We start from the raw sequence: 57,671 nt of genomic DNA, 5'->3' as shown, positions 1-57,671 counted from the left end.
AAAGCCTCCTTTTATTGAAAATAAGATCGATTGGGAAAATACTTTCTATCTACCGAAAATCGGATCTTCCGAAATTCCTAAAATCCTAGTCTCCATTTCCGAAACAAAAGCCGGGCTTTTCAAAAAATTAGATTACGGAAATGATTTTGTATTAGAGCCGAAAGGTTCCATCGCTTATAAACTTGCACTCGTAGCAGTCGGAAAATATCCTTTGACACTTTCTCTCCGGCCTAAAAACGATTGGGATGTGGCAGGCGGGATCGCGATTCTGAGAGCTTCTCTTGGAAAAGATCTGGAAATCCGTTCCGGGAAGGATTATCCGTTCCTAACTTCTAAACTAGGGATCGGATTACTCGCCGGAGAATCGGAACTAGTCACTCGGTTTTGGGAAAAGTTTAAAACTTCCCTCCAAGGTTCCGTCAGAGATCGTTGGTAAATCAATCTTAGAAAAGGCCATTCTTAGTTTGTCCAATATACACAGAAAAAAATACAAGATCGCCTTGGATGCAAGACCATTATCCACTCCAGTTTCAGGTGTGGGTAGACTCATCGAATCAGTATTAAAAGGTTTTGATAAAGATCCGGATTTTGAATTTTATCTTTTTTCGCATAGGCCAATTCACGAAGGTTATTCGGATCTATTCAAAAATCCAAATATAAAGCCGGTGATAGGGCAGGGATTATTCTCTAAAAAAGGGGGGATCTACTTTGTATTCTACCTTCCTTTCCAACTTAGAAAATATGAGATCGATCTTTTTTGGGGAACACAGCAGGTATTTCCTTTATTCTTGTCCAAAAATATTCCAGGAGTTTTGACCTACCACGATTTTGTGGCATATCGTTTTCCGGAAACAATGAGGCCTATCGCCAGATTCCAGCAGCTTTTTTATTTAAGAAGAAGTATCCAAAGAGCTGATTTTATTCTAGCAAACTCTGAATTTACTTCTTCAGAGATCTTAAAGTATACTTCCTTTCCTAAAGAAAAGATAGATATAATCTATCCCGGTTACGATCCGAAAGAGATCCAAAAGATCAAAACTCCTCCTACAAAACGGATCTCAAAATTACCTAAAAAATTCTTCTTAACTGTTTCTACATTAGAACCTCGTAAAAATTTCGGAACACTTCTGAAAGCTTACCAAAAGGCCAAAAAAGAAAGATTCGATCTTGTTTGGGTGCATGCAGGAAAAGAAGGATGGGAATCTCCCGAGTTTTTAGCGGAATTTCGAAAAGTTTCAGGCTCCGGAGAATTATGCTGGTTCGATTTTGTAAATGAAGAAGAGCTGAAATACCTGTATTCTAAAGCGAGCCTTTTCGTTTTTCCTTCCATTTATGAAGGATTTGGTATACCACTTTTGGAGGCGCTTGCTTATTCCTTACCTTGTATCGTTTCGGACCTGGAAGTATTTAGAGAGATAGGTAAAAAATCCTGTGTATATGTTTCTCCGGAGTCGGAAGAAGATTGGAAGAATTCGATTTTGGATTTCCAAAAGAAGAAGTTTAAATTTCCAAAAGCGGATCTGAAAAGATTCGAAAGAAAGAAGTCTGCCGCGCTAGTTAAAAAAATTTTTAGGGATCTAGTTTCTTCTAAAAAGTCCTAAAATTTTTTGGAAGAATGATTTTGCCCTTACTTCTATCGTTCCCGAAAAAATAATATCAGTGGAAGATTTCCAATGGATATGGATGCGATTTTTATCCAGTGCTTGGAAATAAATTTGTTCCGTAGGACTTACGTTCCAAACGAATAGATCTTCCTTTCTTTCCCAAGAATAATCCGTCCAATCGGTGCAGACTTTTTCAATAGTTTTACCGGATCTTAATTGAAGAATTAATCCTTTTTTAGGATCTAAAAATGCGAAGAGAGTCGGAGGTTTAGTGCTTACTTGGGGAGACCCGGAATCGAAATGGATCCCTTCTCCTTGGAATCTTCTTCCTTCCAAATAGGATTGGAATTCTGAAAATTGGAAATAGTAATTATAGATCCTGGTTTCTTCCAAGGTTGAAAACCTTGTACAAGTTTTTGATCTAGTCTCTTTAAAGCAAGGTAGAATTGGAAGTAAATGACTTGTAGCTTTGATTCTTATTTGTAATCTGGAAGTATGGTTTTTAGAAAAGCCTGGCCTGTTTACCTTCTTCTTTTTTCCATTTTATTCTTAAACGATTGCAGATCTGACGAGCAACCTTTGCTCTACCAGGTGACACTTCAGGATTGGGATGGGAATTCCCACAAATTTTCAGAGGACAAGGGCAAGTTAGTGGTCTTGGACTTCTGGGCGAGCTGGTGTGAACCTTGTAAAAAAGCGGTGCCTGTGGTCGAAAAATTGAGAGGAAAATTGAAAGATTCTCCTGCAGTCGTGTTAGGCGTGAATACGGAAGACGATCTAAGTTTGGAAGAGATCCGAAAAGCCGCTTCCGAATTCGGAATGTTATACCCAAGCCTTTTGGACCCGAAATGGGAACTTGTAACCCCTCTCAAAATAGAAGGGCAGCCTGCATTATTCGTGTTTAGCAAATCCGGAAAGAAACTTCATTCCCAATACGGAATTTCAGAGAAAGATCTACCAATATTGACCGGAAGACTAAAAAACTGGCTCGAATCTCCTTAGAATTGAGCTTTATACATAACGATCGTGTAATAAAAAACCAAACTCAAACCGGTTTTTAAAAAAAGGATTTATCTTTAAGCATTTAGTTTGAATCTGGAATCAGATTCCCGGTAGGTGCTGCCGGACACATCCATCATTCCATTTCATTTCAGGAGAATTTCCATACATGGCTGAGAATCTCGCCCAATTATTTCGTGAGTCGGCAGAAAAATTTAAAAATAAACCTGCTTTCTTATACAAAGACGCGCAAAAGAATTATTTGCCGATCAACTATTCGGAGTTATACGAAGCAGGTGTGAATCTTGCCGAGGCTTTGATCGAACTTGGTATTCAATCCAGAGACCATGTCGCGTTACTCGCTGATAACCGCGTAGAATGGATCATTGCAGATTACGGTATCATCATGACCGGTGCGGCCGACGTTCCAAGAGGAACAGATATCACAGACTCTGAGATCGTATATATCGTTAGTCACTCCGAGTCCGAAGTAGTATTTATAGAAAACGATAAAATGTTGGAGAAATTCAACAGGAACAAGTCTCAGCTCGGAAAAGTTAAAACCGTTATCGTAATGGATAAGGAATCCGAAGCTCCTGGCGTTCTGAAAATGTACGACCTGATCGAAAAAGGAAAAAGTCTTAGAGCTTCCGGTTCTCGTAAGGTAGAAGATAGGGTTGCCGCTATCAAACCTGAGGATCTTTTCACTTTGATCTATACTTCCGGAACAACAGGTCTTCCTAAAGGTGTTCAATTAAGACATTCTAATATGATGCACCAAGTATTGAACGTAACTCCTATGTTAAAGATCAATGCGGAAGCAAAACTACTTTCTATTCTTCCTGTATGGCACGTATTCGAAAGGGTTGTGGAATATGTTTGTATCAGCATAGGTGCCGCTACTTATTACACTAACGTTAGGGATCTTCGCCAAGACTTAGCGACCGTGAAACCTACTTTCATGGGATCCGCTCCTCGTCTTTGGGAAAATATCTATAACGGTATTTATACAAGAATTAACGATCCAAGCCAAACTCCCGCTCTTCGCCGCGGTTTATTCAAACTGGCTTATTTTTTCTCCGATAAGAAAAACGCAGCTATTCGTTTTATCACCGGCAAAGAAGTGGATTATCACGGAAGAAACCCGATCGTTTCCCTATTTTACGGGATCTTAATGTTGATCCAATTGATACTGACTGGGCCGTTCACTTTGACAGTAGCGTCTTCGATTGCCGCTTATCTGCTTGCTCCTACTGAATTTTCTTTTTTAAGCCTGCCTCTATACATTTTAGCAGGACTTGGAGTATTCTTCAATAGCGCAACTTTAGACAAGATCGTTCTTTCCAAGATCAGAACAGCTACCGGTGGAAGATTGAAAGCTTCTATCTCCGGAGGAGGAGCGCTTCCTCGTCACGTAGACGAGTTCTTCAACAATATCGGGATCAATGTATTGGAAGGTTACGGTATGACTGAAACTTCTCCTGTACTTTCCGTGAGAACTTTCCAAAAGCTGATCATCGGTTCCGTAGGTTCTATCGTTCCTAAAACACATCTTCAGATCAGAAATGATAATAACGAAGTTCTAACTGAGATCGATGCAAACGGAAAAGTGATCAAAGGTAAATTAGGCCGCAAAGGTGTTGTATTCGTAAACGGTCCTCAAGTTATGAAAGGTTACTTCAAAAACGAAGAAGCAACCTCTAAGGCTCTTGTAGACGGATGGATGAACACAGGTGATATGGGGATGATCAACTTCAAACATACCCTGACACTTACCGGAAGAGCGAAAGACACCGTGGTTCTGTTAGGCGGAGAAAACGTGGAGCCGGTTCCTATCGAGAACAAACTCCAAGAGTCCGTTTATATCAGCCAGTGTATGATCATAGGCCAAGACCAGAAAAATCTGGGAGCGATCATTATTCCTGACTTCGATAAATTACAAGAATGGGCAAAAGAGAACGGAGTGGATATTTCCAATAAAGACGCGTTAAACGAAAACGCAAAAGTAGTGGATCTATTCAGAAAAGAGATTAAAGCTCTTAACAATGCTAAGAACGGATTCAAGTCCTTCGAGCAAGTGACTCCATTCTTTATCGTTTCCAAACCTTTCGAGGTAGGGGACGAGTTAAACAATATGTTGAAGATGAAACGCCACGTAATCGCTGAAAAATACGCGGATAAGATTAAAAAAGTCTATTCAACAGATAAATAATCCTTTTAAGCCGGGTTTTACGCCCTCAAAAAGGAAAGAAGAAGCCTCGGTATTAATACCGGGGCTTTTTTTTACCCTGGGGAGAATATTGCAAGTCGCCGATATTTATACTATATGGCGAAAACGACTCTCTCCAAACCTAGTATTTTCGAACCCTATGGTCATTCGGACCTATATGCTTTGGATAATCTTTACTTTTCCACGTTAAGAGAAAGAGAAGTCTGGGACTTTTCCAGAGTAAGAGAATTTTCCGCCTTAAATTTAGGATTTATATTCGCGAGAGCAGAACTCACATGGAAGAAGTTCCAATCAGAACTGGAAATTAAAAATTTAAACCCAAGTTTTAAAAAAGGGATCTGCTTAAGTGCAGGCTGGGAAGAAGCTCCCGGACTTAAAATTGATTCTTTCTTACCTAAGGTGCTCGGCACGGAAGAAGTTTTTCAATATTCCAGATTGGAAGATGTTTCGGAAGAGATCCCTTTTAGGGAATTTTTCTCCTCGGAAGGATTCGCTTTTAAAGGAATATGGAAAGAAAAAAATTATCTGATCTTATTTTCAAACATTGATCCGGAAGATAGAAACCTTCCTTCGATAATCAAAAAGATCTCTCATTTCCATTCTGAGAAAAAGTCGGAAGGGAATTTTTTTCTAAGAACTGAAAAACAGTCTTATTTGAATTTTCTAAAACCGAAAGAATCTTTGGGTCCTTTATTCCTGCAGGAAAAGAAGATAGACCAGGACGAATTCTTGTTTTTAAGTTTGGAATATTCGGATAGTATTAAGTAGATCTGGTATTTAGAGCGATGTTGGAATTCCTACATCGGGTTTAAAATTAGATCTAAGTCTTGTTGGAATTCCTACATATACTTTCGGAATAAAATCCCAGCTGTGTAGGAACTCCAACAGGCGATTCCAATTTCTTACTCCAAGTGTTTGCTGAATAAGAAAGCCTCGATCGCTTCGTAATCCTCATTTTCGGAAAGTTCTAAGATCTTTTTCAAAAGAAAGTTCGCTTGTTTCAAACTGACTGATCCTAAAATTTTACGGATCGGTCCTACGAACGGAATGGAAATAGAAAGTTCTCTGAATCCTATCCCCAAGAGTAGGATCGTAAAATTCGTATCGGAAGCAAGTTCGCCGCAGATACTTAATGGCCTTTCGTATTTCCAAGCCGTTTCTACTATTTGGACCAAAGCTCTTAAAAAAGAGATATGGAATGGATTGTATAAGGAGGAAACATTCACATTATTCCGATCCACTGCCATTAGATATTGTAATAGATCATTTGTTCCTACTGAGAAAAAATCCACTTCTCTTGCGAGAACATCCATAGAGGATACAGCGGAAGGAGTTTCTACCATCACTCCTAGTTTGATCTTTTTATTGAACTTTTCCTTTTGGGCAGTAAGTTCTCTTTTACATTCTTCTAATATTACTTTCGTTTTTTTGATCTCTCCTAGGTTTGTAACCATCGGGAGTAGAATGCTTAAATTTCCGTAGGCGGAAGCTCTCAGGATTGCGATCAATTGTTCCTTGAACCATTCCGGGTTCTGGAGGCTGTATCTAATTCCTCGATTTCCTAAGAATGGATTCTCCTCAAATTCTCCGGTGGAAAATTTATCGGCACCTATATCAAAGGTGCGTATATATACAGGATTCGGATCCATTCCTTCAGCGATCCTTTTATAGGCTAAAAATTGTTCTTCTCCGGAAACGTTTTTGTCCTGGTATTTTAAGAATAATGACTCAGATCTAAAAAGACCGACTCCGTCCACATCCGCTTTTTTAGCAAGATCGCAGTCAGTATCGGATTCCAAATTACATTTTAACCTGATCTTAACTCCGTCTTTTGTGACTGCCTTCTTGGGTTTTATTACCTTGGTCTCAAAACTTAATGGAGAAGAAGCACCGTAATATTTCACTTCTTCTATCGTCGGGTTCCTTACGATCTGGCCTGTGTCCGCATCCAAGAAAACATATTCAAAATCGTTAATATTTCTATAAAATTCTTTTAGACCTACTATAGTGGGGATCCCATAATTCCTGGCAAGGATTGCCATATGGCCCGTTTTTCCCCCCAGGTCTGTTGCGATCCCTCGAATTCTACTCTTGTCCATGAGTATCATCTGAGAAGGAGTCAATTGCCTTGCGACTAGGATCACGTCCTCGGATTGATCCGCTAAAAAGGAGACTTCTTCCTTTTTATCCAATAGGTTTTCTAGGATACGATTGGAGATGTCTTGGAAATGGTCCGATCTTTCTCGGAAGAATGGATTGTCCATACGAGTGAACTTGTCAGTGAGTTCATTGATCGTGTTCTGGACGGCTAAAAATGCGTTTTCGTTATATTCTTTGATCCGATTCCTGAATGAATCTTGCAGTCCTGGGTCTTCTGTGATTGTGACCTGGGTCTCTAAAATTTCTTTTAGCTCTCTGTCTTGTTCTCTTGTTTTGAGACTGGAGATGATCGATTTTAATTCTATTTTGGAAGACTCGAGAGCATTGACTAGTTTTTTAAGCTCTTCCGATTTTTGGCTTTCGTGGATATAAGCGCCGTGAGCGAGATGCCTTCTTTTTGTCCCGACTTTTACGCAACGACCGTAAAATCTGCCGGGAAAAGCGACTATCCCCATATATGTACTTCTTTTCCCGCCGCCATTCATAGAATGAATATCCGCTGGTAGAAATACAGTAGTTTAGTGAATCGACAAGTCTTTTATAAACTCTGGGACTCCCGCCCCAGTCGAGGCGGGAAAATCGAACAAATTAGACCATCGCCGCTTTTCTGTTGAAAAGTGGGATACGACGGCTTTTGTATTTGCCCAGTTCGTTTCCTGTTACGGAACTCATGACTAACTTTGCCATAGAAACATCCAGAGCATGTCCCGCCTTAGAAGCCAAATAATGTCCGATGATCGGTCTTCCCGCGATGGAAAGATCGCCCACCAGGTCCAAAATTTTATGTCGGACACATTCGTTTTCGTATCGGAGGGACTCGTTTAGGTATCCGTCCTGGGTCAGAACGATTGCATTGTCCAAGGAACCACCCATAGCAAGTCCTCTTGCTTGGAGTGCTTCTACATCTTTTAGGAATCCGAAGGTTCTGGCTGGTAAGATCTCGTTTTTGAGGATGTCGCGGTCCAGATCGATTGTGATATTCTGGCCTTTTAGGAGGGGATGAGGGAAGTCGATTGTGTAGGTCACTTTCCAGGTTTCGCTTGGAAGGATCACAAGGTATTTGTCCCCATCAACTACCCACATTGGATTTTTTACATAAATGGGTTCTATTCTTTCTTCGAATTCGGTATAACCCGTACTTTCGAATGCTTCTAGGAAAGGAAGGGAAGATCCGTCCATAATAGGAACTTCGACAGAGTCGATTTCCAAGATCATGTCCGTAATTCCTACGGAGAATACCGCCGCCATAAGGTGCTCAACGGTCTGGACTCTGTGGAGTCCGTCTCCCAGGGTGGTAGCATTACTCGTATCTACCACGTTACTTAGTTCTACAGGGATGGATGCCTTATCTTCTCCCTTTCTGTATTCAAAGACTACGCCTGTTCCCGCAGGAGCAGGGTGCCCGATCAGATTTACTTCCTTACCGGAATGTAATCCGATCCCCTTAATTCTAACTGTTTCTTTAAGAGTTTTTCTATGTTCTGTGAAATTCATCATTTCCTACCCCGGAAACTTTCGGTTCCGGAATCCATTCGCTTTGCACCGGGCTCTTTAACATTGGACGTTTGTAAAATCCAATACAAATTAACCCTTTAGGACTATATCAGCAATATCCATGCCAGGTGCAGCGCAAAAAGATGATTTTAGACGGGTAGTATAGCCCGGTACAGAGATAACTAGACATAATTTGAAAGAAATTTCTGTACTTCTGTCTCTTTTTTACAACAGTGTTGTTTTAGGGAGACAGAATCCATTTACCATGGTAACTCTTCCCCGTTTTGATGAAAGAATCTTCCGGACCTTTCCGGGCTCAGTTTTTCCACTAAATGGGCGAGTCCCTCGGCGGCTTCTCTAGGTGGAATTCCTTGTCTGCCTGTCATTTCGGTAGCTACCATTCCAGGGTGGAATATTCCTACAGAGATCTTTTTAGGTGCAAGGTCACGAGCAAGACTAACTGCACCCGCATTTAATGCTGCTTTGGACATTCTATATCCGTAATAGGCTCCGGATGTATTGTCCGCGATGGATCCCATTCTGCTAGTGATAAATATCAGTTTGGAATGAGGGCCGAGTTTCGAAAGAAGAAGACGACTGAGTCGTATAGGCCCGATTGCATTGACTAGGATCTGTGTTTCTAGTTCCGTAAAGTCCACACTTTCCAAATTATCAGGGATCAAAATACCTGCGTTATTGATGAGTATGTCCAGCTTGACTCCTGTCAAAAAGTTGGAAAGAGTTTCGAAACTCTGGCTTTGGGTCAGATCCAGACCTTCAAAAATTTTTACATTTAGCCTGCGTAGAGGTTCTGAACTTTTTCTACAAGCAGCGTAAACAGTGTACCCTTTTTCGGAATATAAATTTGCGAGCTCTAAACCGATTCCCCGATTGGCTCCTGTGATTAAAACTTGTTTCATTCGGATTAAATTTTAAAAAGAAGAAGTCTAGAAAGAAATACGGAAAGCAGGGAATCGATTGACGCCTTGGAAAATACTTTCCAAACTTTCCCGCGTATGCAATTCCAGATCTCTCATAAACCTTCCTTCTCCTTATTGAAACTTAGATTGGACCCTGGTCAATCGATTAAATCGGAAGCCGGAGCCATGGTGTACATGAGTTCCCGAATGGGCGTGGAAACCAAAATGGGAAGCGGCTTTCTTTCCGCACTTTCCAGAAAAATTTTCGGGGGAGAATCATTCTTCTTCAATACTTACACTGCTCCTGATTCAGGGGGAGAGATCGGACTCGCTCCCGATCTTCCCGGAGATATTATAGATTTGGATCTGAATGGAAAAAGTATTTTTGTACAATCAGGATCTTATCTTGCTTCTGATCCTGGCATCCAAGTAGTTTCTAAATTTGGAGGTTTTCGTACTTTTTTCGGAGGAGAGGGGCTCTTCTTGTTAGAAGTTTCAGGTACAGGAAAAGTATTCTTAAGTTCTTATGGAGCTATCGTTCCAATCCAGGTGCAGGGAAATTATACTGTGGACACAGGTCATATAGTCGCCTTCGAAAATTCTCTACAATTCAAAGTAGGAAAGGCAGGAGGAAATTGGAAATCCACTTTACTTGGCGGAGAAGGTCTGGTCGCAAACTTTTCGGGTAACGGAACTCTTTGGATACAGTCCAGAGTGCCTTCCGGTTTTATCAGCTGGCTTACCAAACTTCTTCCAGTGTAATAAATATCAGGAATCAAAATGAATATCCAAGTTTTATACAAACCATCTTATTCCGTAGCGAAGGTTAATCTAAGTTCCGGAGAATCTATCAAGGCGGAAGCGGGAGCGCTCATGAGTATGAGTTCTCATATCCAGATGCAAACAAGTAAGGCACAACAAGGAGGATTATTCAAATCCTTGAAGGCTGCTTTTTTAGGAGGAGAATCTTTCTGGATGAACACCTTCTCCGCATCACAACCAGGAGAAGTTTTACTTGCTCCCACACTTCCCGGTGATATAGAAAAATTAGAATTAAACGGAACTATCTTCATCCAATCCAGTTCCTTCTTGGCTTCAAAACCCGAGATAGATATAGATACAAAGTTCCAAGGACTGAAAGGTTTTTTCAGCGGAGAGTCCTTATTCTTCTTAAAACTTTCAGGTAATGGTCCAGTTTTGATCTCCAGTTATGGTGGGATAGAAGTCCTGGATGTAGAAGGTGAATTTATAGTAGATACGGGCCATATAGTTGCATTTGAAGAAGGCCTACAATACGAGATCACTAAGTTCGGAGGTTGGAAATCCTTCTTTTTAGGCGGAGAAGGTTTAGTCGCGAGATTCAAAGGAAGAGGAAGACTTTGGCTCCAATCCAGAAATGTGCCTACACTCGGCGCTTGGTTCAGATCCGAATTACCGCCTAGAAAGGAATAGTATATGAAATTTGAAATATTAGCAAAACCTGATTTTCCCATCTTAAAATTGAATATGAATTCCGGAGAATCCATTCGTGCTGAATCCGGGGCAATGGTTGCCATGTCCCCGCAGGTCAAAATGGAAACCAAGGCACAAGGTGGAATCTTTGCATCCGCGAAAAGAGCTTTGTTCAGCGGTGAGTCATTCTTCCAAAACACATTTACTGCAGAAGGCGGGAATGGTGAGCTATTTTTGACCTCTTCTACCCTAGGAGACCTGGAACATAGATCTCTCAAAAATGAAGAATTGATCTTAAGCAGAGGAGCCTATGTTGCAGGTGGAACAGAACTTGTAATAGACAGCAAATGGGGAGGTTTCAAAGGATTTTTTGCGGGAGAAGGTCTATTCTTCCTGAAAGTTTCCGGAACAGGGGACCTTTTCTTTTCTAGTTTTGGGGCCATTCACACAGTAGATGTGGACGGAATGTACATCGTGGACACAGGTCATATTGTAGGTTTTGAACCTAGCTTAGATTATCATATAGATAAGGTAGGAGGATTAAAATCTCTATTCTTATCAGGTGAAGGACTGGTAGCTAAGTTTTCCGGTAAAGGTAAACTGTACCTACAAACTAGAAACCAAAACTCATTTGCTTCTTGGGCAAATACCTGGAGAAGAGTGCAGCGTTCTACAAGTGGAGGGGACTAAGCCCTTCCAGGGTACCCGATCACATCCATAAAGGCGGAAACAGAGAATACCGCCTTTCCTGGTCCCGGTTCTCCATAACCCGGAGGCACTGGAAGATTATATTTTTCGAATGTAGACTTCCATACTGTGAGTAATTCGCAGAAATATTCCAGAGGAGGACCGGCCTGTGTTCCTAAAGTTGTGTAAGGTTCGGGACACCAAGCAGTGAACCTAGGCATGATCCCTTTGGACATGAAGAAGTCCAAACCTTCTCCGGTGGATTTGATCGCTTCTGCGACTGTTGCAAATCCCCAAGGTTGGGAAAGTTCTACTCCCCCTACAAAGTTCGGGATCACATAAGAAGGCCCGAAAATTTCGGCCGAATCAACGATCCTTCTGATCCAAGTATCTCTACCGATATATGCTTCTTTTCCCGGACAGATTTTTCTGAATAGTTCCGGTTCCCATACTTCGTAGTTTGGATGATAGACTTGGATCCCTGCGTCCTTGAATTTTTTGCAGTCCTCATTCTCCCAGGCTTGGGAAACGATCTTACCCATCCATCTTCCTGGGAATTTTTGCTCGATCGCTTGCGCGTATTCTAGATAAAAATCTATTTCATTTTTCTTTTTGAGAGAAGTGATTACGGAACCGCCGGTGATGGTATATACTTTTGCGATATCGTCTTCTGCATCTATCCAAGACAGAACTTCTAAAATATCTTCTATATCTTTAACACCAGTATAAGGTCTGCCTGCATTCTTCTGTTGTCTATAGTTATGATTGATATCGCAGTAGGCACATTCTTCGTCTTTACCGAAGTATTGGCAGTTACGGAATACGGTTAGATAGATGAGATACCCCCATTCAATCACGGGTGCGATCTCTCCAGGAATTTTTCCGGACTTTGTTTTGTGTCTGTACCAAGCAGGCTTAGGCGGGTATTCCAGCTTTCCTAAAAATGTTTCGTTTAAATAAAGACCGGGTCTGCCTTCGTCTTTTTCTCCGGCAGGGATACGTTTCACTTTATAAGGCGAGTCCGGATTATTACGAGTAGAAACTACAGTAGGTAATAAATTGAAATGACCACCTGTGATCTTGATCTCTTCCGGTGCCTTGGAGTCGGTGCCTTCTTTCATATCCGCAAGTGGAATATGGTCGAAGGAGAAGATGAAATAATCCTTGGTCTTATAATCTCCCTCTATCTGAAAAGATTCAGGAAGAAAATGGATCCCTTGCCTCAGAATATCCTGCTTCAGAATTGCTTCGAATGGGATCTGTTTATATTTTTTTTCCATTTCCTCCAATAAGGCAATGGAAGATTCGGGGCGAAGGGTGCTCGTGCTCATCTTAACTCCAGACTGGTTTACATGGGAGTTTTGGCATCTAGTTTTTGGCTTTTTCATCCTTGACTGAGAGATTTCAAACTGTATTTTTTTCTGCCAGAATGAGACGATTTTGCAATAAGATCTTAGTATTCTCGCTATTCCTGGGACTCTTACTTTTTACAAGAGATAACCTTCTACTTGCCAAAACCAAAAAACAAAAACCTAAAAAAGAGATCGGCTCCGAATACGTATTTGGCTGGACCCAAGTCGCTTCCGGATTCAAAGAAATCACAGATATACAATTTCATCCCAGTTTACCGGATGAAATGGTCGTACTAGAGAAGAAGGGAAAAATCCTTCTCTGGAATTTTACAAAGAAAGAATCCAAACTTATCGCTGATTTTACCGGGAGTGTAGAGACCAGATCGGAAGAAGGTTTACTGGGCCTGGCATTTCACCCTAAGTTTTCCGAAAATAAACTCTTTTATATCAATGCAGTTTCTAAAGAAGCAGGCAAAGACCAAACATTCATTTTAGAATTTAGATGGGATGATTCTAAGGTGGTCCGCTGGCAGGATCGTAAAAGGATCTTACTCAGAGTGGATCAACCTTATTCCAATCATAATGCGGGTCAGTTAAGTTTTGGCCCTGATGGAAAATTATATATCGGTTTCGGAGATGGGGGCGCGGGAGGAGATCCATACAAACATGGACAAAATACTTCTACGTATCTAGGGACTCTCATTCGTATAACGCCTAACCTGGATTCCAATGCTCCTCCTTATAAGATCCCGGAGGATAATCCTTTTAAAAATACTCCTGGGTTTTTGCCTGAGATCTGGGCCTATGGGCTTAGAAATCCCTGGAAGTTTTCCTTCGATACCAAAACGGGAGATCTCTATCTGGCAGATGTAGGACAGGACGATTGGGAAGAAGTAGATCTGGTTCTAAAAGGCAAAAACTACGGCTGGAATATCAAAGAAGGGTTTCACTGCTTTTTACCCAAGACAGACTGCGAAAAACCCGGGTTAACCGATCCAATCCTGGAATATGATCATGATTTGGGCCGTTCTATTACAGGCGGGTACGTATACAGAGGGAAAAATCTTTCCAAATACTATGGATGGTACATTTTTGCTGACTTTGTTTCCGGAAAGATCCTGGGCTTCTCCACCGAAACTCAGGGTAAAAGGAAACTAACTGTATTAGGGGATACTCACTTCCTAATCAGCACATTTGGCCAAGATTCCACAGGTGAGCTGTATTTTGGCGATTTTAGTTCAGGAAATATCTTCCAAATTGGAAAAAAAAATTGAAATAAATTGAAAATCCCAAATCCATAGGTGTTAACCCAATATAGATCGGACTGCCTCCACCGCGGTTTCTGATTAATCTCGATCAAAGAAGGATAGGGGTATGAATAAGATCATTTCCGTTGCATCAGCCGTCCTAATGGTCGGTCTGTTGACATCCGGAGCTTGTAAAAAGCCTGCGGAGAACGCGGATTCCGCGAACGCAAAACAGAGCCAACCATCGGCAATCGTAGTATTTAGCGTAGGAGAAGCAAAAATCCAACACGCTGATTTAACTGAAGACAAAGCTAGTCTTGGAACTGTCCTGAAAGAAGGGGACAAGATCGAAACCAAGGCGAAAGCGAAAGTCGATATCCAATTCTCAGACGGATCAGCTGTTCGTTTAGCTGAAAAGTCCAGCTTGGAATTCTCCGCTCTCGCTTTGAATACCCAAGGAAATACTGACACTAGATTGTCCTTAGTTTCCGGAAAAGTTTTCGCTAAAGTAAATAAAGCAAGCAAAGACGACCAGTTCTCTGTAGTAACTCCGACCGCAATCGCGGGAGTTAGAGGAACTTCTTTCGTTGTAGATCGTACTAAAAACGACAGATCCGTCGTAAAAGTATTAGAAGGATCCGTTGCAGTATCTCCAAGAGTTCGCGCTCTGGAAGGTGCAACTGCTGAAGAGATCTCCGCTAACGCAGAACTTCAAAAGATCAAAGAATCTTTGGATAAATCTGAAGTTATCTTAGAAAAAGACGAGTCTTCCATAGTAAAAGCTCCTGATAAAAAATTCGGTGAGAAAGAACTTACTAAGTTAGACGCTAGTTTGGAGAAAGACATTCCTAAAGCGGTTACTAAACTAAGTGGCGCTGGAGTTTCCAAAACCGAAGAAGAAGAGATCAGAACTATCGTTACTCTGGACAAAGACACTGCAGATAAGTTAGTAAAACTGAATGTAGATCCTAAATCCGGCAAAGTAGACGAAGCTACAAACGCTGCTAATGAAGCTGAGAGAAAGAAAATCGAAGAAGAATTAGCTAAGCGTCAGGCGGACGAGCTGAAAAGATTCAAGAACGTTCTTGTTTCCGCTCCTAAAAACCTGAAAACCAATAAGGATCTTGTAAACTACTACGAAAAACTGGAAAAAATCGTATTGGCTGACGGTAAAACTACCATCATCGGAGCAATCGTAGACCAGCAAGGTAGCACAATGATCGTCCATACCGAAGACGGTATTAAGAAGATCAACCAGGATGATGTAAAAGAAGTTATCTACGACTTCCAAACTAAATCCGAAAACTAATCCACAGGCCACAAGCTTAAAGGTGGAAAAATCCCGGGCCAGCCGAAAGGCGGCTCGGGTTTTTCTATTTAGAGGCACAGAGTTTGAAGAGAGACACGGAGTTTTTTCACACAGAGTTCACAGAGTATTTTTCTCACACAGAGGCACGGAGAGTTTTCGCACGCAGAGACGCGGAGCCGCAGAGAAATATTTTGAATTAATGGTTCTAAAAAACCTCTGCGTCTTGGCGTCTCTGCGTGCCAATAAATCACTGCGCCTCGGGCAACTCCGCGTCCCCTTACCTAGGTTTATGATGCGGATGGGTATCTATGTAGCGATCCCAAAGTTTTAGGATCATGTTCGAAATTTCTTCTAGATCTAAAACGAGAACCTTATCTTTATAATTCACTAATAGTTTAGTTCTGCCGAATTTTTGGATCTCTCCCCATTCTACTCTGAAACCGGGAATTAAACCGATCGCATCGAATAGAAGATCTTTGATCTCCATTTTAGAAACATGACCGTCTTGTTTGGAAAGATAAGATAGAATAGAATGAAAGATGATCTTTTTCATCTCTCCAGGATCCGGGACATCCGGAAATTTATCTTTGGCTCTTTTTAATTTTCGAACCACGGCACTTGCTCGTCCGCGTGATAAGAACTTCTGACCAAAGGTCCTGAGAATACTGTTCTGAATCCTAAGGCTTTTCCGAATTCTTTCAGGTCCTTAAATACTTCCGGACGAATGTACTCGCTCACGGGAAGATGTGTTGGAGTAGGTTGTAGATATTGTCCTAAAGTTATCATCTGCACTCCAACGGATCTGAGATCCTTTAGAGTTTGGTGGACTTCTTCTAATGTTTCACCTAGGCCGAGTATCAATCCACTTTTGGTTAAAAGTCCTCTCTTAGATGCATGTTCTAGAACGTCCAAAGATCTTTCGTATTTTTTGGCGGGAGCTACTGTAGGAAATAATCTTTCCACGGTTTCTAGGTTATGATTGAAAATGTCCGGTTTGGAAGAATATACGATCTCTAAGTTTTCTTCCTTCATTTTGAAATCCGGAACTAGGATCTCAATTTTGCATTCAGGTAATCTTTCTCGGATCAGCTCTACCGTTTTTTTATAATGAGCCGCTCCTCCATCGGATAGATCGTCTCTATTGACTGATGTGATCACTACATGATTGAGTCCGAGTGCCTTTGCGGATTCTGCCACTCTTAAAGGTTCTTCCGGGTTTAGGGCCAATGGTTTTCCAAAGGCGACATCACAATAAGAACAACGTCTTGTACAAATATCACCTGCAAGCATATAAGTTGCGGTTTTTCTGGACCAACAATGGTTCAGGTTGGGGCAAGAAGCGCTTTCGCAGACTGTATTTAGTTTTCCTCCCTCTACTGAACTTCGGACGAAATCGACGGGATTTTTCTTTTCGCGAAATGGAAGCCTCACCTTTAACCAATCCGGTTTTTCGGGAGCGGGTTGGTAAGCATTGGATCTGGGCTTCTTTTTGAGAGGATTCACCTTTAAAGCCTCCGTCCGAGTCCTAAAAGAGTCAAGTGTTTTGGGTAGCCGGAAATAGGTGGGTGTCCGAATCTGGAGGGATCGGCTTAGGCCGGGGGCAAGTTTGGGCGAAAAAATCGCGAAAGAAAAATCGGGGGAAGATTCCTCCAAAGAGATCCGGATCAACCGATTCCTGGCAGACTGCGGCCTAGGTTCTCGCAGGAAGGTGGAAGAATTGATCCTTTCCGGCAAAGTGAAAGTTAACGGTGTCGTCGAAAAGAATTTAAGCACCAAGATCCGGGTCGGTTCCGATATAGTTCAGGTCGGAAATAAAAAATTAGTTCCTCCTACAGAGTCTGTATTTCTCGCATTAAACAAACCTAAGGGTTTTCTTTGCTCCCATAGCGATCGTTTTCATTCCAATACGGTTTTTGAATTACTCCCTAAAAAGTACGGAAAACTTTTTATAGCAGGAAGATTGGACCTGGATTCCAGGGGACTTCTTCTTTTATCCGACCAAGGGAATTTAGTCCAAGAGATCACACATCCATCCGAAGGTTCCGAAAAAGAATACGAAGTAATCTTAGAAGAAGAATTGGATGCAAAAGAAGTGAAGGACAGATTCACTAGGGGGTTTATGGACGAGGGAGAATTTTTAAAAGCGGAGAAGGTTACATCCTTAGTAAAAGGAGAAGTGTCTTCTAAGTTTAGAGTGATCTTAAAACAAGGAAGAAAGAGACAGATCCGTAGAATGTTCTCAATACTCGGTGGAAGAGTGATCGATCTACAGAGGATACGTATCGGAAAACTTTCTTTGGAAAAATTGAAAATCGGAGAAGGTAAGTTTATCTTACTGGATCCTAAAGTTTGGAGACCATGAATTTTACCAGTTTAGAATTTTTATTTTTTTTCTGCCTAGTATTTCTGGTGTATTGGAATCTTCCTGACGCTTTAAAGAGATATTTTCTGATCTTAAGCTCTGCGTTATTTTACGCATTTTCTTCTTGGAAGTTCCTATTCCACCTCATTCTTGTGGTGGCAGTCAACTGGGCATTCATTCGGTTTTTCCTGACGCGAAATTGGTTCTTACCGGTTTCGATCGGATTCAATGTTCTTAATTTAGCTTTTTTTAAATATTTCTATTTTTTCGCGGATCTGTTCGGAATATTTTTAGGAATTCCTGATTTTCAAAATAAGGTCAGCTTGGACGGAATACTTTCCAAGTCTTTGGACTGGGCCGGGTTCGAAGTGGTTCTTCCTTTGACCATCAGCTATTATACATTCCAATTCATTTCTCTTTTGGTGGATAAGAAAAAAGGGACGATCACTGAAGAGATCGGATTTCTTAAACTTGCGTCTTATATTTTTCTTTTTCCTGTGATGATTGCAGGACCTATTTTAAGATTTAACGATGTAGCGGCTCAATTCGATTCGCCTAAAATGGAAAAAGAAGATATGGTGGACGGGTTATGGCTCGTTGTCATAGGCCTTTTTAAAAAATCAGTAGTTTCCGTTTTAATGTCCGGCTCTATATTCCAGGTGTTTGCGGAGACGTCCGCTTTTTCCGGAGCGGCACTTTTAAGTACGGTATATTTCTTTGCGATCTATCTATATTTAGACTTTTCAGGACTAACGGATATCGCAAGAGGAATGGGAAAACTTTTAGGATTTACTCTTCCTCAAAACTTCAGGGCGCCGTTCTTCTTTACCGGGTTTGGTGATTTTTGGAGAAGATGGCATTTGACCTTCTCTTTTTGGATCCGCGATTATTTATACATCCCGCTTGGCGGTTCTAGAAGTGGAACGATACGCACTTGTTTTAATTATCTAGTGGCATTCGGTTTGGGCGGACTTTGGCATGGAGCTAATTTGAATTATCTTCTTTGGGGAGTCCTCACAGGATTATATCTTTCTATAGAAAGAGTATTAACCGATTGGAAGGTTACGATCCTGCCTGAGATACCTTACGTAAAAAGAACCGTTATGTATTTATTTGTTCTGAATATTTACAGTATCTCCTGGATATTATTCTTCACTCCTGACTTCGGTTCTGCTCTGGCAGCGGTACAAAGAATATTTGTTTGGTCGAATGGAGTTGCCTTTCCGAATATGGAACCTTGCATTTTCGCATTTTTAGTCGCGGTCTTATTCCATTCCGCGGAAGAATGGCCTGATAAATTTAAGGTCAGATTCCAATGGAAAGCCGCACTTCTTCCTATCGTATGGATCTTGGTCTTACTCGCTCTACCTAGCGGAAACGCCGATTTCTTTTACGGACAATTCTGAGGAATATAATGAAAAAGAAATATATCTATCTTCCTTTACTCTTTCTGATCTTTTTGTTCATCGCGGATAAAATTTTCCTTTTGGACTTCTTCCAAACTTCTTTTTACCAAGAAGGAAATCCAGTCTATTACACCCATAGAAAACATCTATTCGAGAAACTCAAAAAAGACGATTCCCTCAAAAACAAAAATTTACTTTTGGCATTCGGGGACTCTAGAGCTTATCCATATTCTATAAAAACACTTCCACAATCCGCTGCGAATGATTGGACTGTGTATAATTTTTCCGGCCCTCAAGCGGTCCCTGCTTACGGTTTTTACTGGTTCCGAAAAATTATAGAAGCAGGCATTAAGCCCAAGGCGGTCTTTTATGTGATCAGTCCGGAAGGTTTTGATGATTCAAAGGGTTTATTCTATGAACCTTTTTTAAGATTAGGCGCCGACGAAGAATTTAAGAATACTTATTGGGAAAACTTTTCCTTCTCCGATAAATTGGAGATCTGGAAAGAAAAGTTTTTCAGTATCCGAAAGATCAAACCGGGTTTTAAACTTTTATGGTCCAGACTGACCGGCGGAAAGCTAAAACAGTATAGAGCGGATCAAAACCATGAAAATCTGATCTTGGAACTAGGAAATGGGGAACAGCTCGCATACGCAAGTGTAAGTAATAATCCTAAAAAATTAGAAAAGGATGCGCTTCGGCTCAAAAGTATTTATCTTTCCGGATTCACTTTGGGTGAGACTGAGTTTTTTATCGTGGAAGAATTCTTAAAACTCGCGGAGAAGGAAGGGATCAAAACCTATTTGATCTGGCCTAAAGTATATCCGGGTTATAGAGAAGGTTATTACGAACTAGGACTCGAAAAATCCTGGTGGCCTCGTATCAGAGAACTTGCTTTCAAATATGGGGCTTCTGCCGCGGATATGAACACTCTAAGTTCTTGTGATCTGTATTACGACGGTTCTCACCAGAGCGTATTTTGTATTTCAGAACAATCTGAAATTCTAATGAATGATTTTACAGGGAAGAAGAAACTTCCTTAGGGATTTCCACGCAGAGACGCGAAGTAGAAAAGAGGCGCAGAGTTTATTCTCACGCAGAGTCACAGAGCCGCAAAGGATTAAATTAAATGAAGCGGATGTAGGAATTCCAACATCGCAAAACTTATGAAAGCTCTCCGCGCCTTGGCGTCTCTGCGTGAGAAAATGAGCTAAATAATTACCATTTAAGCTTCTTAGCGTCTTCTAAGAATTTTTCCAACCCGATATCGGTGAGTGGGTGTTTGAATAACTGCTGGTAAGCAGAGATCGGCATAGTAGCACAATCGGCTCCTCTAAGAGCGGACTCTTTCAAGTGGATCGGTCCTCTGATAGAAGCGGCTAAGATCTTAGTTTCGTAACCGTAATTATCATAGATCTCTCTGATCTCGGAGATCAATTCCATTCCGTCCCAAGAAGTATCATCTACACGACCGATAAATGGAGAAATATAAGTAGCTCCCGCTTTTGCTGCAAGAAGCGCCTGAGGTGCGGAAAAACAAAGAGTTACGTTTGTAGGAATTCCTTTCTCAGTCAATTTTACTACGGTTTTTAATCCTTCCGGAATTAAAGGAACCTTGATGACTACGTTCGGAGCGATCTTTACTAGTTCGTCGGCTTCCTTTAGCATGTCCTCGTGTTTGGTTGCGAGCACTTCTGCGCTTACTGGACCGGGTACGATCGCACAGATCTCTTTGATCACTTCTTTAAAGCTGCGACCCGACTTTGCGATGAGAGACGGGTTTGTAGTAACTCCGTCCAAAAGACCGTAGGACGCGATCTCTTTGATCTCGTCCACATTGGCTGTATCTAAATATAATTCCACGTAATGCTCCGAAAGATTTTGAATCTCTCTGGATAGTGGCGGCCTTAGGGGCCCTCGGTCAAGGATTTCTTACGGGATCAGATCTCTTAAAGTTTTGATTTCTTCCGCAGAGAAGAACTCTTTGTATTCTTTTTCGATCTGGGCCTTTACCTTGGAGCTGAAATAATCCACTCTTCTGGTAAAAGGTTGTTTTTTATAAGCTTCCTTCCATTGGACAATGAATCCACCTGCTGGAGGCGCCTGTCTTTCGTCGGTCAATTCCCAAATCACAGCCCCGCCGATCTTCTTATCATCCAGGGTCTCTTTTTTAGGTTTTCCGTATTTATTCTCGAGCTTGGACTGAACCTCTTTACCCGGAAGATAACGGAAAGAAACTCCGACAGAGAATAATTTACCCGGCTCCAGATGTTCGTCTTCCTCCGGAGAAGTTTCTTTTTCCGGGCGAGGTTGGTTCTTATCTTTAGGACGGGAATCCAGAACCAATTTAGGAGTGGAATAAAAACGGTATAGGTAGAAGATCCCATTTCTTCTTACAAGAAGGGACTTCTCCTTATCTTCATGTACTACTTCTATTTTTTCATCACTTTGAGGATTAGAAGCTAAGGATAAAAATTTGTCTCTGACTTGGGCATAAGATGCTTCCCAGGAGACTTCTGCAAATCCGTCTAAGGTAGGTTTGGATCCGTTATTTCTGGAATTATCTCCCGGAAATTGAGAAAATACGGAACTCCAAGGGAGGAGTAGGGAGAATAAGAACAGGAAGATGGATTGCCCTTTCATACTTCTTAAACTATCGGCAGAAAACCGAACAAGAATTAGGGATCTTCCCCCAAATCCTCTACATCTTCTTCCTCTCTGTCCACACGAATTCCCCCGAATCTGACTTTTCCGTTCCATCTTAAGATAAGAAGAACCATTAGGATCAGTACATTCGGCAGAACGAATAAAAAGGAAATCTCATGGTAGAGGCCGTAAACCGCCAGATTGGAGGCGATCACTGAGATAAATATCCCGGAAAGTAACGGGATCTCTTGGTTGAGTAGTCTTGCTAAAAAGGATCCGCTATTGCGGGAGATCCTGGCTGCTCTTAAAACTTCGGAAGAGATAAAAGAGTAAAATGCGAGCATAAGCACAGGCATTAAAAAGGATAGAAAGAAATAATTTCCAAAAGAATCAGTATAATGAGGAGAACCGATCAGTCCTCCGGTCAAAGTCCAGACATACGCGAAGAATGCGGAGAGTCCGAATGCGAGAAGTCCGTATTGAAGACTTCCCGCGGATTCAAAAATAGAAACGATCTTAGAAGGAATAATTCTCGCCCAATCGGTCAGTTCCTGTTTTTCGAAAGTATCTTTTCCGCTCAGGTAGATAAGTCCGAAATAATAGTCCCCTAAAGAAACAACCACTAACGTGATAACTAAATAGATCAGGTAGAGAAAGAATTCCATCTTAATGCCTAAAATGCCTCATGCCGGTGAACACCATGATCAGTCCATGCTCGTCAGCCGCCTTGATCACTTCTTCGTCCCGGATGGAACCTCCGGGTTGGATGATCGCTTTTGCTCCTACTTTTGCGATCGCATCAATCCCGTCTCTGAATGGGAAGAATGCATCACTCGCTACATAAGAACCTACAACAGAAAGTCCAACGTTTAGAGCCTTGGTCGCACCTAGTTGAACCGAATCCACTCTGGACATTTGTCCTGCACCTATCCCTAAGGTTGCGTTCTCTTCCGTATAAACGATCGCGTTTGACTTGATAAATTTAACGGTAGACCAAGCGAACATCAATCCTCTGATATCTTCCTCGGTAGGTTGTTTTTTAGAAACGATCTTCAGATCTTTTTCTGTGATGGTTGCATAGTCTCTGTCTTGCAGAAGAATTCCATGATGGATCGGTCTCAAATCCATTTCATCCAATGCTTCTTGGAAATCCGCGATCTCAATCAGACGAACATTCGGTTTTTTAGAGAAATATTCTAGAGCTGCAGGTTCGAATTTCTGGGCGATCACACCTTCCACGAAAGTTTCTCCGATTAGAACAGCGAGTTCTCCAGTGACTGTGCCCTTGATACCTATGATCCCACCGAATGCGGAAATAGGATCCGTTCTTTTTGCCAAACGGAAAGCTTCTAATGTATCATCCGCATAAGCGATCCCGCAAGGGTTCAAATGTTTGATGATACATACTGTATTATCGGGAAGAAGTGCGGAGATATGGAATGCCGCATCAAAATCCAACATATTATTAAAAGATAATTCTTTTCCTTGTAGAGGAGAGAACTCGCTCTTGGTAAACAAAGGCTCGTAGAAAGCGGCGCCCTGGTGAGGGTTTTCTCCGTATCTGAGCTTTTGTTTTTTGGTAAAGGAAAGATTTAGAATGTCCGGGAACTTCTCCCCGGCGAGCTTATTGAACCAAGAAGAGATCGCGGTATCATACATTGCAGTATGAGAGAATGCTTTTCTCATTAAAAGGAAAGAAGTGTCCGCGTCCACGGAACCATCGTTTACTTTCATGGATTCTTCTACAGTTTTATAATCGTTCGGATCAGTAACCACTACCGTATGTCTGTAGTTCTTACTAGCGGAGCGGATCATAGAAGGTCCGCCAATATCGATATTTTCGATTGCTTCGTCCAGATGAACCCCAGGTTTGGAAACAGTCTGAACGAATGGATATAAGTTCACAACAACCAGATCGATCTTTGGAATTTTTAATTCTTCCATCTTCTGTTTGTGTTCCGGTTTGGAAATCACTCCCAAAAGTCCTCCGTGGACCTTAGGGTGGAGAGTTTTTACTCTTCCGTCTAAAATTTCCGGAAACCCGGTATAATCGTCTATTGCGATCGCTTTGATTCCGTTTTCGGTAAGTGTTTTGAGGGTTCCGCCGGTGGAAATGATTTCCACTCCTTTAGATTCCAGATACTTAGCGAATCCGATAAGTCCTGTTTTGTCGCTGACTGAAATAAGGGCACGAGTGATTTTGATCATGCTAGAGGATTGAGACCTTCCTGTCTTTAATGAGGAGCCGATCTTCGCAGAAATGTTTAACCGCGAGGGGCAGGATTTTATGTTCCTCTTTGAGAATGGCAAGAGTCAATTCTCTTTCGGTCATTCCTTCCTCGATTTTAACAACTCCCTGCAAAATGATAGGACCGGAATCCACACCTTCGTCCACAAAATGAGCGGTGCAGCCCGCAATTTTCACTCCATAATCGAATGCTTGCTTCTGAGCATGTAGACCGGTAAAGGAGGGAAGAAGAGAAGGATGTATATTGATGATCCTATTTCGGTAGAGCCGAATGATATCCGGTTTTAAAATTCTCATGTACCCGCAGGCCACGATCAGATCCGGAGAAATTTCTTCCAAGGTGCGGAGAAGATCCAGATGATATTCTTCCTTTTTGGAATAAGATTTGAAGTCTAAGATCTTGGCCGGGACATTATGGCGGGCAGCGATCTGGATAGAAGGTGCTTCCGGGTTGTCAGTGACTAAAAATGCAGGATTTCCGGGAATTTTTCCCTTTTGGATCACCTGAAGGACAGCTTCTAGGTTGCTCCCCCGCCCGGAGGCCAAAAATACAAGCTTTTTTCTGGGTTTGGGAATCAGACTTGCCAAGAATTTTCGCATCCGATACGCTAAGAATTACCAGTCCACGTTAAGGCGGTCCGGAATTTTGTCGAAAAGTATTTCAGGAGAGACACATGTCACTTGCTAGAAAATCGACGGCGTCCGTCGAACAGTATAAATCCAATGAAATTTCTACTGTGAGTCAGGGCCGGCTTATCGTGATGTTATATGAAGGGGCAATTCGCTTCCTGAACGTTGCCATCGAGAATAATACACCCCGCAAGTACGACGTGGTGAATAATAATATCCTAAAAGCCCAAGAGATTGTGACTGAACTGATGCTCGCTCTGAACATGGAGAACGGTGGAGAGGTCGCAAATAATCTTCTTGGTATTTATGTTTATATTAAAAAGCGCTTATTAGAAGCGAACATGAAGAAAGACAGCGAGATCCTTTCCGAAATCATCAAATATCTGGAAGATCTAAAACTTGCTTGGGAAGAAATTGAGAAGAAGGAAAAAACTTCTTCCGTGGTCCCTATGCCTTCCGCCGGTTCTCAAAGAACCGGACTCTCTCTCCAAGGTTAAGATCACCAATGGCGGGTAGGGGAACTAAAAATCTAAATTCCAGGGAAGAAAAACTTTCCTCTTACTATGAGGAGAAAATTTCCTTTTTGGACAAACTGATCCAACTCCAAAAACGCCAATTGGAAATTTTGGGTTTTGGGGACGGAGAAGGTACTGCCAAGCTAGAACTCCAAAATGCAGACCTAGTCGAAAAGATGAAACGACTGGACCGCAAGATCGAACAATTAGAAGAATCTTCTCCTCAAACCTTAGAAATTATTCGACTCTCCGATACGATCTTCCAAAAATTGGAGGAGTCCAGGGATTTGAATTCCCAAGTAGGGGAAAAGATGGAGATCATTCTGCAGGAATATCGCAAAGAGTTGAATATGGTTCAATCCAAGATCCAACTCAAAAAATTCCTAGCTCATAGGAAATTAGGTTGGAAGACGGGGACCTGCTGAGCCGTGCCCTGGACTTTTACGGACTCCCCAAAAAATTCGACGCAAATCTAGTACGGAGCAGATTCCGGGAACTCTCTCGTAAGTATCATCCTGACTCTGGAGAATATGAGACGGATATTCTATTTAAGGAATTAGTCCAGCTTAGGGATGTTCTTCTTTCTTCTCTCCAAAACGATCCTTTTGCAATTTTAGAAAATTCTAAAGAAGATCCGGAAGGATTCCAATTTTATAAATCGGCAAAACAGAAAGCTGCCCAAGCGATCGAAAAATATTTTCAGTTCACAGACGGAAATCCTGTATATTTGAAGAAGGAAGATAATCCTGCGCTTCTACGTTTAAGGCAAGAATTAGAAACCGCTAAAAATGGATTAGAGGAGTTTTTAGAAAAATTCCCGAAGAGTATCTGGAAAGAAGATACTGAAACTACTCTTAAGAAGATAAGCGTATGGTTTAAAGATTAAGGAACTTGTAATGTATTCGAAGGCATAGAGAATACATAAATATCTTTTGTTCCACTATTCAGATCGAAAGAGATCACGGAAGATCTAAGAGTTACGTAATCTCCCGAATTCAAAGTAGCGACGATCTTACATACTCTGTTCGTATTTTCTCCAGCACCTGGAACTGCAAGCGGGCCGGCTGTTGGATTTACTTCTATAGAATATTCTTTCGGTTGGTTCGGAAGCATATTTAAAGGTAGTTCGCATGCTTTTCCGGAAGAAAAATCGGCGGGGTTCCTGGATGCGTCCGCAGTACTTCCTGTATATAAAGTGTACCCGCTGAAAAATGCTTCCGGATTTCCGGCCCTCAGTCTGAGTTCATATACTCCTGTGCCGATTAAAGTGATCCCTACTAAAGTAGGTGGAGTAGTTACGATCCGATTCGTGGAATAATTATAACAAGAGGATAAGGAAAGAATTAGGAATAAGATGGAGAAGAATGTGTACATTCTTCTGGATAAAAAAAGATTCATTTAGCTGCGTATATAGTCCGCCCAGCCGAATTTTTCGACCAATTGGGTGGATACTGAAAATTGTGGAAAACGTCTCTTGTTTGTCGACCGATTTTCAGGGATCTCCCACTTGAGTTCTTGAAGAAGTTTGTTTCCTTTTTTGGTATTACAGTCCCTGCAGGCAGTGACTAAATTTTCCCAGGTATGATAGTCCTTCGGTTTTTTTTCCCGAGGGATCTCTTCCCAACGACTTTTAGGGATCACATGATCCAAGGTAAGTTTGGAAGAAGGTAGTTTGCGTTTGCAGTACACACATTCATGATCGTCTCTTAGGAATATGTTTTCTCTAGAGAGTTTATGCTTACGTTTGGGGACCTTATAATAGTCTGTGAGTAGTATGATCCTGGGAGTGGAAAGTTTCAGTTTTTCAGACCTGATAAATAGGCCTTTTTCGTCTTTAATGAGTTCTGCTTTTCTGAGGATGAGAAGGATAACGGCGTCTTTAACGGTTCGGATCGCAACCGGGACATAGGTCGCGTTCAGCACCAACACAGGTTGGGTTAGAACATCCATATCTAACCAAACTGTATAGATTCACAAAATTATGTCGAGTAAAAGTATTATTTCCCGGAACGTTTCTTTTTGATCGTAAAATATAGAACTAGGCCTAATACAAGAATTCCTAATAATGCAAAGATTGTAATTTGCCCTTGGCGGACCAAGGTGCTTAATAGGTCCAAATTTTTTGCACCATAATGGCCTAGGTAAACCCAGATCGGAACAGAGATCGCGGCAGCAAACATATCCAAGAACAAAAATCTAAAGAATGAGATCCGATCGGAAGTCCCAGCCGTTAGATAAATAGGCATCCTTAGGCCAGGCATAAACCTCGCCATGAATACTACCCAGTTCCCGTACTTAGAAAACTTTTCCTGCACTTTGGAAAATCTTTCCGGGGTCAAAAACTTGGCGATGAAAGGAATTTGTAATACCTTCTCCCCGAAAACTCTTCCTAGTAAAAATACGGAACCGTCTCCTACAAGAACTCCGGCCATTCCTACTCCAAACATTACATGTTCGTTTGCGTATCCTAAACCTGCCAAAACTCCGCCGGAAACCAGCGAGATATCTTCAGGAATTGGAAGACCGAAACCGCAGAGAATAAGAGTGGAGAAAACTGCTAGGTAAGAGAACTCATTTCCAAAGCGGGAAAAAAAATTGACTAAATCCGGGATATTAACTAGATCCATGAATGTTTCTATCTGTTCCGACTAGAATTCCACCAGTGAAACTTTTCCCGGGTAAATGGGAATCGAAAAACTAGATTTGTTTGGCTTGCTTTCGATCTTTTTAAGTCTCAAATTGGTTTCAGGTGCAAAAAGACAGAAACCAAATCATCCAAGCCGAAAATTCTCTTTTAGCGGGCTATGCAGTTTTGCAGGACGAAACCGGAGGAAGAGAATATAAGGAAGAAGAACACCCGTACCGTATCCCATTCCAAAGAGATAGAGATAGGGTAGTTCACTCTAGCGCATTCAAAAGATTACAATATAAAACCCAAGTGTTCGTTTATTCGGTTGGTGAGAATTATCGCAATCGTCTCACTCATACTCTGGAAGTTGCAGGAATTTCTAGGACGATCGCTTCTGCATTAGGACTCAACTCATTACTTGCGGAAACGATCGCACTAGCTCATGATCTAGGGCATACACCTTTCGGACATGCAGGCCAGGATATGCTTTCCGATTTGATGGGAGAATTCGGCGGATTCGAACATAATAAACAATCGGTTCGGATCGTTACGATACTTGAAACACGTTATCCGGAATTTCCTGGACTGAATCTTTCCAAAGAAACCTTAAAAGGAATGATGAAACATGGGGGAGAATATGACGGCTCCCTATTAGGAAGGGAAAGAAAGAACGAGGGCCCAAGTTTAGAAGCACAATGTGCGGATGTAGCGGACGAGATCGCTTATACGAGCCATGATATAGATGACGGTCTGGAGATGGGTTATCTAAAAGCGGAAGATCTGAACTCACTTTCTCTTTGGGCAGAAACTTCTGAAACGGTAAAAGGTAAGTTCCCAAAGCTGGATGGAAAAGTTTTTGTAAGAACTGTGATCCGAGAGCTTACAAACAGTATGGTCTCTAATATGATCCGCACAATCGAATCCAGGATTTCCGAATGGAAAATTTCAAATCGCTCCGATCTGAATCTTGCCTTCCAAGAAGGAAAAAGGATCGCAACCTATGATCCTGGGTATGGGGAGAAGGTGCGAGAATTAAAATCATTTCTGTACAAAACATTGTACAGGCATCCCTCCGTTGTAGTTACAAGCGACAGAGGAAGAGATATTATAGAAACATTATTTTTCCATTTCAGAAAACAGCCTGATTCTATTCCGGAAACTTACAAGAGAAGGATCCAAAAAGAAGGTTTAGAAAGATGTGTATGCGATTATGTGGCCGGGATGACTGACAGATATGCGGAAGAGATGGCATCTACGATAGGAAAATAAATCCTTTGACGCGACCTTTGGTCTTTAAGACGGATTATTATCTAATGGAAAGAATTGTTTCTTCCAGTGCAACTAAGAGTGAATCCACCTCTTCTTCCGTTGTATACAAGCCTGTGGAGATGCGGATCGCCCTGAGCGCTTCTTCATTTGTATAACCCATCGCAAGTAGAGAAGGTGCTGCTTCTCTGGATCTGGATTTGCAAGAAGATCCGGTAGAGACCGCAAATCCTTTCTCCTCCATTCCCATCATAAAAAAGTCAAGATCATCCAAAGGAAGTAGAGCAAACGTAGTGGAAAATAGTCTAGGCGAATTTTCGGCTACAATCTCTGCACCTAAACTTTTGAGCTTGGATTCTATCTTGTTTCTATAATATTCCAGTTTTTTGTTCTTATTCTCCATTTCTGCAAACTGGATCTTGGAAGCTTCCGCCAAGGCTAGAATAGAAGGAGAATTTTCCGTACCCGCTCTATGTCCATTCTCCTGGTTTCCTCCTTGGAAAACTCCGCCTTCCGGCAGATGTTTTGGATCGAACCATAAAACGGAAGAGCCTAATCCTCCTCCAATTTTATGCCCTGAGAATGTAAATCCGTTCAGAACGGAGAATGGCACCGGAATTTTGGAGAATGATTGGATCAGATCCGAATAAAAAGGCATTCCGTATTTCGTGGAAATTTCCGCTAATTCTTGGATGGGTTGGATCACACCTGTTTCATTTCCCGCGTGTAATACAAACACAGGACCCGGCTCATTCTTCAGATAAGATCCTAATTCGGAAACCGAAACGAGTCCTGATTTATCGGTGTTTAAAACTTTATAAGGAATTCCTAAACTTCTAAAAGAGGAATACATTGCGGCGTGTTCAAAGGGAGATAGATAGGCCGTCGTTTTGATAAATTGTTTTGCAAAGTATATGAGAGAATAATCCGCTTCCGTTCCGGAAGATACGAATACGAATCCTTTAGGATCTTTTCCTGTGAGTTTTGCTAAAACTTTTCTAGATTCTTCGATCTTGCCTTGTCTTGCTAATGAAAATCGAGTAGGACCGGATGGATTAAAAAAGTCTTCCTCATATTCTTCTAAGATCTTAGTCAATAAACCTGGAATAGGAGGATGGGTTGCATTATAATCGAAGTATTTAATTCTTTTCATCGAAAATATCGTCTGCTTCTTCGTATCTTCCTTTTCGACGAAGTGTGTACTGCAATAGTTTCTTTTTATCTTCGATCAGGTCTTCGTAACCGGACTTATCATTTCTATAATCCGGATCTACGGTGTAAACTTCCGTATCCAATGCGTCCAATTCTTTCAGTGCCTGGTCAAAATTGGCTTCATACAATAGGCATCTGACTCTCATCAGTTTTGCCTGGAATCTGGTCCCTAGATCAGTTGCAGAGGACTGATAAACCGCCTCGAACATATCCTTTGCTTTTTTTCTATAATTGGGATCTCTATCTCCCAATTTATAGAATAGTTGAGCATTTCGATTCAAATTGGAATAAAATATTTTGGCGCCTTCCGTATCTGAAGCTTCACAAGGGATCGCGGCGATTGCACTTGCTCCCCAGTATTTCGCCTCCGCAGGAATAGATCTTTTGGAACAGGAAAAATAAAGAACTCTTGTGAATAAGGAAACGGATTCTTCCGGAGAAAGAGAAGGATGGGATTCATCCGTTCTAAGTCTGAGCAGCTCCAATGTTTTTAAAAGAAGTGTTTTATACTTATTCGCGGTTAATGTAGTAGTATCCGGATAATCTTCTGAGAATACGATAGGAGAAGATTGGGATTCTGTGATCTTTTTCCAGATCCGGATCTCTTTTGGAAGATCTTCCGTTACATTCTCTTCTTCTTGTTTATTGCAGCTAAAACTGAAAAAATTTAAGGCACGTTTCCACCAAGGAATGGATGGAGGTTTTACTTCTTTCAGTTTTTCGAATACTAGTTCTTCTATCCTTTGGATTGCTTGGAAATGAGCGAGTATCGCTTCTTCCGGGCGGCAAGAGGCGAAGGAAGAGATCCTGATCTTCTCCAAAAGACTTTTGCCTGAGATCTCCGGTTTGTCTTTTCCAAGAGATGCCTGGACCGGCGGAGAATTATATCCGTCAAAAGGATTATAGTTTAAGGCTCTTTTATAATAATCTAAAGCTTCTAGAGGGATTTGGTAGAATTCTTTCCAGTATTCGAACGGATCCACAGGTTTTTCTCCCGTGGAAAATTTGGTCTCGCTTGGGTTTGCAAGTCTTTCTATGGTCCAGCCTTGGTGTTTTGCTTCCATCCAGCTTGGGACCCTGAAAATATCTCCAGTACCTTCCTTTCCTATTCTGTAGGCACGAACACAGGCTCTGGACAATTGATCTGTTCTTAAATAATGTTCGATCTGTCTGTATTCTACTTTTTCGGATAATAGATCGTCTCCCTTGGACTGTAATTTTGCGGAAAGGGAAGGATTTAAGACGGGAGGTTCCAACCAAAGTGCGAAGGAACGTAAAATCTGGAATCTCCTGGGATAGATATAGATCGCTGCCAGGGTCCAAATCAACAAAAGTGTTAAGAATAACTTTTTCTTTTCTTTTAGAATGCTGAACAATTTCTTTCCTTAAGTTCCGGAAAATTCGTTAGACGAATAGAGTCCCTCGCTTGAGAGTAGAGAGAGTGAAGATTTCGCTTTTTTCGATTCCAAACCCTATACAAGTCCGGGGATTATGAAACACGCAAGCATTATTCCGATCCTTCTGGTATCCGTTTTGGATGTAGGTACCTTATTTGCTTCTCCCCAAAATACTGACTCCGTTTTTGTATGTAGGGACATTGATTCTTCCGGAAGGGCCAAATCCGTTTGGCCTGCTTATTATTATTCTCTAGGTTTAGAGAGTTTGAATAAGGCCAGAAATTCCGAAGGAAGAGAAAGAACGGAAGAGATCATTGAAGCGGTCCGAAATTTCCAAGATTATATTCGATGTTCCGAATCTGTAGGAGTTCCTGTTTCCGCAGTATTTCGTTGGAACAAGGCACTCGCACATTATTACTTGGGCCAATGGAAGGATGCGGTTTCCGAACTGGACTTGGCCGAAAAATCGGATCCAAATTTTAGAGAATCCTATATTTTAAAAGGAACCATTCTTTTAAACAGCGGAGAATATGAAAAGGCTGCGACTTATTTGGAATCTCATCTGAGTAAGTTTTCGGAAGATCCTGATTTTTACTATTTATTAAGCTCCGCAGAGCTTGCTTTAAAGAATGATGCAAAATCAGTTTTGTATTTAAGCTCTCTTAGAGATCTGATCAAACAAAAAGACTCCAATCCTAAATATCCTGAATTCGTATATTTATCTTTAGGAAAAACATATTTTGCATTAGGCCAAAATACGAAGGCTCTCTTCTATATCTCGGGTTATTTGGAGATGAGGCCTGAAAACTGGGAGATCCGATTCCTTCTCGCAAAAATTTTAGATCAATTAGGCAAATTTTCCCAGGCCAAAAAGCAACTGCAAAGAATTCTACAAGAGATCCAGGGAAATTCTTCCGTGGAGTTGATGCTGGGAGAGATGTACTTTATAGAAAGTAGATCCATGGCAGCAGGTTATTTCGAGGACCTAAGGAAGAAGGGTAAGTTAAATAAGGACGGGGTTCTGTTTGGATTGTATTCCGTACTAAATTCAAAATATTCAGATGCAAGACGTATTCTTTTCCCGCTGAAAGAAAGATTTCCTAAAAGACTTTCTATTCGACTTGGAGTTTTAGAGATCCAAAAAAGAGACGCAAATATTAATAAAAAAGAATATATAAGAGAATTGGTAGAAGTAGCATCCATTGCGCTCCAATCCCAATTGACCACGCTTGCAGAAACATTATTACTCGAATCCATTAAGATCACGGAAGAAGAAAAGTTAGATCCAAGAATTCTTGCGGAACAATACGACTTTTTAGCCGGAGTGTACGAACAATCCGGTTCCGTATTTAGATCCATTATTTCAGTTCGTAAAGCGATCCAATACACTTCTTCTACAGAAGATTCTAAAAAGTATGAATTACATTTAGCGTTCTTGCTCAGAGGAAATCCTCCGGGAAAGGTACAAGAATCGGAAGAGATCATCCAAAATATCCTAAAAAATGATCCGAATAATCATTACGCGTATTATCTTTTAGGAATTGTTCTATTCCAATCCGAAAAGCTGGAACAAAGCAGGGGAGCATTCGAACAGGCAATACGATTGGAACCGAAATCTTCCGTATATCATTTTTACAGGGCTTCTACTTTAGAAAAACTAGGAAGGATTCCTGAGATGGAAGAGGATCTTCGCAAGTCTATGGAATTGGATCCGGAAAATCCGATCGCATATAATTACTTAGGTTATCATTATTCTGAAAAAGGAATTCGTTTGGATGAGGCGCTCGATCTTATCCGAAAAGCGGTGGAACTTGCTCCTGATAATGAAGCATACCAAGATAGTTTGGGTTGGATCTATTATAAGAAGGGAAGAGTGGATGAGGCTTTATTACATCTAAATCTTGCATTCCAAATTTTACAGGATAAAAACGAATACGATCCTACTATCTGCGAACATTTAGGAGATGTTCATCATGAAAGAAGAGAATTTGCGGATGCCAGAAGATTCTGGGAAAAATCGGAAACTCTTTTTCAAAAGAAGGAAGACAAAGTTCGAATTCGGGAAAAATTGGAGAGGTTAAGAATGAATCCGGTCTCAAATAAATCCTAGACCGGGAGGACTTGTTTTGAGAACAAACCATTTCACTCGAATTTCCATATTCGGGTCCCTATTTTGTTTTATTCTATTCTTTCAATCCTGCGTGACCACGGATATTGAAGAGATTAATTTCCGTCAAAAAGGAAAGATCAAATTTTGGAGCGCTAAATCCAAGGAAGGTTCCAAATACTTGGATGGCCTTCGTAAATTAGAAGAATCGAATACTTCTTATTCGGGAGAATTCGATATACGTATCCAAAATTTTTTCCCTAAAAAAGACGTATTCTCTTTATCTGGAAAAATTTTCTACGATAAGCCGACCGGTAAAATGCAGATCGAGCTCATGGATAAACTCTTTGGGATCAGTGTTTCTAAAGTGTTTAGCGATGGGCAGACTATCCGGATCAAAACTGTTTCCGTGGACAAGATCCATGAACAAACCATGGATGATATAGTGTTATCCGATCCAAGCACGGGAAAACAGACAGTAGTTCCTTTTCCTGTAATTTATTATCTTCTTTCCAATCGAAACGCTGAATTATTCAAACCACAATGGACGCTCGTTCAGCCGAACGATGGAATTGTACTCGTCAGAAAACCGGGAGAAGAATGGACTTACTACACCGCAGAAAACGGGATCCGTTCCGTGGAATGGGATTCCAGCGGTAAAAACGTAAAGGCAGTCACAAACGTTCAGGGAGAAGTTGAATTTCCTCCTAAAATAACGATCACTCGTATCGTTTCCAGAACGGATGGGGCTGACCAGAATCGTATCGAAATTAAAATGAAAAAAGTATCCCGCACTGATAAATTGAATCAAGTAGTGTTCGGATTCTAATATTAAGGAAAGTGAATATGTTAGACGTAGAAAAAAACGGCCATATTTTAGAACTTTATATCAAAACAAACGAGACCAATTCCTTAGGAAGAGAGTTTTTCCGCAAATTTAGAGAAGTGCTCGAACAGGCAGAAAACGACAGATCCGTAAAATCAATTCTTCTGTCCGGAAGGAATGATAAGTTTTTTTCCAACGGATTCGATCCTGAGATCTTCGTAGGTAAAAACCTGGAAGAGATCAAAGAAGTTCTTAGAGAGGCGCTCGGTGCATGCGGAAGAGTTCTATTTTCTCCAAAACCTGTTGTTTGTGCGATGAACGGCCACTCCATGGGAGTAGGTGCAGTTATTGCTATATTCTCTGATTATAGGATCTTAGTGGAGAAAAAAGGAAGATTAGGTTTTCCAGAGTCGCTAATCGGTATCAATTTCCCATCCACTGCGGGAACAGTTTTGAAAGATCTAGTCGGAATGAAAACAGCAAGAGACCTATTGTACAGCGGAAGAGGTTTAAAGGCAGACGAAGCTGTCCAAGTAGGGCTAGTAGAGGAATCTGCAACTCCGGAAGAAGTGATCCCTAAAGCCAGAAAATGGTGCTCTCAATTCCAAGACATGGCAATGGAGTCCGTAGTAGGAGTAAAAATTGCCCTTAGAGATTCTCAACGTTTACTTGCGGATACTCTGGAAAAGAGAGATGTGGATCTTCTTGCACAAGCGATCGCTAGTTCAAATGGGCAGGAAGGAATGAAGTCCATCCAAGAAAGAAGACGCCCGGTCTTTACCTGAAATTAATGCCTGGGAAAAAATCCCAGGCTGTCTCTGCCGCGGCCTTGGTGAATTTTTAAGAATGGAATAATTTTCCAGGATTCAAAATTTCTTTTTGATCCAGCACTTTTTTCAGTCCGTTTAAAGCTTCTATTCCAGGTTTACCTAAGCTGGATTCATACCATTTTTTATGATCGAAACCTACACCGTGGTGGTGGCTGATTGGAGCTTTAAAAGAAGTGAATGTATCCGAAACGGATCTTTTCATCTTAAACCATTGTTCTTCCGGCTTTTTAGCATCCATGGGGAATAAGATCGTATAATACAAACAAGCTCCCTCATGATAACTATGAGATAAATGGCACATAGCGATGGAACCTGGGATAGAATTTTGTAAGGACTCAATTCCGGCTTTATGAAGATCTTCCAGCTTATCATAAGTGCTGGAAGTTTCCATCGTATCCACTCCCATTCCGTACTGCATTACATGATTTCTTAGGAATGGCATATTGTATCTGCTATGGATCCAATTTTGTCCTAACTTTTCTCCGGCAAAGATCGCTCCCGACTTTTTCCAGAGTTTCTTGAGGTCATTGAAAGAATGATCTACTTCTTGTCTAGATCCGTCCAGTCCCACTAAAACCACACATTTATTCTCTCCGATCCCCACTGATTTCAGATAAGAATTTTGCAGGAATTTTTTGAATTTGCGGATCGGTGTATTCTTCTTTCCTAATTCTCCGAGATACTCATAAAGCCTTGTCTCGTTTGCATCTGAAAGTCTCATCATAGAAGTTTTGATCTCTTCTTGATTCGCTTTGCGGATAAAATTGATAGAAGAAAGTAGATCCGGAAATACCAGGCCGAAATATTTTCTAGTCTCAGGGATCTTGTGGATCTTGATCGTAACTTCTGAAATAATCCCTAAAAGACCTTCGCTGCCCGCAATGATCTGGTTCCAATCCGGTCCGATAGAAGCAGCAGGCGCTCTGAGAGTTTCCACTGTTCCGTTAGGGCTGATCAGTTTTACGGAACTTAGTATCTCTTCTATCTTTCCGTATCGATTGGATTGTTGTCCCGCACTTCTTGCAGCGACCCATCCGCCCAAAGTAGAATATTCGAAAGATTGAGGAAAATGCCCAAGAGTGTACCCTTTTAAGTTGAGTCCGTATTCCAGTTTAGGCCCATAGATCCCTGCTTGGAAAGTTGCGGTCATGCTGATCGGATCGAAAGATACGAGTTCAGTCATCCCGGTCATATCCAAGGAAAGAACAGCTTTTTGTCCTTTACCTTTAATCACTTCCACACCGCCTACAACGGAAGATCCTCCTCCGAACGGAATGATCGTGATCTTGTTTTTAGAACAATATTCTAAAATTTTAATGATCTCGGAATCTTTTTTAGGATAAACCACTCCGTCTACGAATGATTTGAGAGTATTGAAGTGGAGTCGGAGAACGTCGTAATAACTTCTGCCTGCAGAATGAAAGATCCTCTCGTATCTATCGTTTTTGAAATTGTTTTTACCTACGATTGCGCTTAGGTTTTTGATATCATTAGTACCTAGTTTGCTGTTAGGAAGTTTTATATCTTCCAAGGAAACGGGAGGAGTTTCTCGGATAGAATCCAATTTGAATTCTCTTTGGAGAAGTTTGAGTATCTCAGGCATCTGAGACTTTCTACCGAAGTCCTGATCGTTTGCACCCCAGGCATTCCATCTAAGATTGGATCTAGAATAGTCGATTTTGGAATTGAGTTCGTGGTAGAACATTTGGTCTTATCTCCGATTAATGTAAAACGTTTCCAATAAATACGAATCTTTCCAGAGAGCAAGGTAAAAAGGATTTTCGGTGTCTGTCAATTATCAGCGCAGGGGTTCCTACATCCGGATTAATGGAAAGACTTATAGGCGTTTTTTTAGCTCTGCGATCTTAGGATCATCCGGTGAAAGAATAGATGCTTCCTCGAGTAACTTTTTGGCCCGGAAAGAATTGCCAAGTAGCCTATAAATATCCGACAAATTGATCAGGTTTTTTAAATGATTTGGAGAACGTACTCTTAACTTCTCTCCGAGCTCTGCCGCTGATCTTAAATATTCGGTATCTTTTTTCTGGGTATAAGCCTTCTTCCAAAGTATAGAAGAATAAAATAAAAGTTCGGTTTCGGAAGGATCCCAGGTTATGGACTTCTCCGCCCATTCTGCCGCTTTTTTGAATTCGGATATCTTATCATACCATCTGGAAAGAAGTTTGGCAACTTGGGGAAAATAACGTTCTCCGACGGTTCCGGATCTATTTAAACCTTCTTCCAGGATCCGTATTGCGTCTTTTGTGTTCCCTTTTTGGAATACGGACTCGGCTTCTGAAATTGATTTTTTATCCTCCATATAGGGATTTCTGGAAGGATTATAAGAAATAGATAATATACTTAGATCGTCCGAAAGTTTTCCTCTGCTGATCAGGGATCTGCGGATCGTTTTTAATTCTCCGCCGCTTTCCTCCACAGAGGCAAGGAAGATTGTCTCATCCTCGTTCATGACCCGTTTGCCTGAAAAATCCTCTTCTAATACTAGATCATCCCTGCCGTCAGATCCGCAGAAGATCGTATCACCTGGAAGCATACGGAAAGTTTGGACCTGGATCTTGGAACCGAACATTTCAGAAATCCCTAATTTACGAATATTGGATTCTGCCCCCAAAAACATCGCCTTTCCGTCCCTGTATAGAACGGGCCAAGGATGTTCCGCATTTATATAATACATCGCTCCGGTAGAATGTTCCACTATTCCTAAAACAGCGGAGATCAACATAAATCCGTCGAATGTTTCGAATACGTTTTGCAGGTCTATAAATGCTTCTTTTAACCAGCGTTCAGGAGACTTAGATTGTATCTCCGGAGAAAGTCTAGTCCGGCTGATAATAGAATTGAATACGGAACCTAAAACCAGGGCGCCGCCCGCACCCTGGATGGATTTTCCCATCGCGTCCCCGTTGATGAATGCAGTGTATTCCCTGTCTTGGATCTTTACTATATAGGCACTTAAGAAGTCTCCACCCAATTCGTAATCTTTATCTTTGAAGGAGAATTTTTTGTACTGATCCAGTAGGAATTCCACTTTGACTGCTGAATTTTCGGAATTGTCCAATTTGATCAAAGGGGAAAGAAGAAGCGCGGTAAGGAAATAATCTCCGTCCTGCTTTTCTTTTAAGGCTTGGATCTGCTGCATTTTCTCCGAAATTTCTCTATTACTTTCCTGGATCTTAAATCTGCTTACAAAACTTACGAAACGATATCTTTCCAAAATGATAGAGAAGACTAAGGTGAGAAGGAATGCGATCCCCAGGTTCTGCATAGAATACGCCGCCTGAGGAGTGCTCAAGTTCGGAGAATAAATAAGAACGGAACCTACAAAAGAGATCAGTGATAATAATAAGAATACAAAATATGAATTTTTAGGAAGGGGAACAAATACGATTGTGATAAGAGCGATCTGCAGTCCTGATACGTAATTCGGATCGTCCGCAATTCTACCCGTAAAAAAGGAAGTGCAAAGTAGAAGATATGCGATGAATACATACGCCATTTCCAAACTATATTTGCGAGTAGGGATCTTGAACAAAGTATCCAATAGAAGGAAAATTAAACTAAGAACTCCGACTATAGAGAATCCGATCCGGAAATAGAAAAGTTCAGGAAATTCAGGATGTAATTTTTGGTCCGTTCCAAAAGCGAAACCCAACCAAACAAACATCGCAAGTACTGCACCCGGATACTGGATGGCTCGGTTCTGTCTTTTTAGATCATCGACGTATTCTTTTTCATATACTTCTCTATCCTGGTCCTTCTTAAAAAAACCTAAAATAGAATTCCATTTGTTTTGAAAACTACCTGCCCGGGAGGAAGTGTATGACATCTATTGAATCGAACTCCGTTCGGTTCAGGTCCCTAAAATAAGTGGGAAATAAGAACCGGGTCTAAGCAAAAATTATCATCTACTGATTTGGAGTAAAGAACTTGTGTAATTTCTAATGTCTTGACCGACCGAGTTCTTGAATCCAAACTGTGAATCTATGGCTAAACCGAAAGATCCTAAAACGCAATCTTTTCAGATTTCTTCTCAAGTTTTCGATACCTTAGTGATAGGGGGAGGGATCACAGGTGCTACTACTTTGTGGGATGCCACCTTACGCGGGTTAAAGGCAGTTTTGGTTGAGAAAAATGATTTTGCTTCCGGTACAACTCAAGCTACCTCCAAGTTAATTCACGGAGGTTTAAGATATTTAAAAAATGCAGAGTTTGGACTCGTGAGAGAATCATTAAGAGAAAGGAGGATCCTCGCAAAGATCAGCCCTCACGCACTCAAAACATTAGGCTTTATTATTCCGGTATATTCTAATCCTGAAAAGTGGATCACGAATATCGGTCTTAGAATGTACGATTATTTTTCGTACGATAGAAATAGAAATATCAGTTCTGATTCCTGGATCCCTAAATACAGATTTTTATCTCCGGAAGAAGTAGTGATGGAAGCGCCTAGTCTTCCACGTAACGGACTCAAAGGTGGATTTTTATATTACGATTACCAGAACACGAATCCGGAAAGACATACATGTGAGTTCATCTTCTCCGCTGAAAAGAAAGGAGGGACGGCTCTCAATTATACCGAGCTTGTTGCGATCTCTCAGCAGGGAAAAGTGTATCAGGCTATCTTAAAAGATAAAAGAAGCGGCAAAACGTATCCAATATTTGCGAAAACTGTAGTGAACGCCGCGGGTCCTTGGGCTGATTTTGTGGAATCTTTGGCGGGAGTCGGAATGGACAAAGTGCTAGTCCGTTCCAAAGGAATCCATATCGTAACCAGGGCATTGACTGTTTCCAAGGCAATCGTCTTAAAAAAAAGGGACAAGACCCATATGTTCGTTCTACCTTGGAGAGGCAAAACGATCATAGGAACTACGGATACCGTATTCTCCGATTCTCCGGATAAATTTAAGGTTACCAAATCCGATATCCAAGGTCTATTAGAAGAAATTAATTATACATTCGGATATTCCGATCTAACAGAATCGGATGTGGATTTTTATTATGGCGGAATGAGACCTCTTGTAGAAGATCCGGGTGAAAAATCGGACACTTACAATGCTTCCCGTAAAACTGAAATTTTAGATCATAAGGAAAAAGGGCTTCCAGGATTTTATACTGCTCTAGGTGGAAAATATACGACCAGTAGACATTTAGCGGAGAAGATCACGGACAAACTCTGCGAATATCTTCCTGGAAAATTTTTGCCCTGCGAAACGGATCAGATCCCGCTTTCTTCCGGAGAATTTTCGGATCATTCTTCTTTAGTCAAAGGGCTTACCAAAAAATATCCAAAACTTTCCGGAGAATATCTAGAAAGTTTGGGTGCTCGATACGGAAGTTTAGCCTATGAAGTGCTCAAATACCAAAAATCAAACGACGAATCGGTGACTTTGAATAATGGGGAAGAATTCAATACCGCAGAGATCCGTTATATTGCTTCCGAAGAGAAAATTGAAAAGGGAACGGACTTCTTCTTCCGTAGATCCGGAGTAGGAGTGCCTGGCGCACCTTCTTCAGAATCTCTACATAGAATTGTAGAGGAGTTGGGAAAAACCCTAGGCTGGAACCCTGCTCGCAAAAAAACGGAAACCTCGGAGATACTATCTCGTTATCATTTTTGACTTTTAATCTAGTTTCTATCTGGTATCTCTTTAGTAGGTTACATGGATTTAGAAACTGCTTATTTGGTTTTTGGGATCGCGTTCGGCTGGATCTGGTCATTGGGGATCTTACTTTCTCCCGCTTCTTTGGGAGAAAGGACCAGAGCCTCCCTAATCATGTTTTGTTCCTCTTTCTGGCTTGTGGGAGCTGCAACATTCCTTTCCGGACTAGTCAAAACATATCCTATCTTATATGCGATCCATATTCCTTTTGCACTCGGAATTGCTCCTCTTCTTTATATCCACTTTCAGATCACCTTACTCGGTCTAGAACTTTCTAAAAAAGAGATACTTCTTCATTTTCTGCCAATTCTATTCTCCGTAATTTTACTCTTACCTTTTTGGTTGGGCGGAGAAGAATTTAGACTTCGCACATTACAAGAGATCGCCCAGGCAAGATCGTATTCCAGTATACTCGCTTTCTTACAGATCACTCCCAAAATTTCGATCCTTTCTTATTTTCTACCTTTGCTTTGGATGTACAAAAGTTACTTATTTCGTTCAGAACAAGATGAGAATGAAGAAAGAGCCAGAAAAATGTTCCTGATCTTCATATGCTTAGTTTGTTTTGTGATCTTCTGGGGACTCACAGGTTCCATTTTAAGAAGAATAGAATTCGTAAAAGAAAGTATATTCAGTCTTCCGGTTTTGTTAGTGATCGGATTTTTACTTTCTCAAAGAGAACCGAATTGGCTTGGTTTCGTAGGAAAAAGTTTAAGAGAAGTCCGTTATAAAAAATCCAGACTGAAAGGAATGGATGAATCCAAGATCAAAGATCGTTTAGAAGCACTAATGAAAAGGGAGAAGGCTTACGCAGACGAAGATCTCACACTTTCTCAGCTTGCAGAAGAGTTGGAGCTGACCAACCACCAACTTTCCGAATTTTTAAACCAACGTCTGTCCATGAAGTTTTCGGATTATATCAATTCATGGCGGATAGAAGAAGCTAAGGTTCTTCTATTGGAAGATCCGGATCGTTCCATTTTAGCGATCTCGGAATCGGTCGGATTCAATTCTAAATCCGCATTCAATGAAGCATTTAAAAAATTTGCGGATTCTACACCCAGTGAATTCAGAAAAACCGCGGTTTTATATAAGGCTTCGTTAAAATTTTAAAATCCGCACGTCCTGAGTTATACGCCAGGACGACAAACATTCCTAAGGGCCCTATACTTTCCTCCATCCTAGGAGGTGGCATGAAAACTCTTGCCGATTTATATCAATCGTCCAAAAATAAATATGGGGAAAGACCTGCGTTTTTAACTAAAAATTCTTCGGGAGAATTCGATTCGGTGAGCTATTCCGAATTGTACGAGTTAGGATCACAGCTAGGGACCGCACTTATAGAATTGGAATTTCCTTATAAGGGACATGCAGCAGTTCTTGCAGATAACCGTTTAGAATGGATCGTCACCGACTACGCGATCATAATGGCGGGCGGGGCCGATGTTCCAAGAGGAACGGATGTGACCGATTCTGATCTAAACCATATTCTTCCTCATAGCGGAGCTACGATCGTATTTGCGGAGAATGATTCAGTATTAAAGAAACTCTACCAAAACCAAAGCTCTCTCCAGAATATACATACAATTATTCTAATAGATAAGAATGCCAAAGGAACCGGAAAAGAGTTACGATTCTGGGACCTGGTCCAAAGAGGAAAAGAACTGAGAGAAAAGGGCAACCGTGAGATAGAGAAAAGAATTTCCCAAATCCAAGAGGAGGATCTTTTCACTCTGATCTATACCGCTGGAACAACCGGTCGTCCTAAAGGTGTTCCTTTAACTCATAAGAATATAATGTCACAGATCAACCGTATCCCGATCAAACTTGAGGCGGGAGAAAGGATACTTTCCATTCTTCCAGTATGGCATAGTTTCGAGAGAATGTTCGAGATGGTATGTATCCATTTCGGAGCGGGTACGTATTATTCTTCCGTTAGAACTTTGAAAGAAGATCTAAAAAAAGTGAAACCTACATTCATGGCTTCTGCACCTAGGCTTTGGGAAAGCGTATACCAAGGGATTTATGCGACTGTTGCCAAGTCTTCCGGTGTAAAACAAAGTTTATTTCATGCGGCGCTTTTCTTCTCTTCGAATATTCAGTCTGCAAAACGTTGGTTGGGTTTTAGGGAATTGGATCTGAATGGAAGAAGTTCTATCGTTTCCTTATTCGTAGGAATTTTCAAAGTAATTCAATATATTTTGAATATTCTTCCAGCCAGTCTTTTGGATCTGATCGTTCTGAAAAAGATCCGTCAGGCTACCGGCGGGAAATTGAAGGGAACCGTTTCCGGAGGAGGGGCTCTTCCTATTCATGTGGATAAATTTTTTAATGCGATAGGCATCCAAGTTTTGGAAGGATACGGTCTGACGGAAACTTCTCCAGTGATCTCCGTTCGTATTTTAGATGAAGCAGTGATGGGAACTGTAGGTCCTTTGTATAAGGGAACTTCTCTTAGAGTTGTGGATCCGAATACTTCTAAAATTCTTTGGACTACTGAAGAAGGCGGGCCGAAAGGTTACGCAATCAAAGGTGAGATCCATGTAAAAGGGGATCAGGTCATGTCCGGATATTATCATGACGAGGAGAATACTCGTAAAGTGATGAACGGTGGATGGTTCAATACCGGAGACCTAGGAATGATGACTTACAATAATTGTCTGAAAATTGTAGGTAGAACAAAAGAAACAATCGTTCTATTAGGCGGGGAGAATGTGGAGCCTGTCCCGATAGAAAATATTTTAAGCCAATCGGAATTCATACTACAATGTATGGTGATCGGCCAGGACCAAAAATACCTTTCTGCTCTGATCGTTCCAAATCCTGAATTTTTCCCGGACTACAAAGCGGGAGTCGGTTTCATTTCCGCGGAAGAAGAAGCGAAATGTGCGGTGAAGATCCAAGCGGTGATCAAAAATGCAATCTCCGCAACGAACGGATTCAAATCATTCGAAAGGGTAGTGGACTTTAGATTATTGCCAAAACCTTTCGAGACCGGAGATGAACTTACGGCAAAACTTTCCGTAAAACGACATGTAGTAACTGATAAATATTCAGGACTGATCAAAGATATTTATTCAGGCAAAAAAGAAGAAGTTTTGAGATAAGAATATTCCGACTGTTGGAACTCCAACGTGTGCAAGTGCCGCCCCCACCCTAGCTTTGGGTGGAGGGGAGTGGCTCGTGGGAGCGCCCCGTCCCTATATCACACAATTCCAATCTACACAATGAATTTTTCGCACACAGCTTCTTGTTGGAATTCCAACAAACCGGAGAGTTATCTATAAGAGAGAAACTTTTAGAATTACCCTGCGCTCCGAAAACTTCAGAAAGTGAAGGTATTTGCTAAAACCACTCCCATAAAATCTTTCACAACTTCTGCAACCTCATCCAGTTTGATGGATTCTTGGTCTACGATCCTTTGGCCGACTGTTCCTAAAATAATACTGATCAAAAGTCTGTTCAGATTCGGGTTAGTGATCCCTAAATGTTTTGTGATGATCGTTACGTATTCTTTCATCGCTTCTGCGATCAGTTGTTTCTCTTCTTCATGATTTTTTAATCTAGAAACGTCGCAGATGATATAGAGTAAATTTTGGAAATAGGTCTCTCTGTCCTTTACCATTGTGAAGAGTGCTTCTACTCTTTTTTCGATGGTTTGGTTGTCTTCTCCCTTTGAGTAGACCTGTAACTCTTCGATGTCTTTATTGAGTACGAACTTTACGAGTTCTTTAAATATATCTTCTTTAGTGGAGAAGTAGTGGTAAAGAGTTCCGGTGGATACATCCAATTCGGTGGCGATTTCTCTCATGGAAACAGCCGAATACCCTCGCCTCGCCAAAATATCCACACACTTGGAGAGGATCTCGGCTTTATATTTTTCGTGGTTTACGATTTTGGGCATTTCTTGGGTCCTGAAAGTTTTTTCTATTTACCGTTTTCGCTCGTTCTAAGGCTCCTTTGAGGGAGAAGGGGATCATCCCCCTCATATTTGAGGAGCAAGTTAATTATTTTATTTGTTCGAAAAAAGAATGCAAGTGTTTTTTCCAGTTTGGATCCAGATGACTTAAGATCCTTTCCTTTTGTTCTTCCGCATCCTTACGTCCCGTCTCGAATGCATGCCTGACAAGGTTCGGATTGGTATAGTCAAACCCCTGCTCAATAAATGGTCCTTCCGGAGAAACAAGCAGAGTATCCGATAGGACCGAGGTAGATTTTCCCACTAAGGTAGTGGGTTCGTAGAATACTCCAATCTTAGGCAGGTCGGAGGAGAAGTTCTCAAGAAGAAGATTATTCGTTAAGCCCCCGTCCAAGTAATAATTTCCGTTAAAACTTTGGAGAGGCAAAACCGGGAATGCAGAGCAAGAGTTCATTACGATCTGGGTGATCGTTTCAGGATCCGTTAGGTCCTTCTCCGTAAAAACTTTTTCTCTCCATCCCCAATCTTTCATTTTTTGTAATACTGCAAAAGGTTGTTCTCCCTTTCTTCTTAAAGTTTCATCCTTAAAATAAGCGCGTATGATAGAAGCTGCCTTAGCAAAAAGTATCCTTTGGATCGGCTGGCCCTTTTTGTTTTTGTCCAAACTTTCATTCGGGATCTCTACCGTATGGATCCTGATCTTTGCGGACTTAGAGATAAGTTTAGAAAATCGGAGACAGTATTCTACGGTCCTTCTCGCGATCCCATGATGGGGAAAAGGAGCGCTGATCCTAAGAAGTCTATTCCAATAAAAGTTTTTAGGATTTCGTTTGGTCAGTTCTTGGAAATAATTAGAACTTTCTTCTTCCGTTTCCGATAAGGTGCTGATTGCCATAGCGGCTCCCGCACTTACTCCGGAAACTTCTTTAATTTTCAGGCCCCAAGTCCTTAGTGTATATGCAAAACCCAGTCCGTAAAATGCTTTGATCCCGCCGCCGGCGATTGCAAGAGCGATCTCCTTTTTGATCCCTAGTTCTTGCCATGCGGTCCGGAGACCGTTTTTTAATTTACTTTCTAGAGAAAAGAGCGGGTTCATTTTCCTACATAATGGTTGTGTCACCAAATCATGGCAATTTTAATTTGCCCGAATCCAATTTCTTTACAAGATCGGAATATAGACTAGGAGATCCACCTTGGCGAATCAAAAAGATTTAGAAGATATGCAGAAAGAATGGGAGAAGTTTTCTAAGGCCGCACCAGGCTTGAAGGTTCCTCCTCCTGCTTTCAAGGAACTGTCCGGAGAGTTTGTTTCTTATGTAAGGAAGAAGGAGATGGTCTGCAGTTTTTATGTGGAGCCTAGATTCTCCAATCCGATGGGAGTTTTCCAAGGTGGATTTTTGGCGGCTGCTTTCGATAATACTTTCGGTCCATTATGTTATTTGGCTGCAGGTAAACCTACCACTACTTTAGAATTAAGCGTTAGTTATATTCGAATGGTAAAGGAGAACCAAAGGATCACCGTACAAGCAAAGGTAGTAGCAAGAGGTAACCAACATATTTATCTAGAAGGAGAAGCTTTCGATGAAGAAGGTAAACTTCTAGCTAAATCAACAACCCAAGTGTTGATCCTAAGACTTCCTGGCGGAGCCGCTTAAAATATTAAGTTTCTGGGATCGAAGGGGGAGAAGATATTTCCTCTTTCGGTTCAGTGATCCTTTCTAAAGGAAGTTTTTTCACGTGTTCCGCCATCTCTTTCAGGATGTTTGCGGTGATATCTTTCATGATATCGCCGATCACTTCCGTTTCCAAAACTTCTGCGATCATTCTTCCTATATCTTCTCCTAATTTATGGGAGATCTGCGACATGAAAGGTATTTTGGATAATTCTTCTAATAAAAACTTGGATTGGAGAGATTCGTTTACCTTGGAATTGAGCTGATCATTATGTTTGGAAATTGCCTCTTTTGCAAGCTGGCTATAATCTAATCGAAGCATCACTTCTTCAACTCTTTCCAAAGAATGTAAAAATACCGCATCCGCGATCGTGTCTACGATCACATCCCTGAATCTGAAAGTGATCTCTCGAGTGAGAACCTCGCTTACATTCTGTCCGGAAGTACCGAACCTATAAAATGCAATTGCAAGTTTGACCCCTCTTAAAAGTAAGAATGGTCGTAGAAAATAAAGAGGAACGATACCGATTAGTTCGTACCAGTTGGTCCTCAGGTATTTTTTAATGTCTTTTTTTTGCCGGACTTTGATCCAAACTTCTATTCCCCATAAAAATATAACGAATAGATCGAACGCAAGAACGTAGGCTGGAATATCTTTGTGGATGAATTCTTTATAGGAGTTTACGAATAGCAGGAAGAATACGTCGATTGCAGCTAAGCTTAAAAGAAAATAATCTCTTGCACTACCCGGTAAAACACTTCTCCAATATTTTACAGTTCGTATGAAGTTCCGGATTTTAGAGGATTTTGCCGGTTGGGAATTTGCTTCCACCATGTGCCATTGTCCGATTCGGTTCGGTGTTTACAAGTTTTTCCAAAACATACATTCTGGTCACTAGTTTTAAAGGGATGCATTTAGTCGTAGACGGTTTCAACCTGATTTACAAAATTCCTGAATTGGAAGAGTATATGTATTCCAATCGTTTGAGGGATGCCAGAGTAGGCCTCTTGAGAATTTTGGAATCCTATTCTGCTAAACTGAAAAGTTCTAAGGTCCATGTTTTCTTCGATGGTAAAAAAGAAAAAGGGAACGAAACCAAAGAAGATTCATACGGTAAAATACGCGTTTATTTCAGTCAGGACAGAAAAGCGGACGATTTGATCAAGGAATATATCAAATTTGCTCCGAGACCTGCGGACCTATTCGTTGTGACTTCCGATCAGGAAATTTTGGCTTTTGCAAAAAGACTAGGAACAAAACCTATACTATCCGAAGAGTTCGTAAAAAAAATAGAAAGCGCCTTAGCGGAAAAACCGACTCGGGAAGAAAAGGACTCGGGCGCAAAACTTTCTCCGGGAGAGATTCTCTACTGGAAGGAACTATTCAAGAAGGGAAAGTAAAAGAGTGCTCTACAATTCGATCTTATTTTTCGTTTTTTTCTCAATCGTTTATTCTATTTATTGGTTTCTTCCGGAAAAGAGAAGATCCGATTTTTTACTCATTTCCAGCGGTGTCTTTTACATTGTAGCTTCTTCTACAATCTTAAGCGGGATCTATTTCTTTCTTCATTTCTTAATTATCGTTCTATTCAATTATTTCGCTTACTTTAAGATCCGAACTTCTGCGAAGCCTAAAGGTTGGATGATATTCGCTGTTCTATTGAACGCGGTCAATTTAGGTTTCTTTAAGTATTTCTATTTTATGAACAGGATACTTTTCGATCTTACAAAGTATCCATTCTTTGACGAAGTTCCGAGAATATTACAGATCTCTCTTCCTTTGGCGGTGAGTTTTTACAGCTTCCAGATGATCGCTGCGGCCGTGGATGCGTATCGGAAACCGGAAGGAGAATTGATCGGCCTTAAACAATATCTTGGTTTTGTAATATTCTTTCCCGTATTGATCGTAGGGCCGATCCTAAGGACTAAGGATTATTTCGTAAATATAGGACATTTGAGTCCGGATAAGGATAAGATCGTTCGTGCTTCTTATCTAATGATCTCTGGTCTGATCAAAAAAATACTGATCGCGGATCCGGTCGCAGGAGTGATCGCTCCTGTATTTGGAAATCCAGGACAGTATGATAATCTTTCACTTGTCTTAGCTGCATTCGGATATGCGATCCAAGTATATTGCGATTTTTCAGGACTCACCGATATGGCAAGAGCGGTCGGTCTATACTTCGGTTTTGAACTTCCCGAAAACTTCAACGCACCTTTATTTTCTCCTTCCGGAAGAGAATTATGGCAGAGATGGCATATGAGTCTTTCTTTCTGGCTGAGGGATTATATCTATTTTCCTTTGGGTGGAAGTAAAAAAGGGGAATGGCGCACTTATCTTAACCTAATTATCACAATGACGGTGGGTGGTGTTTGGCATGGAGCCGATTATACATTTATCGCCTGGGGATTTTATTGGGGAGTTATACTTGCATTCGAAAGATTTTTAGTAGGTAAGTTCGGCTGGAACGACGAGGATTCCAAAAGTAAAATTCTTAATTTTTTAAGGATACAATTCGTATTTTGTTTATTCTCTTTCAGTGCGATCTTATTCAGAGCAAACTCGGCGGCTAAAATGGTCCAGCATGTTGTGGGAATAGTAACCAATACACAAAATTATCTTTCTACATCTTTACAATCCTTGGGTTTTGGCTGGATAGAAAATTCAATTTCCTTGGTGACCGGACCTTCTCCTTTCCTTTTGGAATCCATGAAGAATATTGAGAAAATCGGATATTCTTATTTGGGATTTATAGTTTTCCATTGGATCCAATCCAGAAAGGATCTATTATTGCAGTGGGGAAGAGGAAAAGACTGGCTTCTTGTGATCTGCGGAGTGGTCACCGTATTTGCGATCGCATTATTATCGGAGGATTCCGGAGCCTGTATCTATTGCCAGTTCTAGGCCGTAAATAATTATGAAAAAGAATACATTCTTACTTCTTCCTCTACTTGTTCTTTTGATCTCTTTAGGATTGGACCGTTTGTTCACCTTAGAGTTCTTTCAGTATTATTATTCAAATACGTTATCCCATGTGAATTTTATCACCAAAGAGGACCTATATTCGGATCTGAAAGAATATTTGAAAAAGGACCCTTCTTCCAGAAAAAAAATATTAGTATTCTTCGGAAATTCCAGAGCACTTTTACTTCCTACCAGAGAATTGGAAAAAAAACATCCGGACTGGATTCTTTATAACTTTTCGGTTCCGGGCGGTTCTCCCGATTATTTCTTATACTGGATAGAGAGGTTTAAATCGGACGGTACAAGACCTGATTTTGTACTTTTGGATCAATCATTAGAAATTTATAATAAAACCCCGGTCCATGCTTTGGATGAGGTTTTGATCTATGGACTTTCTCCCGAATTCTTCTTTAAACATTGGACTAGGTATTCTAGAGAGGAATTGTCTGCGTTTATATCTAAACGTCTATTTCATACGTATAGGGACAGGCCTAAATTTTGGAGGATACTGGAAAGAATGCAAAATTCTTCCGCATTGGCGCAAGCGTATAAATCGGCAGTCCTGAGTGTTCGAACTATGCTAAAGGAAGAAAGAGGAAGTACTCCTAGAGAGTTAGTTAACCAAAAACATACGGATGAACAACTTGTCCAAGTTTCCGAAAAAGATTTTTCTTCTTATCTAAAACCTTATACGTTCCATACTAATATGTTCGAGATGCAGAAGGATTCCATCAATATATTGAGAGAGTATAATGTTCCTTATGCCACTATTTGGGTGAAGGTCGCTCGTCCTTATTTTAATCTATATATGACAAGAAAGGTAGAAACTTCGGACGGACTTAAAACTCCAATGGAAGTTTGGAAACCGATCGTAGAGAAGTTTAACCAGGAAACTGGAACAGCCTTCTGGAATATGAATCAGGATCCCAATTATAATTGCGAAGAATTTGCAGATCCGGGTCATATGTCCCCGAATTGTTTCCCTGTATTCGGAGATTATATCTTTAAAAAGTTAGAAGAAACTTTTCCTAGAACTCAGATAAAATAAGGAATAAGTTCGGGGAGAATTTCTCCGGCCTTTCCTTGTAAGAATAGATCCGAGTATCTGCTGTAACCGCTTGGATCTATATTGATCTCTATAACGAATGCCCCGTTCTCTTTTGCAATCCTGGCAAGTTCGACTGGAATTCCTACGGCTCCGGAGGAACCGATCACAAAAACGATCTCTGATCTTTCCGCGAGAGAGACTGCTCGATTTAAAAGATCAGTGTCGTAAGATTCTCCGAACCATAAAACATCCGGTCGGACTAAATTTTTACAATTTGGGCATTCGGTAGAATTTTTAAGTTTAGAAGGATCCGAATCAAAAGTTCTATTACAATTAGTGCATCTATTCCTAAAAATATTCCCATGTATCTCTATGATCTTTTCCGAGCCTGATCTTTTATGAAGTCCGTCTACGTTTTGAGTGATTAGATGAAAATCGGATCTTTTCATTTCTAATTCCGCCAAAGCAAAATGAGCAGGATTCGGAGACTTGGTCGAGATCAGTTCTATTCTCCAGAGATACCATTCCCAAACTAGTTTAGGATCCCGCTTGAATGCATGAGGAGTTGCAAGTTCTTCCGCTCTGTATTCTTTCCAAAGACCTTCCTTTCCTCTGAATGTAGGAACTCCACTTTCTGCGGAAATTCCGGCACCTGTGAGCGCTAAGATATTTTTAGAAGTTTTGAATTTTTCGATTAATACGGTGGAGAGTTGCATTTTTAAGAAGGTAAATGTAAGTTCTTTTCCACTTCTTTTCTTTTTTCGATCCCGGACAGAAGTTCTACAATTTTTAAAGAAAATTCGAATGCGGAGCCCGGACCAATACTGGTTAAAATTTTGTCTGAAAGTTCCAATCTATTTCCCGTGTATTTTTCGTCCGGCGGGACACTTCCTGGAAATGCAGTGAATTTTTGGTTCTGCAGAATTTTGTGAGTCAGTAGAACATTCGGTGCAGCACAGATTGCGCCAATCCATCGATCTTCTTTTTTAAAGTTTTTTAATATTTCGGAAACCAAAGGACTTGCATTCAGATTTTTAGTACCTTGGTTTCCTCCCGGTAAAACGATCATATCGAATGAGGAAGGATCTAATTCGGATAGAAGTGAATCGGAGACTAATTTTACTCCTCTGGATGCCGTAACAGTATTCGTAGAAATTCCGGCGGAGACAACTTCTATCCCGGCTCTTCGGAGTACGTCTACTACGATGACTGCTTCCATTTCTTCCATTCCATCCGCAAAGGGAACCAGCACCTTGGGCATATTTTTCTCCGATACTGAAATTTCGAAGGTAGTTAACCTTCTTCTTTAGCCTGAAAGGCAGGCTTTTATAATTTAAGAATTCCTAGAGAAGAAATCAATTAAAACTTAGGCGAGAAAATCCTCCCGCCTTGTTTTTAGCTGTTTAGTTCCGGTTTTTTAGACCAAGTGAGATTGGAATTCAGGAAATAGTTGGAAGCCATTGCTGTAAGAATGGAAAGAATATCTGCACTGAATTTTAAAGTAAGTTCGGAGGGCCCATTCCATTGTTTGAAAATAGAATAGTAAATAAAATGGAATACTGACATTTGCACTAAAATCCCCACCATACTCACTAAATGGAATAATAGGAACCCAAAGGCCAAATTTTTTCCAGAATATCTTCTTTCATAAAACGTAAAGTAGTTATTTAAGAAGAAGTTGGACAGGATTGAAAGTTCTATCCCAAAAAATACGGAAAGTGAAAAAGGATCCAAAAAGGAGATCCCTGTTTGTACTTCCGGAAACTTGCTTAATTCTGCGATTAGAAACCCGACTAAGTTAACAAGTACACCGCTTGCTCCCACTAGTGAATAGAGCAGGAAAGTCGGAGAGATCCATTTTCCAAAACGAATATCCAAGATTGCCAAAAAGAAATTTTTGATCACGGAATTATTCAGTTTGGTCTCTCCATACATTCTAGTTTGGAAAGTATAAGGGATTTCTTCTATTTTTAGATTTTCTTTACTTCTTCCCAAAAATTCCAATAGGATCTTAAATCCTCTTGGGTTGATCGAGTTTTTAGTTTCCGAATACACGGAACGTTTAATACCGAAATAACCGCTCATTGGATCCGAAACAGGAAGACCCAAAAGTCCTTTCGCTAAAAAGGTCGCAAATCTGCTGATGCCAATCCTGGCCAGAGACCATTTTCCTGTGGATCCGCCCTTGGCGTATCTTGTTCCTAGACAAAGATCCACGTCACGCTCGTAAAAAGAACGGATCATTTCAGGAAGGATCTTTTCGTCGTGTTGGAGGTCGGAATCCATTACTACGAAAACTTCTCCTTCTGCAGCGCCCATACCTGTTAAAACTGCGGAAGATAAACCTTTGCCGCTTAATCTACGGATCACTTTAAGTTGTGGGATCTTTTCCTGAAGATGTTCCGCAATTTCCCAGGTATGATCCGGGCTATCGTCGTCTACCACGATGATCTCATGACGGTAATCGGATAAAGATCTGGTAATCCTATCTGCCGCAATAGGTAGGTTTTTGCTTTCGTTGTATGTAGGGAGTATAACGGAAACGGATGGTCGCATAGGACCAAATTCCTATCTGGAAGTTTTGAATTCAATATTTTAAGTAATTAATTGATTACATACTAGTAAAAATAATTTTCCAGACCGAAGTATTGGCAGGACTTATCGAAAATAGAAACCGGTCTATGCATATTTTGTAATACGGTCTAGAAATTACACTACGTCTTGTCGTTACTAGTATAGATATTTAGACTTCTAATTTTACCGTTCGTTCAGACGTTATTGGATTCTTTCTACTTTTCGTATCTTTCCATCTTCTAACCGTAAAAGAGTTTTATACTGCGGACTAGTTACTACTTGACTTTCGAAACTCGAAGGGATTTGATCCTGGGTCGAAAATAATTGGATGGGTGACAAGATGGCTTCCACCTTAAGAATGTTAGGTTTTGCCGCTTTTTTATATTTAGGCGTTTTTGATTTTGGAATGAGTATCGTTCTGGAACAAGTTTTAGGTCCTTCTGCCCAAACTATAAACCGGTTAGAGGCGAGTTCCTGTAATCCTCCCGGGACTTATGAATTTTTTCCAGGAACAGGTTATTATCCAAGCGGATCAAGCGAGGTCTATCCTTGGCAAACTCCTGCAGGAGTTTCTTTCGAAGGTTTTGAAACGTATGCGGACGGAACCGTGATAGAAGCCAGTTCTAATAAGTCTTTACAATCTCATCTTGAGGTTACTTCCGGCACCTTGGTATCCAAACATCTTTCCAATGGGGTTTATAAAAGGGCGAAAACGGAAGATTATAATTTCAGGATGTTGATCCAAGGTTTGTATAATGGTTCTAGGGTGAAGTGGACGGATCAGGCATTGGAGGCTCGGTTCTATATAGATTCTTGGCAGGCTTCTTCGGATAGTTGGCAGGGAATCCATCTATTTACAAGATATAGAACTGAAAATGATCTATATGTGGCGTCTCTCAGAAGTGATGGAACAGTTTATTTTAAGAAGAAGCTCTGTGGGACTTATACCACCTTAGCGACTGGAACTCTGAAGGATCAGTCGGGAAATCCAAAGTCTTTTAATACCAAACAATGGTATAAACTGACCTTGGTTGCGATCGGAAATCATATAGATTTTTATGTGGATCATGTTCTGCAGTTGTCGATCACGGATGGAACTTTTAGCTGGGGAACTTCAGGAATTCGGACTGATTATGCAAATGTGTATCTAGACGATCTGATCCTGCATGATGATTTGAGTGATTTTTGAGGGAGTTTGTAGGCACTTCGACAGATTGGGGGCTATTTTTGATAGGATTCACCTTTTGAGGACATATTCCCAACTTCCGATAATAGGTATTATGTCGCATTAGGTTTTGCACTAGGGCCTCTCGCGTAAGATAGATCCCGGCTTCGTAAATAAAGAAATGAAACTTATGAAAGCCGGGATCTAAGAAAGGATCAATATCCTTGCCAGAGAGAAATGGTAACGATTGTTTTTCCGTTATCGGATTTGTTCTCACATTGGCATTTAATTTGAGCGGATTGGCTGTAATAACCTTGTCCGAGTGAGAATCCTGGAGCTGGTTTGCAGCTTTTGTACAGTCCACCTTCTACCAAACGGTTACAAGCTGCTTGGATGGCTGCTTCGATATCGCCGCTTTGGGAACTGATAGTGCCTGGGATTGCTAAAAAGACCGCGACGGCTAATGCGGAAGCGGAGATAAACAGAAACTTTTTCATGGTAAGGGTCCGGAAACAAATAGGAACCTTCCTTTTGGAAAGAAAATATTTCAAACGAAAAATTTTGCAGATTGGAAAATTCTTTCTAAGTTAAGAAAAAAATTTCCAATTGAGTTCCGGAGTTTAGGCTTTGAAGTCTTGGACTTGTTTTTGTAAAGAATCGCTTAATTTTTCACATTTTCTGGCTTGGTCTGCCGCTTCAAGTGCCTGCGTTGCTATGATAGAATTCGAATTTTGGATCCGATCTAAAAAGTTTCTGATCTCTTCCAAACTTTTCTTTTCTGCTTCCGTTGCTTCGTGAACATTTTGGGAAATTTCTCCCGCCTTGAACAAGGCGCCTGCTACAGTCACCCGGATATCGGTTTGTTTTTCTAAAAGAGAAAAGAAGGAATCCAGACTTTCTTTGATAGAATCCACATCCCCCAAGATCAATGAGATTGTTTTCGTACCGGATTGAACTATATCCGTGTTCTTAGTCATTTCTTCTTTTCCATCTCTGATCAATCTGGAAATTTCTTTGATCGTATTTGCCGTTTGGTCCGCTAATTTTGAGATCTCGTCCGCTACCACTGCGAATCCTCTTCCGTGTTCGCCGGCTCTTGCTGCCTCTATGGACGCGTTTAATGCGAGAAGGTTTACTTTATCTGCGATATCCGTAATTGTTCCCAATTTTGCAGTGGTGCTGGAAGAACTGGATTCTATCCTTTTAATGGATTTTTCGATCGCTATTAGGCTTTCTTCCGATTCTCTCGCATGTTTCCATGCAGTTTCGAATAATGTTTTAGTGGAAACGAGTCCTGCTTCCATATCTTGAAAGCTGATCTCTAAATTTTGAAAAGAATGTTCCAATGTCCCGGTTGCTTCTAACTGTTTTTTGGTGGAATCGGAAACGTCTGAGATCGCGTCCGCGATTTGGTTCATGCTTGCATTAATTTCTTCTAAACTATTTGCCTGGTCGGTCGTTCTGTCCGCTACGGTTGCGGAACTTTGGACCAGGCCTTCTAAAATTCCGTTTACAGATTCGGATTTTTCTCTCACTTCTCCCTGGATGGAAACGTTATATTTTCGGACTTCTTCCAGTTCCGCTAGACTGATTGCCTGGTTCAAAAATTCTTTTTTGAACGTTGTGGAGAAGTAGATCAATATTCCGGTCTCGAAAATTACAAAAATTGCATGTAAAAGGACTATCTCCCATCCATTTCCGTAGTTGAAAATGATAATCGGAGTTTCCGAAATTTTATATCCTATACTTTGGCAGAAGGAGAACAGTCCATGATGGACCGCGATATACAATGCTCCGGGGAGAAGTGTTTTCCAATCTCTATAATAGAGAAGAAATGCCAATGCAACGAATACATGAAAATGCATCTCTATTCTTCCGAATTGAGACTGGATCAATATCCCTGACCAGGCCATGATAAGGACAGCATTTAAAACTCTTAGGATATATTCGCCTCTTAGGAACAGGAAGCCAATGCTCGAAAGTGTCCCAATGATTATAGAGGAATTTAATACAAATTTCCAAGTCCCGTATTCTAAAGATAATGCGAGCGCAAAAGGAATATGGGCCAAAAGAAGAATGTAGAAGAAACGGTCTACTTTCTTAGTTTCTTCTTTAAATTTCAGTTTTGCAGTATCTTGGATACTTTGTTTATGCTGAGGCGGATTCATATATTTTCCCGGAAGGGTTTTATTTTAGGTCCGATTTGGACTTTATTTATTTTGGATCCTGTCTTTCGAAGGTTCCGGTTTTACTTTTCGTTTATTATGAATCGCTTAAATGTTTGAAAACTTTTGTTCTTTTTTATCGCTTATGAATTTTATAAGTTCTTTTGGGTTTTGATCCCAATGTTTATCAAATTCAAAAATTAATCCTTTGATCCTTCCTTGAGAATTCACCCAAAGGACCGAATCCGGATGGTCTATTTCCCCGCTTTTATCGGAAGAAAACGCTATAATTCCGAAAAGTCTTGCAAGTTCAAAGGCCCTGCCCCGCGACTCCAGCCGGATAAATTTAGTTTCGGATTTTAGATCCGAGAAATATTTTTCGAAACGTTCTTCCGTATCTTTTTCAGGATCTAAGCTTACGAATACGAGTCTTAGATCTTTTTGTTTCGAAATTAGATTTTTCAATTTCTGCAAACTGCCATGACATACTGTCTTGCAGTTTAAATATCCGAAATAGACCAGATTCTCTTTTCCGATCAGAGTCTCGCGTATATCTACGGTTTTACCTGCTTCTTCGCTTATCTGGAATTCAGGAAGATTTCTATCCGCTTCCATCATACCGGAAGAAGAACTCTGCATGAAGTAGAATAACGGAAATATAACCGTTAATCCTCCTATTGCAAGTTTCCAAATATTCATTCGAATTTAGCTGAGAGTTATTTAAAAACCCTCTAATATTACCAAAGACGAATAACTTGCTTTTTATTCAAAAAATTTCCTGAAAGAAGGCTTCTATAATTAAAGGAAATTTATTTATGAATATGTTAAGTTTAAGTTATTTCTTGGGAAAAAATTATTTAGACTTTGGACTGTTTTGTAGGAATTCCAACATACGATAAAATTTTCATAATAGAAATCTGAGCTGAAGAAAAGTTATCCGCACTGAGTTTTAC

At 40.8% G+C, this 57,671-nt stretch carries 56 protein-coding genes (1 of these 56 running past the window's edge); 28 read left to right on the top strand and 28 right to left on the bottom strand.

The features are described 5' to 3' along the window. A protein-coding gene (locus EHR06_RS06090; protein WP_135756186.1) for a 3'(2'),5'-bisphosphate nucleotidase CysQ crosses the window boundary here: on the top strand, window positions 1–436 show its 3' portion. Its footprint begins 416 nt before the window's first position; 436 of the gene's 852 nt are visible here — the last part of the coding sequence; its start codon lies beyond the left edge, outside the window; it ends in the stop codon at window positions 434–436. 28 nt (window positions 437–464) lie between these two features. Further along, window positions 465–1,601, top strand: coding sequence for a glycosyltransferase family 4 protein (locus tag EHR06_RS06085; protein WP_135756185.1), 1,137 nt, complete (start codon window positions 465–467; stop codon window positions 1,599–1,601). On the opposite strand, the gene EHR06_RS06080 is transcribed toward EHR06_RS06085, so the two are convergent. Next, window positions 1,578–1,997 (bottom strand): hypothetical protein, encoded by a 420-nt coding sequence (locus tag EHR06_RS06080; RefSeq protein WP_135756184.1) that lies wholly within the window; start codon window positions 1,995–1,997, stop codon window positions 1,578–1,580. The two genes, EHR06_RS06085 and EHR06_RS06080, sit on opposite strands and share 24 nt — an antisense overlap. 102 nt (window positions 1,998–2,099) lie before the next feature. On the opposite strand from EHR06_RS06080, the gene EHR06_RS06075 reads away from it, so the two are divergent. From EHR06_RS06075 to EHR06_RS06065, 3 genes are all read left to right on the top strand, one after another. Continuing rightward, entirely contained in the window at window positions 2,100–2,606 is a 507-nt protein-coding gene (locus tag EHR06_RS06075; RefSeq protein WP_135756183.1) for a TlpA family protein disulfide reductase, read from the top strand. A gap of 166 nt (window positions 2,607–2,772) precedes the next feature. Next, window positions 2,773–4,815 carry an AMP-dependent synthetase/ligase gene (locus tag EHR06_RS06070; RefSeq protein ID WP_135756182.1) on the top strand — a complete coding sequence of 681 codons (2,043 nt, stop codon included), beginning with the start codon at window positions 2,773–2,775 and terminating at the stop codon, window positions 4,813–4,815. A gap of 114 nt (window positions 4,816–4,929) precedes the next feature. Then, entirely contained in the window at window positions 4,930–5,601 is a 672-nt protein-coding gene (locus EHR06_RS06065; protein WP_135756181.1) for an LIC11631 family protein, read from the top strand. 134 nt (window positions 5,602–5,735) lie between these two features. On the opposite strand, the gene ptsP is transcribed toward EHR06_RS06065, so the two are convergent. The 3 genes from ptsP to EHR06_RS06050 all read right to left on the bottom strand — a co-directional run bounded on the left by ptsP (window position 5,736) and on the right by EHR06_RS06050 (window position 9,413). Continuing rightward, entirely contained in the window at window positions 5,736–7,478 is a 1,743-nt protein-coding gene (gene ptsP, locus EHR06_RS06060) for a phosphoenolpyruvate--protein phosphotransferase (RefSeq protein WP_135756180.1), read from the bottom strand. Between the two features lie 103 nt (window positions 7,479–7,581). After that, complete coding sequence (gene lpxC, locus EHR06_RS06055; RefSeq protein ID WP_135756461.1) at window positions 7,582–8,487, bottom strand: UDP-3-O-acyl-N-acetylglucosamine deacetylase; 906 nt, start codon at window positions 8,485–8,487, stop codon at window positions 7,582–7,584. 260 nt (window positions 8,488–8,747) lie between these two features. After that, a complete protein-coding gene (locus EHR06_RS06050; RefSeq protein ID WP_208757759.1) occupies window positions 8,748–9,413 on the bottom strand; it encodes an SDR family oxidoreductase in 666 nt (221 codons plus the stop codon). Between the two features lie 90 nt (window positions 9,414–9,503). Here EHR06_RS06050 and EHR06_RS06045 point away from each other — a divergent pair, with 90 nt between their 5' ends. Genes EHR06_RS06045 through EHR06_RS06035 form a run of 3 tightly spaced genes read left to right on the top strand, consistent with a single transcriptional unit; the run spans window position 9,504 to window position 11,549 of the window. Then, entirely contained in the window at window positions 9,504–10,169 is a 666-nt protein-coding gene (locus tag EHR06_RS06045; protein ID WP_135756460.1) for a TIGR00266 family protein, read from the top strand. Between the two features lie 18 nt (window positions 10,170–10,187). Beyond that, complete coding sequence (locus EHR06_RS06040) at window positions 10,188–10,859, top strand: TIGR00266 family protein (RefSeq protein ID WP_135756178.1); 672 nt, start codon at window positions 10,188–10,190, stop codon at window positions 10,857–10,859. A 3-nt stretch (window positions 10,860–10,862) separates the two neighbouring features. Continuing rightward, complete coding sequence (locus EHR06_RS06035) at window positions 10,863–11,549, top strand: TIGR00266 family protein (protein WP_135756177.1); 687 nt, start codon at window positions 10,863–10,865, stop codon at window positions 11,547–11,549. On the opposite strand, the gene EHR06_RS06030 is transcribed toward EHR06_RS06035, so the two are convergent. Beyond that, on the bottom strand, window positions 11,546–12,877 hold the full coding sequence (locus tag EHR06_RS06030) for a radical SAM protein (RefSeq protein WP_135756176.1): 1,332 nt from the start codon (window positions 12,875–12,877) through the stop codon (window positions 11,546–11,548). The two genes, EHR06_RS06035 and EHR06_RS06030, sit on opposite strands and share 4 nt — an antisense overlap. A 98-nt stretch (window positions 12,878–12,975) precedes the next feature. On the opposite strand from EHR06_RS06030, the gene EHR06_RS06025 reads away from it, so the two are divergent. Next, entirely contained in the window at window positions 12,976–14,172 is a 1,197-nt protein-coding gene (locus EHR06_RS06025) for a PQQ-dependent sugar dehydrogenase (protein WP_208757749.1), read from the top strand. A gap of 100 nt (window positions 14,173–14,272) precedes the next feature. Continuing rightward, the gene (locus tag EHR06_RS06020; protein ID WP_135756174.1) at window positions 14,273–15,454 is read left to right on the top strand and encodes a lipoprotein LipL45; all 1,182 of its coding nucleotides are present in this window, start codon (window positions 14,273–14,275) and stop codon (window positions 15,452–15,454) included. A gap of 277 nt (window positions 15,455–15,731) precedes the next feature. Here the strand turns inward: EHR06_RS06020 and EHR06_RS06015 are convergent, their stop codons facing one another. Continuing rightward, entirely contained in the window at window positions 15,732–16,067 is a 336-nt protein-coding gene (locus EHR06_RS06015; protein WP_135756173.1) for a hypothetical protein, read from the bottom strand. Continuing rightward, complete coding sequence (gene lipA / locus EHR06_RS06010; protein ID WP_135756172.1) at window positions 16,052–16,957, bottom strand: lipoyl synthase; 906 nt, start codon at window positions 16,955–16,957, stop codon at window positions 16,052–16,054. Before lipA ends, EHR06_RS06015 begins: the two co-directional genes overlap by 16 nt. Window positions 16,958–17,060: 103 nt before the next feature. Between lipA and EHR06_RS06005 the strand changes: the two genes are divergently transcribed. Genes EHR06_RS06005 through EHR06_RS05995 form a run of 3 tightly spaced genes read left to right on the top strand, consistent with a single transcriptional unit; the run spans window position 17,061 to window position 20,265 of the window. Next, complete coding sequence (locus tag EHR06_RS06005; protein WP_135756171.1) at window positions 17,061–17,816, top strand: pseudouridine synthase; 756 nt, start codon at window positions 17,061–17,063, stop codon at window positions 17,814–17,816. Beyond that, entirely contained in the window at window positions 17,813–19,222 is a 1,410-nt protein-coding gene (locus EHR06_RS06000) for an MBOAT family O-acyltransferase (RefSeq protein ID WP_135756170.1), read from the top strand. Before EHR06_RS06005 ends, EHR06_RS06000 begins: the two co-directional genes overlap by 4 nt. Before the next feature lie 8 nt (window positions 19,223–19,230). Then, the gene (locus tag EHR06_RS05995) at window positions 19,231–20,265 is read left to right on the top strand and encodes a DUF1574 domain-containing protein (RefSeq protein ID WP_135756169.1); all 1,035 of its coding nucleotides are present in this window, start codon (window positions 19,231–19,233) and stop codon (window positions 20,263–20,265) included. 175 nt (window positions 20,266–20,440) lie between these two features. Here the strand turns inward: EHR06_RS05995 and fsa are convergent, their stop codons facing one another. The 5 genes from fsa to purN all read right to left on the bottom strand — a co-directional run bounded on the left by fsa (window position 20,441) and on the right by purN (window position 24,704). Beyond that, entirely contained in the window at window positions 20,441–21,085 is a 645-nt protein-coding gene (gene fsa, locus EHR06_RS05990) for a fructose-6-phosphate aldolase (RefSeq protein WP_100707267.1), read from the bottom strand. A 69-nt stretch (window positions 21,086–21,154) separates the two neighbouring features. After that, the gene (locus EHR06_RS05985; RefSeq protein WP_135756168.1) at window positions 21,155–21,865 is read right to left on the bottom strand and encodes a hypothetical protein; all 711 of its coding nucleotides are present in this window, start codon (window positions 21,863–21,865) and stop codon (window positions 21,155–21,157) included. Between the two features lie 35 nt (window positions 21,866–21,900). Further along, window positions 21,901–22,533, bottom strand: a complete 633-nt coding sequence (locus tag EHR06_RS05980) for a hypothetical protein (RefSeq protein ID WP_135756167.1) — start codon at window positions 22,531–22,533, stop codon at window positions 21,901–21,903. Window position 22,534: 1 nt separating this feature from the next. Next, window positions 22,535–24,076: a bifunctional phosphoribosylaminoimidazolecarboxamide formyltransferase/IMP cyclohydrolase gene (purH, locus tag EHR06_RS05975; RefSeq protein ID WP_135756166.1), complete on the bottom strand. Its 1,542-nt coding sequence runs from the start codon at window positions 24,074–24,076 to the stop codon at window positions 22,535–22,537. Between the two features lies 1 nt (window position 24,077). Then, window positions 24,078–24,704 carry a phosphoribosylglycinamide formyltransferase gene (purN, locus tag EHR06_RS05970; RefSeq protein ID WP_135756165.1) on the bottom strand — a complete coding sequence of 209 codons (627 nt, stop codon included), beginning with the start codon at window positions 24,702–24,704 and terminating at the stop codon, window positions 24,078–24,080. Between the two features lie 86 nt (window positions 24,705–24,790). On the opposite strand from purN, the gene fliS reads away from it, so the two are divergent. From fliS to EHR06_RS05955, 3 genes are read left to right on the top strand one after another with little or no spacing between them, the layout of a single operon-like run. After that, the gene (fliS, locus tag EHR06_RS05965) at window positions 24,791–25,243 is read left to right on the top strand and encodes a flagellar export chaperone FliS (protein ID WP_086446379.1); all 453 of its coding nucleotides are present in this window, start codon (window positions 24,791–24,793) and stop codon (window positions 25,241–25,243) included. 8 nt (window positions 25,244–25,251) lie between these two features. Further along, the gene (locus tag EHR06_RS05960) at window positions 25,252–25,686 is read left to right on the top strand and encodes a hypothetical protein (protein WP_135756164.1); all 435 of its coding nucleotides are present in this window, start codon (window positions 25,252–25,254) and stop codon (window positions 25,684–25,686) included. Then, window positions 25,665–26,147, top strand: coding sequence for a molecular chaperone DnaJ (locus EHR06_RS05955; protein ID WP_135756163.1), 483 nt, complete (start codon window positions 25,665–25,667; stop codon window positions 26,145–26,147). The genes EHR06_RS05960 and EHR06_RS05955 overlap by 22 nt, the downstream gene beginning before the upstream one ends. On the opposite strand, the gene EHR06_RS05950 is transcribed toward EHR06_RS05955, so the two are convergent. The 3 genes from EHR06_RS05950 to EHR06_RS05940 are packed head-to-tail and all read right to left on the bottom strand — an operon-like array spanning window position 26,144 to window position 27,888. Further along, window positions 26,144–26,635, bottom strand: coding sequence for an LIC11661 family lipoprotein (locus tag EHR06_RS05950; protein WP_425269486.1), 492 nt, complete (start codon window positions 26,633–26,635; stop codon window positions 26,144–26,146). The genes EHR06_RS05955 and EHR06_RS05950 overlap by 4 nt on opposite strands. A gap of 24 nt (window positions 26,636–26,659) precedes the next feature. Continuing rightward, window positions 26,660–27,211, bottom strand: coding sequence for an HNH endonuclease (locus tag EHR06_RS05945; RefSeq protein ID WP_135756161.1), 552 nt, complete (start codon window positions 27,209–27,211; stop codon window positions 26,660–26,662). Between the two features lie 47 nt (window positions 27,212–27,258). Next, on the bottom strand, window positions 27,259–27,888 hold the full coding sequence (locus tag EHR06_RS05940; protein ID WP_135756160.1) for a DedA family protein: 630 nt from the start codon (window positions 27,886–27,888) through the stop codon (window positions 27,259–27,261). A gap of 143 nt (window positions 27,889–28,031) precedes the next feature. On the opposite strand from EHR06_RS05940, the gene EHR06_RS05935 reads away from it, so the two are divergent. After that, the gene (locus EHR06_RS05935) at window positions 28,032–29,159 is read left to right on the top strand and encodes a deoxyguanosinetriphosphate triphosphohydrolase (protein ID WP_425269485.1); all 1,128 of its coding nucleotides are present in this window, start codon (window positions 28,032–28,034) and stop codon (window positions 29,157–29,159) included. A gap of 37 nt (window positions 29,160–29,196) precedes the next feature. On the opposite strand, the gene EHR06_RS05930 is transcribed toward EHR06_RS05935, so the two are convergent. Beyond that, window positions 29,197–30,309: a cysteine desulfurase family protein gene (locus EHR06_RS05930; RefSeq protein ID WP_135756158.1), complete on the bottom strand. Its 1,113-nt coding sequence runs from the start codon at window positions 30,307–30,309 to the stop codon at window positions 29,197–29,199. Beyond that, complete coding sequence (locus EHR06_RS05925; RefSeq protein WP_135756157.1) at window positions 30,296–31,744, bottom strand: hypothetical protein; 1,449 nt, start codon at window positions 31,742–31,744, stop codon at window positions 30,296–30,298. The genes EHR06_RS05930 and EHR06_RS05925 overlap by 14 nt, the downstream gene beginning before the upstream one ends. A gap of 115 nt (window positions 31,745–31,859) precedes the next feature. Here EHR06_RS05925 and EHR06_RS05920 point away from each other — a divergent pair, with 115 nt between their 5' ends. Genes EHR06_RS05920 through EHR06_RS05910 form a run of 3 tightly spaced genes read left to right on the top strand, consistent with a single transcriptional unit; the run spans window position 31,860 to window position 35,483 of the window. Beyond that, entirely contained in the window at window positions 31,860–33,875 is a 2,016-nt protein-coding gene (locus tag EHR06_RS05920; protein ID WP_135756156.1) for a tetratricopeptide repeat protein, read from the top strand. Between the two features lie 16 nt (window positions 33,876–33,891). Continuing rightward, window positions 33,892–34,701 (top strand): hypothetical protein, encoded by an 810-nt coding sequence (locus EHR06_RS05915; protein ID WP_135756155.1) that lies wholly within the window; start codon window positions 33,892–33,894, stop codon window positions 34,699–34,701. 17 nt (window positions 34,702–34,718) lie between these two features. Next, window positions 34,719–35,483, top strand: coding sequence for an enoyl-CoA hydratase/isomerase family protein (locus EHR06_RS05910; RefSeq protein ID WP_100724667.1), 765 nt, complete (start codon window positions 34,719–34,721; stop codon window positions 35,481–35,483). Between the two features lie 55 nt (window positions 35,484–35,538). On the opposite strand, the gene EHR06_RS05905 is transcribed toward EHR06_RS05910, so the two are convergent. Continuing rightward, window positions 35,539–37,233 (bottom strand): FAD-binding oxidoreductase, encoded by a 1,695-nt coding sequence (locus tag EHR06_RS05905; protein ID WP_135756154.1) that lies wholly within the window; start codon window positions 37,231–37,233, stop codon window positions 35,539–35,541. A gap of 132 nt (window positions 37,234–37,365) precedes the next feature. Continuing rightward, window positions 37,366–39,375, bottom strand: a complete 2,010-nt coding sequence (locus tag EHR06_RS05900; protein ID WP_135756153.1) for a SpoIIE family protein phosphatase — start codon at window positions 39,373–39,375, stop codon at window positions 37,366–37,368. Between the two features lie 157 nt (window positions 39,376–39,532). On the opposite strand from EHR06_RS05900, the gene EHR06_RS05895 reads away from it, so the two are divergent. From EHR06_RS05895 to EHR06_RS05885, 3 genes are all read left to right on the top strand, one after another. Continuing rightward, entirely contained in the window at window positions 39,533–41,167 is a 1,635-nt protein-coding gene (locus EHR06_RS05895; protein WP_135756152.1) for a glycerol-3-phosphate dehydrogenase/oxidase, read from the top strand. 42 nt (window positions 41,168–41,209) lie between these two features. Beyond that, window positions 41,210–42,322 carry an AraC family transcriptional regulator gene (locus EHR06_RS05890; protein ID WP_135756151.1) on the top strand — a complete coding sequence of 371 codons (1,113 nt, stop codon included), beginning with the start codon at window positions 41,210–41,212 and terminating at the stop codon, window positions 42,320–42,322. Between the two features lie 80 nt (window positions 42,323–42,402). Continuing rightward, on the top strand, window positions 42,403–44,316 hold the full coding sequence (locus tag EHR06_RS05885) for an AMP-dependent synthetase/ligase (RefSeq protein WP_135756150.1): 1,914 nt from the start codon (window positions 42,403–42,405) through the stop codon (window positions 44,314–44,316). Window positions 44,317–44,534: 218 nt separating this feature from the next. On the opposite strand, the gene EHR06_RS05880 is transcribed toward EHR06_RS05885, so the two are convergent. Together EHR06_RS05880 and EHR06_RS05875 are read right to left on the bottom strand one after the other, a co-directional pair. Beyond that, complete coding sequence (locus tag EHR06_RS05880) at window positions 44,535–45,113, bottom strand: TetR/AcrR family transcriptional regulator (RefSeq protein WP_020771550.1); 579 nt, start codon at window positions 45,111–45,113, stop codon at window positions 44,535–44,537. Between the two features lie 103 nt (window positions 45,114–45,216). Next, window positions 45,217–46,224 (bottom strand): patatin-like phospholipase family protein, encoded by a 1,008-nt coding sequence (locus EHR06_RS05875; RefSeq protein ID WP_135756149.1) that lies wholly within the window; start codon window positions 46,222–46,224, stop codon window positions 45,217–45,219. 97 nt (window positions 46,225–46,321) lie between these two features. On the opposite strand from EHR06_RS05875, the gene EHR06_RS05870 reads away from it, so the two are divergent. Further along, a complete protein-coding gene (locus tag EHR06_RS05870) occupies window positions 46,322–46,783 on the top strand; it encodes a PaaI family thioesterase (protein WP_100707290.1) in 462 nt (153 codons plus the stop codon). A 4-nt stretch (window positions 46,784–46,787) separates the two neighbouring features. Here the strand turns inward: EHR06_RS05870 and EHR06_RS05865 are convergent, their stop codons facing one another. Then, window positions 46,788–47,636, bottom strand: a complete 849-nt coding sequence (locus EHR06_RS05865; RefSeq protein WP_135756148.1) for a hypothetical protein — start codon at window positions 47,634–47,636, stop codon at window positions 46,788–46,790. Window positions 47,637–47,710: 74 nt separating this feature from the next. Between EHR06_RS05865 and EHR06_RS05860 the strand changes: the two genes are divergently transcribed. From EHR06_RS05860 to EHR06_RS05850, 3 genes are read left to right on the top strand one after another with little or no spacing between them, the layout of a single operon-like run. Then, a complete protein-coding gene (locus EHR06_RS05860) occupies window positions 47,711–48,202 on the top strand; it encodes an NYN domain-containing protein (protein ID WP_024864091.1) in 492 nt (163 codons plus the stop codon). A 4-nt stretch (window positions 48,203–48,206) separates the two neighbouring features. Further along, window positions 48,207–49,706 carry an MBOAT family O-acyltransferase gene (locus EHR06_RS05855; protein ID WP_135756147.1) on the top strand — a complete coding sequence of 500 codons (1,500 nt, stop codon included), beginning with the start codon at window positions 48,207–48,209 and terminating at the stop codon, window positions 49,704–49,706. Window positions 49,707–49,719: 13 nt separating this feature from the next. Next, a complete protein-coding gene (locus EHR06_RS05850; RefSeq protein WP_135756146.1) occupies window positions 49,720–50,814 on the top strand; it encodes a DUF1574 domain-containing protein in 1,095 nt (364 codons plus the stop codon). Here the strand turns inward: EHR06_RS05850 and EHR06_RS05845 are convergent. The 3 genes from EHR06_RS05845 to EHR06_RS05835 all read right to left on the bottom strand — a co-directional run bounded on the left by EHR06_RS05845 (window position 50,802) and on the right by EHR06_RS05835 (window position 53,370). Continuing rightward, window positions 50,802–51,530 (bottom strand): SIR2 family NAD-dependent protein deacylase, encoded by a 729-nt coding sequence (locus EHR06_RS05845; protein WP_135756145.1) that lies wholly within the window; start codon window positions 51,528–51,530, stop codon window positions 50,802–50,804. The two genes, EHR06_RS05850 and EHR06_RS05845, sit on opposite strands and share 13 nt — an antisense overlap. Before the next feature lie 2 nt (window positions 51,531–51,532). After that, window positions 51,533–52,075, bottom strand: a complete 543-nt coding sequence (locus EHR06_RS05840; protein WP_135756144.1) for a DJ-1 family glyoxalase III — start codon at window positions 52,073–52,075, stop codon at window positions 51,533–51,535. 134 nt (window positions 52,076–52,209) lie between these two features. Further along, window positions 52,210–53,370: a glycosyltransferase gene (locus EHR06_RS05835; RefSeq protein ID WP_135756143.1), complete on the bottom strand. Its 1,161-nt coding sequence runs from the start codon at window positions 53,368–53,370 to the stop codon at window positions 52,210–52,212. Between the two features lie 346 nt (window positions 53,371–53,716). On the opposite strand from EHR06_RS05835, the gene EHR06_RS05830 reads away from it, so the two are divergent. Beyond that, window positions 53,717–54,577: a pectate lyase gene (locus tag EHR06_RS05830; RefSeq protein ID WP_244288521.1), complete on the top strand. Its 861-nt coding sequence runs from the start codon at window positions 53,717–53,719 to the stop codon at window positions 54,575–54,577. Between the two features lie 191 nt (window positions 54,578–54,768). Here the strand turns inward: EHR06_RS05830 and EHR06_RS05825 are convergent, their stop codons facing one another. From EHR06_RS05825 to EHR06_RS05815, 3 genes are all read right to left on the bottom strand, one after another. Further along, on the bottom strand, window positions 54,769–55,050 hold the full coding sequence (locus EHR06_RS05825) for a hypothetical protein (RefSeq protein ID WP_008592446.1): 282 nt from the start codon (window positions 55,048–55,050) through the stop codon (window positions 54,769–54,771). A 123-nt stretch (window positions 55,051–55,173) separates the two neighbouring features. Further along, a complete protein-coding gene (locus EHR06_RS05820; RefSeq protein WP_135756142.1) occupies window positions 55,174–56,721 on the bottom strand; it encodes a methyl-accepting chemotaxis protein in 1,548 nt (515 codons plus the stop codon). Window positions 56,722–56,826: 105 nt separating this feature from the next. Continuing rightward, window positions 56,827–57,417, bottom strand: coding sequence for an SCO family protein (locus EHR06_RS05815; protein ID WP_244288520.1), 591 nt, complete (start codon window positions 57,415–57,417; stop codon window positions 56,827–56,829). Between the last annotated feature and the right edge of the window lie 254 nt (window positions 57,418–57,671).

The organism is Leptospira dzoumogneensis, from assembly GCF_004770895.1.
GTDB classification, from domain to species: domain Bacteria; phylum Spirochaetota; class Leptospiria; order Leptospirales; family Leptospiraceae; genus Leptospira_B; species Leptospira_B dzoumogneensis.
This window is presented reverse-complemented; position numbering and strand designations above follow the sequence as displayed.

Excerpts from the sequence above, each read along its gene's own strand:
- EHR06_RS05960 (WP_135756164.1), top strand. The coding sequence starts at position 25,252 with ATGGCGGGTAGGGGAACTAAAAATCTAAATTCCAGGGAAGAAAAACTT.
- EHR06_RS06075 (WP_135756183.1), top strand. The coding sequence starts at position 2,100 with ATGGTTTTTAGAAAAGCCTGGCCTGTTTACCTTCTTCTTTTTTCCATT.
- EHR06_RS06040 (WP_135756178.1), top strand. The coding sequence starts at position 10,188 with ATGAATATCCAAGTTTTATACAAACCATCTTATTCCGTAGCGAAGGTT.
- EHR06_RS05875 (WP_135756149.1), bottom strand. The coding sequence starts at position 46,224 with ATGAACCCGCTCTTTTCTCTAGAAAGTAAATTAAAAAACGGTCTCCGG.
- EHR06_RS05895 (WP_135756152.1), top strand. The coding sequence starts at position 39,533 with ATGGCTAAACCGAAAGATCCTAAAACGCAATCTTTTCAGATTTCTTCT.
- EHR06_RS05865 (WP_135756148.1), bottom strand. The coding sequence starts at position 47,636 with ATGGTGGAAGCAAATTCCCAACCGGCAAAATCCTCTAAAATCCGGAAC.
- EHR06_RS05995 (WP_135756169.1), top strand. The coding sequence starts at position 19,231 with ATGAAAAAGAAATATATCTATCTTCCTTTACTCTTTCTGATCTTTTTG.
- EHR06_RS05845 (WP_135756145.1), bottom strand. The coding sequence starts at position 51,530 with ATGCAACTCTCCACCGTATTAATCGAAAAATTCAAAACTTCTAAAAAT.
- EHR06_RS05885 (WP_135756150.1), top strand. The coding sequence starts at position 42,403 with ATGAAAACTCTTGCCGATTTATATCAATCGTCCAAAAATAAATATGGG.
- EHR06_RS05945 (WP_135756161.1), bottom strand. The coding sequence starts at position 27,211 with ATGGATGTTCTAACCCAACCTGTGTTGGTGCTGAACGCGACCTATGTC.
- EHR06_RS05905 (WP_135756154.1), bottom strand. The coding sequence starts at position 37,233 with ATGTTCTACCACGAACTCAATTCCAAAATCGACTATTCTAGATCCAAT.
- EHR06_RS05815 (WP_244288520.1), bottom strand. The coding sequence starts at position 57,417 with ATGAATATTTGGAAACTTGCAATAGGAGGATTAACGGTTATATTTCCG.
- EHR06_RS05900 (WP_135756153.1), bottom strand. The coding sequence starts at position 39,375 with ATGTCATACACTTCCTCCCGGGCAGGTAGTTTTCAAAACAAATGGAAT.
- EHR06_RS06030 (WP_135756176.1), bottom strand. The coding sequence starts at position 12,877 with ATGAGCACGAGCACCCTTCGCCCCGAATCTTCCATTGCCTTATTGGAG.
- EHR06_RS06025 (WP_208757749.1), top strand. The coding sequence starts at position 12,976 with ATGAGACGATTTTGCAATAAGATCTTAGTATTCTCGCTATTCCTGGGA.
- EHR06_RS05840 (WP_135756144.1), bottom strand. The coding sequence starts at position 52,075 with ATGCCCAAGGTGCTGGTTCCCTTTGCGGATGGAATGGAAGAAATGGAA.
- ptsP (WP_135756180.1), bottom strand. The coding sequence starts at position 7,478 with ATGAATGGCGGCGGGAAAAGAAGTACATATATGGGGATAGTCGCTTTT.
- EHR06_RS05890 (WP_135756151.1), top strand. The coding sequence starts at position 41,210 with ATGGATTTAGAAACTGCTTATTTGGTTTTTGGGATCGCGTTCGGCTGG.
- EHR06_RS05920 (WP_135756156.1), top strand. The coding sequence starts at position 31,860 with ATGAAACACGCAAGCATTATTCCGATCCTTCTGGTATCCGTTTTGGAT.
- EHR06_RS05985 (WP_135756168.1), bottom strand. The coding sequence starts at position 21,865 with ATGAAAGGGCAATCCATCTTCCTGTTCTTATTCTCCCTACTCCTCCCT.
- EHR06_RS05950 (WP_425269486.1), bottom strand. The coding sequence starts at position 26,635 with ATGTACACATTCTTCTCCATCTTATTCCTAATTCTTTCCTTATCCTCT.
- EHR06_RS05830 (WP_244288521.1), top strand. The coding sequence starts at position 53,717 with ATGGGTGACAAGATGGCTTCCACCTTAAGAATGTTAGGTTTTGCCGCT.
- EHR06_RS05860 (WP_024864091.1), top strand. The coding sequence starts at position 47,711 with ATGCATTTAGTCGTAGACGGTTTCAACCTGATTTACAAAATTCCTGAA.
- EHR06_RS05910 (WP_100724667.1), top strand. The coding sequence starts at position 34,719 with ATGTTAGACGTAGAAAAAAACGGCCATATTTTAGAACTTTATATCAAA.
- EHR06_RS05880 (WP_020771550.1), bottom strand. The coding sequence starts at position 45,113 with ATGCCCAAAATCGTAAACCACGAAAAATATAAAGCCGAGATCCTCTCC.
- EHR06_RS06070 (WP_135756182.1), top strand. The coding sequence starts at position 2,773 with ATGGCTGAGAATCTCGCCCAATTATTTCGTGAGTCGGCAGAAAAATTT.
- EHR06_RS05835 (WP_135756143.1), bottom strand. The coding sequence starts at position 53,370 with ATGCGACCATCCGTTTCCGTTATACTCCCTACATACAACGAAAGCAAA.
- EHR06_RS06035 (WP_135756177.1), top strand. The coding sequence starts at position 10,863 with ATGAAATTTGAAATATTAGCAAAACCTGATTTTCCCATCTTAAAATTG.
- EHR06_RS05940 (WP_135756160.1), bottom strand. The coding sequence starts at position 27,888 with ATGGATCTAGTTAATATCCCGGATTTAGTCAATTTTTTTTCCCGCTTT.
- EHR06_RS06045 (WP_135756460.1), top strand. The coding sequence starts at position 9,504 with ATGCAATTCCAGATCTCTCATAAACCTTCCTTCTCCTTATTGAAACTT.
- EHR06_RS05850 (WP_135756146.1), top strand. The coding sequence starts at position 49,720 with ATGAAAAAGAATACATTCTTACTTCTTCCTCTACTTGTTCTTTTGATC.
- EHR06_RS05980 (WP_135756167.1), bottom strand. The coding sequence starts at position 22,533 with ATGGAATTCTTTCTCTACCTGATCTATTTAGTTATCACGTTAGTGGTT.
- EHR06_RS05820 (WP_135756142.1), bottom strand. The coding sequence starts at position 56,721 with ATGAATCCGCCTCAGCATAAACAAAGTATCCAAGATACTGCAAAACTG.
- fliS (WP_086446379.1), top strand. The coding sequence starts at position 24,791 with ATGTCACTTGCTAGAAAATCGACGGCGTCCGTCGAACAGTATAAATCC.
- lpxC (WP_135756461.1), bottom strand. The coding sequence starts at position 8,487 with ATGAATTTCACAGAACATAGAAAAACTCTTAAAGAAACAGTTAGAATT.
- EHR06_RS05825 (WP_008592446.1), bottom strand. The coding sequence starts at position 55,050 with ATGAAAAAGTTTCTGTTTATCTCCGCTTCCGCATTAGCCGTCGCGGTC.
- EHR06_RS05930 (WP_135756158.1), bottom strand. The coding sequence starts at position 30,309 with ATGAAAAGAATTAAATACTTCGATTATAATGCAACCCATCCTCCTATT.
- EHR06_RS06000 (WP_135756170.1), top strand. The coding sequence starts at position 17,813 with ATGAATTTTACCAGTTTAGAATTTTTATTTTTTTTCTGCCTAGTATTT.
- purH (WP_135756166.1), bottom strand. The coding sequence starts at position 24,076 with ATGATCAAAATCACTCGTGCCCTTATTTCAGTCAGCGACAAAACAGGA.
- EHR06_RS06020 (WP_135756174.1), top strand. The coding sequence starts at position 14,273 with ATGAATAAGATCATTTCCGTTGCATCAGCCGTCCTAATGGTCGGTCTG.
- EHR06_RS06065 (WP_135756181.1), top strand. The coding sequence starts at position 4,930 with ATGGCGAAAACGACTCTCTCCAAACCTAGTATTTTCGAACCCTATGGT.